Origin of the sequence: Flavobacterium sp. (genome assembly GCF_024642105.1) — a bacterium.
Lineage (GTDB): Bacteria > Bacteroidota > Bacteroidia > Flavobacteriales > Flavobacteriaceae > Flavobacterium.
In genome coordinates, this window is record NZ_JAHEBT010000052.1 from 519,042 (window position 1) to 576,712 (window position 57,671).

Genomic DNA, 57,671 nt, shown 5'->3' on the forward strand with positions numbered 1-57,671 from the left:
CTTCTTCAAAAACGTTTAGATTTTCTTCTGGTGTTTTCCCTTCCGGAACAATGTCGGCTGGTAAATTAGGTAAGGTATATAATTTCTGCGTCAATTCTTCGGCTAAAGCCTCGGCTTTCTCCCCTAAATCTTTGCTTTTCTCTTTTAACGCAACGGTCTTTTCTTTTAAAATGGCGGCTTTTGCTTTTTCGCCACTTTTCATCAATTCGCCAATGTCTTTAGACAATTTATTAGATTCGGATAAAGTGTTGTCTAATTCTACTTGAGTAGCGCGACGTTGCTCGTCTAATTGAACTACTTCGTCCACAATTCCTTTGGCGTCGATGTTTCTTTTTGCCAAAGCTTTGACTACTTTTTCCTGATTCTCTCTAATAAATGCAATTTGTAACATAGCTTGATTTTTATAACTCTCTGTAATTTTTTGCGCCTTGCGCACGCAAATTTAAGGAAATGTTTGCTAAGAACGAGACAAAGTTTAGAGTTTTCCAAAGAGCGCATTCGCTTCAAAATAGTTTCACCGCAGATTCACAGATTTTAAAAGAACTTAATAGAATACATTTTGCTTGGTTCGAGGTAAATGAAAATTAACATTTTAATTCAACGAAATACTATTGTAAATCTGCGAATCTGTGGTTGATTTTCCAAAAGTCAATCCCATAGTTGTAGTTGTCCCTATGATAAAAAAAGTTATTTTTGCACTCATTCTGAATTCATTTCAGCATTTTTAAACTGTTATTATGTTAGAAAATCCAACAAGATATACCATTACGGCAGCCTTGCCTTATACTAACGGCCCTATTCACATTGGCCATTTAGCGGGGGTTTACGTGCCTTCGGACATTTATTCTCGCTATTTACGATTGCAAGGAAGAGACGTGTTGTTTGTTTGCGGAAGCGACGAACACGGCGTTGCCATTTCGATGAAAGCCAAAAAAGAAGGCATTACGCCTCAAGAAGTAATTGATAAATACGATGGCATTATCCGTAAATCGTTTGTTGATTTTGGAATTTCTTTTGATAATTACTCTAGAACTTCGGCAAAAATTCATCACGAAACAGCTTCGGAATTTTTTAAAACTTTGTATGACAAAGGCGATTTTATTGAAGAAGTAACCGAACAATTGTATGACGCCAAAGCCGATCAATTTTTGGCAGACCGATTTGTAACGGGAACCTGTCCGAAATGCGGCAACGAAGAAGCTTACGGTGACCAATGCGAAAAATGTGGTTCTACCTTGAACGCTACGGATTTAATCAATCCGAAATCGACCATTACCGGAGAAACGCCTGTTTTGAAATCGACCAAACACTGGTTTTTACCTTTAGATCGTTACGAAGCTTTTTTGAAAGAATGGATTTTGGTTGGACATAAAAACGACTGGAAACCGAACGTGTACGGGCAAGTAAAATCTTGGATTGATGGCGGATTAGAGCCTCGTGCCGTAACCCGTGATTTGGATTGGGGAATTGACGTACCCGTTGCAGGTGCTGAAGGGAAAAAATTATACGTGTGGTTTGATGCGCCTATTGGTTACATCTCTTCTTCAAAAGAATGGGCGGCACGCGAAGGAAAAAATTGGGAGCCTTATTGGAAAGACCAAGACACTAAATTAGTTCACTTTATTGGAAAAGATAATATTGTGTTTCACTGCATTATTTTCCCAGCGATGTTGAAGGCAGAAGGAAGTTATATTCTGCCTGATAATGTACCAGCCAATGAGTTCTTGAACTTGGAAGGCAACAAATTATCGACTTCTAAAAACTGGGCGGTTTGGTTGCACGAATATTTGGAAGAATTCCCAAATCAGCAAGACGTGTTGCGTTATGCTTTGACTTCGAATGCGCCAGAAACTAAAGACAACGACTTTACTTGGAAAGATTTTCAAGCTAGAAATAACAACGAACTCGTAGCGATTTTTGGTAACTTCATCAATCGTGTGGTAGTGTTGACTAATAAATACTACAACGGCATCGTGCCACAACCGAATGAACTTTCGGAAGTAGACGAACAAACTTTGGCGGAACTAAAAGCGTATCCGGCGGTAATTTCGAGTTCTATTGAACGTTACCGTTTTAGAGAAGCTTTGGGCGAAATGATGAATGCCGCGCGTTTAGGAAACAAATATTTGGCCGACGAAGAGCCTTGGAAAGTCATCAAAGACAATCCAGAGCGTGTACAAACCCAAATGTATGTAGCCCTACAAATTGCCGCTGCTTTGAGTACGCTTTGCGAACCATTTTTGCCTTTTACGGCTAAAAAATTAGCGCGTATTTTGAAAATAGAACAAGCCTTGAACTGGAATACAATTGCTGAACATAGCGATTTACTAGCTGCAGGACACCAAATTGGTGAAGCAGAATTGCTTTTTGCCAAAATAGAAGACGAATCGATTCAAAAACAAATAGACAAATTGGAAGCAACAAAAACAGCGAATAAGGCCGAGATTGCTTCGTCCCTCGCAATTACCGAACCACAAAAAGAGGCAATTCAATTTGAAGATTTTGCCAAAATGGATTTGCGTGTAGGAACGATTTTGGAAGCCGAGAAAATGCCAAAAGCCAACAAACTTTTAATCTTAAAAGTAGATACTGGAATTGACGTTCGTACCATTGTTTCGGGAATTGCAGAGAGTTTTGCACCAGAAGATATCATTGGTAAAAAAGTAACTGTTTTAGTGAATTTGGCACCAAGAAACCTTCGCGGAGTAGAAAGTCAAGGAATGATTTTGATGACTACCAATGCCGAAGGAAAATTAGTTTTTGTAACCCCAGACGCTGAAGGTGTTGGGAACGGAGAGACAATTAATTAAAAAGTAAAACACAAATTTCACGAATTCTCATAAATAGTTTCTATAGAAATTCGTAAAATCTGTCTTTAAAATAAAAATTATGAACCCAAAGATAATAGCTTTTGATGCAGATGATACGCTTTGGCACAACGAACCTTATTTTGATGAGGCGCAGGATAAATTCTGTGAATTATTTAGTGGTTACGCGTCCAAACAAGAGTTATTACGACTTATATTAAATCATCAAATTACCAATTTGCCTTTATACGGTTTCGGAATTAAAGCATTTACGTTGTCTATGATTGAATCGGCTTTAGAGTTGACTAATCATAACATTTCAGGACAAAATATTGAGAAAGTCCTTCACATTGGGAAAGAGCTGTTGCAAAAACCAGTGGAGTTATTGCCTGATGTAATTGCCGTTTTGGAACAATTAAAAGGAACTCATAAGTTAATTGTAGCCACCAAAGGCGATTTGAAAGACCAACATCGAAAATTACACGAATCAGGAATTGGCGCTTATTTTCATCATATTGAAGTGATGAGCGACAAAACCGAATTGGATTACGAAAAAATGTTAGGCCGTTTGGATTGTCAAGCAGCTGACTTTTTAATGATTGGAAATTCGTTAAAATCAGATGTGTTGCCTGTTTTGAATATTGGCGGACACGCTGTTCATATTCCGTATCATACTACTTGGGAATACGAACAAATCGATTTTGAGATTGAACACGAGAATTTCCGTGCTTTTGAAAAAATTACCGACGTTTTGCAATTGCTACAATAACACGAATTTCACAAACGGGGAAAGCTATAGAAATAATGAAACAAAAACTAGACCTTGACACTTGGAACCGAAAAGAACATTTTTTGTTTTTCAAACAAATGGATGAGCCTTTTTATGGCATTACCACCACAATAGATTGTACTCAAGCGTATACCAAAGCGAAAGCCCTTGGCATTTCATTTTTTAGCTATTACCTTCATAAAACCTTGGCCGCAGTGAATGCGATTGAGAATTTTCGGTACCGAATTATTGAAGACGAAGTCTATCTTTTTGACGTGATTGATGCTTCGGCAACAGTGATGCGAGAAGACAAAACGTTTGGCTTTTCGTATATGGCTTCTGCTGAAGACCCGATTGATTTTGCACAAATCGTACAAACTGAAATTGAACGTATTCAAACTACCACAGGAATTTTTACAAGAGAATATCCAGATAATTTGATTCATTTTTCGGCCTTGCCTTGGATTAATTTTACTTCATTGTCTCATGCACGAAGTTTTACTTGGCCAGACAGTTGCCCTAAAATTTCTTTTGGAAAACTAACCGAAGAAAATGGTAAAAAATCAATACCAATATCCGTTCATGTGCATCATGGTTTGGTTGATGGCTACCACGTTGGTTTATTTATTGAGCGATTACAACAATTGATGAATGAATAAAAAGGGTGTCTAAAAAACACTGATCTTGTCATTCCGAATTTATTTCGGAATCTATAATTATATTAGAAACTGAAACAAGTTCAGTTTGACAAATAAATTGCTTTTTAGTCACCCCCTTTACTTCTTGGAATATCTATTTTCCTAACAACAGCACTTCATTCGCAACGATATCGGTTACATACCGTTTTTCTCCATTTTTATCTTCGTAAGTGCGGTGTGTTAATTTGCCTTCAATGGCGATTTCTTTTCCTTTGGTTACATATTTTTCTATAATTTCAGCCGTTTTACCCCAAGCCGTAACGCGATGCCATTCGGTTTGCTCTACTTTGTCTCCGTTGTCTTTGTAATAGACATCATTCGTTGCGATTGTGATAGTGGCTACTTTTTTTCCTCCTTCTAGGTTTTTAACTTCAGGATCTTGACCTACTCTTCCGATTAATTGTACTCTGTTTTTCATAAGGCTTAAATATTTGTTAATTAATGTTTTATGTAATTCGCATTTCATTAAGTTTTTGCCTAAGGAAAATGCTCATTTTATGGCGTATAAATTTAAATGGTTAAAATAAAATGAGTTAACTGATTCGTTTCAATCAACAGTGCAAAGATGGAGGAGGTTCTAAAAATTATTCGGTTACTAACTATTTACTTTCGGTTGTAACTATTTGTAAACATTTGTAAATGGAAAATATTTGATATATTTGATAGATTTTAAATATATTTATTGCGCATTATACACTATTTTAAGTCAAAAAATCCCAATCTTATGAATAAAAGCTGTTTAGAATGCGGAGATAAAATTATTGGCCGTGAAGACAAAAAATTTTGCAGCGATGGCTGTCGCAATGCATACAACAACAAAATCAACAAAGACAGCAACAATTTTATGCGCAACATCAACAACAAATTGCGTAAAAATTATCGCATTTTGTGTGAATTGAATACCGAAGGAAAATCCAAAACTACCCGAACTAAATTATTGAGTAAAGGATTTGATTTTGACTATTTCACCAATATTTTGCAAACCAAAACAGGAAATACCTACTATTTCTTGTACGACCAAGGCTATATGGCTTTAGAAAACGACTATTTTATGCTTGTTAAAAAAGATATTTAATACCACACCCAAATCTGCCACCTCCAATGAAAAAAAATTATTCTGCTCTTTACAGTTTCCTTTTCCTGCTAGCGATTCTTGCGTTAGCCTTTCTTACTATGATGCCACAATGGACATCGGGTGAAGAAGGTCCGCTAACCGAATTCTCTACCCAAAGAGCTTTCAAACAAGTGAGAGCTATTTCGCGTCAACCTCATTTTGTAGGTTCTAAAAACCACGAAGAAGTAGCTAATTATCTACTAAAGGAATTGCAAAAATTAGGATTGGAAACTTCCATACAAGAAGGCTATACGTTAAGTGATTGGGGGAATTTGGTGAAATCAAAAAATCTTTTGGCAAGAATCAAAGGAACCGATAGTTCCAAAGCCTTATTGCTTTTATCGCATTATGATAGTGCGCCACATTCGTATTCCTTAGGCGCCAGCGATGCGGGTTCGGGAGTAGCTACCATTTTAGAAAGTGTCCGAACATTTTTATACAACAAAACCGCACACAAAAATGATATCATCATTCTCTTCACTGATGCCGAAGAATTGGGTTTGAATGGCGCAGCGCTCTTTGTTACCCAGCATCAATGGGCAAAAGAAGTGGGGGTCGTTTTGAACTTTGAAGCGCGCGGCTCATCAGGCCCTAGTTATATGTTGATGGAAACCAATGGTGGAAATGCCGGATTGGTACACGAATTTGCTGCCGCAAAAGTGCCGCTTCCCGCTTCCAATTCCTTGATGTATAGTATTTATAAAATGCTACCCAACGATACCGACTTGACTGTTTTTAGAGAACAAGGCAATATCCAAGGTTATAATTTTGCATTCATCGACGATCACTACAATTACCACACCGCACAAGACGATAGCAAACACCTCAACAAAAAAACATTAGAACATCAAGGCACGTATTTAATGCCTTTATTGCATTATTTTGCTAATGCCAATTTTGACGCTACTGTTTCCAAAGAAGACTACGCTTATTTTACCCTACCATTTACTTTTGTCAGTTATCCATTTAGTTGGATTGTACCAATGGTATTGATTGCTTTAGGACTTTTTGTGCTCTTGGTTTTCGTAGGAGTTGGAAAGCGCATTTTATCATTCAAAGAAATTGGCAAAGGTGGTATTCCGTTTTTGGGTGCTACACTTACTAGCGGATTGTTGGCTTATTTTGGTTGGAAGTTGTTGCTGAATTACTATCCGCAATACAATGACTTACTCAACGGATTTACTTACAACGGTCATTCTTATATTGCAGGATTTGTAGCTTTAACTTTAGCCATTTGTTTTATCTTTTACCATTTTTTCTCAGAGAAGAAAACCACAATGAATCATTTTGTGGCACCCCTTTTCCTTTGGATATTGATTAATTGCGGATTGGCCTTTGCTTTAAAAGGAGCTGGGTTTTTAATTATTCCGGTGTTTTTTGGTTTGATTGCCTTTGGATTTTTTATTCTGACGCAAAAATCAAATGCCCTACTCAATTTAATTTGTAGTATTCCTGCACTTTTAATTATTGCACCATTCATTCAAATGTTCCCTATTGGGCTAGGACTTAAAGTGCTTTTTGGAAGCGCTATTTTGACCGCTTTGACCTTTGGATTGCTGTTGCCGGTTTTTGGGGCTTACGCCAAAAAAGGATCGTGGTCATTATTGTTTTTGGCGATTGCCGGTGTCTTTTTTGCAAAAGCGCACGTGCAATCGGGTTATGAATTAGGCAAAGCCAAATCCAATAGCTTGCTCTACATCTATAATGCCGACACCCAAAAAGCCAATTGGGTAACTTATGACACCAATTTAGACCCGTGGACTAAAAACTATTTGGGGAACCATCCTCAAAATGCTGATTTTATGAAAGACACGCCGTTGTTTAGCAAATACAATTCCGGTTTTACCTACGCTGCAGAGGCGCCTAAAAAAGAATTGGCTCAACCTACCATCGAGTTTTTAAAAGATCAAATAGTAGGTAATCAACGCCAATTAAAAATTAGAATTACACCCAATCGCAACGTGAATCGTTATGATATTTTTGCTTCCGAAGAAATGATTCTTTATAATTTCAAGGCAAATGGCGTTCAAGCTATTGGACAAAAAGGCGCTAAATACGACCGTAAAAAAGGGAAAAAAATATTGAGTTATTATGTAGTAGGGAATGAACCGCTAGAAGTGGAATTCAGCATAGATAAGCTAGTTCCTTTCGATATGGAGTTATTAGAAAGTTCATTTGACTTGATGCGCAATGCCTTGTTTCCAATGATTCAAAGGCAAAATTGGATGATGCCAACTCCATTTGTTTTGAATGACGCAGTTGTGATTCAAGAAAAAATTATTCCAAAACCTGTAGTGAAAACGGAGATGAAAAAAGTAGTAGCCGTTCCTGTAGTTCAAGATAGTCTGACCGAACCAAAACCTGGGATAGAAATCGAAACTCCTAAAGTACCTTAAGAGGTAATCAATATGGCGCAAATTAGTATTTTAGGCTGTGGCTGGCTAGGTTTCCCTTTGGCGAAAGCCTTAGTTCATAACGGATTTTTGGTAAAAGGTTCGACTACCTCAACAGAGAAAGTATCTATTTTAAAATCGGCAGGAATTGAGCCTTTTATAGTACAATTAGAAGAAGAAAAAATCAGTGAATCTGTTGCTGATTTTTTGGCTCATAGCCAAATTTTAATTGTGAACATTCCGCCTAAATTAAGAGGCAATTCAACTGAAAATTTTGTTGCCAAAATAGCCACTTTACTTCCTTTTATTGAAAAATCAACGGTTGAAAAAGTGCTTTTTGTGAGTTCGACTTCAGTGTATGGCGAGGATAATGAATTCGTTACTGAAGACACTCCTTTAAACCCAGACACAGAAGGTGGGCGCCAACTGGTAATTGTAGAAAGTCTTTTGCAAAAAAACACCCATTTTGAGACGACCATCTTGCGTTTTGGAGGTTTGATTGGAGAGGATAGAAATCCGGTTCGGTTTTTATCGGGACGAGAAAATATTGAAAACCCAGACGCACCCATTAACTTAATTCATCAAGACGATTGTATTGGTAGTATTGAAAAAATTATAGCCTTAAATTCTTGGAATGAAATTTTTAATGCTGTAGCGCCTTTTCACCCAAGTAGAAAAGAATATTATACTCAAAAAGCAACCGATTTGAATTTGGCTTTGCCTAAATTTGCTGCTTCAAATTCCATTGCAGGCAAAACGATTTTGAATGACAAACTCATTAAATACCTGCAATATTCCTTTATAAAACCAAGATTATAACGTGAGAACCCGAATAAAAAATGCTTTTCTAAACCAAATCAAAACTATTGGTTTGCCCATTTTAGCCCTATGTTGGGTCAGTTTTTTTGGGGTACTACTTGGATTGCTTCCAAAGAAGGTGTGAAACACATGCCCGCTTTGCAACTCGCTGCTATCCGACAATTTATACCTGGATTACTTTATATCATTTTTTTCACCATTCGAAAAGCACCTTGGCCCAAGGGTAAACAGTGGAAAACGATTTTCATTTTGGCTGCACTAAATTTTGTGCTAAGCAATGGACTCAGTACTTGGGGGGTAAAATACATTAGTAGTGGATTAGGCGCTATTATTGGTGCTTGCGTTCCACTATGGGTGGCGATTATTTCATTGATTAGAGGAGAACGTTTAATTCGTTTAACTTTCATTGGTTTAATAACCAGTTTTAGTGGTGTTTGCATCGTATTTTATGACCATTTAAATGACTTTCTATCGCCTGATTTCCAATTCGGAATTATTGTGTCCATAATATCTACTGTAACTTGGGCCTTTGGAACTTTATATACCAAGAAAAAATCAGCTAGTTTCAATCCTTATTTTAGTTTAGGATTACAAATGTTTATTTCGAGTATTATTCTATTTGCTTTTACAGGAGCTACGGGTACCGCTGTACCTTTAGATACTATTCCTGCCATTTCTTGGTGGGCTATAGGGTATCTAGTTATTGTAGGTTCAATCCTCACTTTCACAGCTTTTATCTATTCATTACAACATCTTCCTGCTCATATTAGTACCATTTATGCTTATATAAATCCAATAGTAGCAGTGCTTTTAGGCACTATTATTTTCAATGAGTCATTAACCTTTCCTATCATTATCGGTGGAAGTATTACTCTGATTGGTTTGTATGTAGTAAATCAATCCTTGAGAAAAAATAGAGCATAACAGTGAGGAAGTAGTTTTTTAATTCTAAAAGAAATGAGTGAAGAATACATCAAGCGAGTGAATACAATATTGACTTATATTGACAACAATTTAAGTGGCGATTTATCTTTAGAAACTATTGCTAAACTAGGCTTTTATTCTCCTTTTCACTTTCACCGCCTTTTTAAGTCAATAACTAATGAAACTTTGAATGGATATGTGACTCGCAAAAGGATTGAAAAAGCAGCTTCATTACTGATGCATAAGAAAGACGTAAACATTGCTGAGCTTGTTTTACAATTTGGATTTAGTAGTAATGCTACATTTACAAGAGCCTTCAAGAAATATTACAAACAAAGTCCAAGCGGTTTTAGAAAGTCTCATTTCAATTCATTTAGCAAGATTAGCAAAACGAATAGCAAGAAAGGAAAAGAAAATAGCGCTTCAGAAGAATACATTTGTACCCTTACTAACCTAAAAGAATGGATACAAATGAATGCTACAATTGAAATTAAAGAACTCCCTAAAATGGATTGGGCTTTTATCACTCAGATTGGTCCCGAAGGATTAGATGCTGCTTATGGAAAATTACTCCAATGGGCAATTCCTAAAGGTCTTGTTGGAGAAAATCTAAAAATGGGGCGTATTTATCACGATAGTTTTAAAATAACCGAACCTGATAAAGTACGAATGAGCGCTTGTCTTTTGCTTCCATCACCGATTGAACTGACTGGCGAAATTGGTTTAACAGCAACTCCAAAAGGAAAATGCATCGTAGGTCATTTTGAGATAGCACCTCATGATTTTGGGAAGTCTTGGCAATCCCTATTTATTTGGATGAATGAAAATGGATATAAAAAAGCAGACGAAAATCCATTTGAAATAATCCACAATAATTTCAATGAGCATCCGGAGAAAAAATGCATTGTAGACTTGTGTATTCCTATCGAATAAAAATAAAAAAACCGATTATTGCTAATCGGTTTTTTTGTTTTTTATAATTCAAGATTACCAAATTTTAACTCTCTTTTCAGGAGCGATATACATTCCGTCAGTAGGCTGTATATTGAAGGCTTGATAAAACGTGTCTACATTTTGTAATGGTACATAGGCACGGTACATTCCTGGAGTGTGTGGATCTGTTTTTACTTGACTTTTCAAAGCTTCGTCTCTCATTTTTGAACGCCAAATGGTTGACCAAGAAATAAAGAAACGTTGTTCTGGAGTGTATCCGTCGATTAATCCAGGATTTCCATTGGCTTTCAAATACAATTGCAATCCATCATACGCCGCATTTACGCCTCCTAAATCTCCAATATTTTCTCCTAAAGTAAATTTACCATCTACAAAAGTTCCAGGCAAGGGTTGTAATGCACTGTATTGTGCTGCCAAAGCTCCAGTTAGAGCTGTAAATTGTTTCAAATCGTCTGCTGTCCACCAATCTACTAAATTACCATCAGCATTGTATCTTGCTCCTGAATCGTCAAATCCATGAGAAATCTCATGCCCGATTACAGCTCCAATTCCGCCATAATTAACAGCTTCATCTGCTTGATAATTATAAAATGGGGGTTGCAAAATCGCCGCTGGAAATACAATTTCGTTATACGAAGGATTGTAATACGCATTTACCGTTTGTGGAGACATTCCCCATTTTTCTTTATCAACCGGTTTTTTCAATTCCGCTAAATTTTCATTGAACGACCATTGCGAAAGGTTTTTTACGTTTTCAAAGTACGTTCCTCCCTCAGCTGGCGCTTTGACTACCAATGCAGAATAATCTTCCCATTTGTCTGGATAACCAATTTTGATTCTTGATTTTTTCAATTTAGCAATCGCGCTTTTCTTGGTCTCTTGAGACATCCAAGCCAAATTATTAATTCTATTTTCGAAAGCTAAGAATACGTTTTTAATCATTTTCTCTGCTTTGGCTTTGGCTTCAGCTGGGAATTTTTTCTCTACATATAATTTCCCTAAAGCTTCGCCAATAGCGCCATTAATCACTTGAAGTGCACGTTCTTCAAGTGGTCTTTGTTTTACAGCTCCTGTTAGGGTTTTTCCATAAAACTCCCAGTTGGCATTTCCCAATTTAGTTGACAATTGACCCGCTGACTTATTTAAAAGCGTCCAACGCATATAGGCCTTCCAATCTTCTACTTTATTTTCTTTTAAAATACCTTCTAAAGCCGTTAGGTATTTAGGCTGAGAAACAATTAATGAATCGGTTTTAGGTAATCCAATTTGCGTTAAATAGCTATCCCAATTAATTGACGGCGTCAATTTTTGTAAGTCTTTAACCGTCATTGGATTATATGATTTTCTTCTATCTCTTCGTTCCACTCTATCAAATCGCGGTTTTGACATCGCGGTTTCAAAAGCTAGTATTTTTTCTGCTTGAGACTGTGCTTCAGCTGGTTTTTCACCTATCATTTGCAACATCTTGGCCACATGAAGTACATACTTAGCTCGTTTTTCTTTCGAATCAGCATCTTCAGAAACGTAGTAATCTCTATCAGGCAATCCTACACTACCTGGGCCCACATTAATGATATTTCTGTTGCTGTTTTTAGCATCTACACCAATACCAACACCAAAAAAACCAAGACCTCCTACAGGTGCCATTTGAGTTAACAAAGCTTGCAAATCGGCAGTGTTTTTCACCGCATTAATTTTCGCGAGGTAAGGTTTTAATGGAGCATATCCTTGCTTGTTTCTACTAACAGTATCCATTATAGATTTGTACAAATTGATTGCTTTCCCTTGGTCTGTATTCGATTTATAAATAGGGTTTTTTGCCGCTTCTTTCAAGATAGCCAAAGCATCTTCGTCTGTTTTTTGACGTAATTCATCAAAACTTCCCCAACGTGTTTTATCGTTAGGAATTTGAGTATTATCTAACCAAGTTCCATTGACAAAACGGAAAAAATCGGTGCTTGGTTTCACCTTTTGATCCATAAAATTTAGATTAATTCCAGGTTGTTTGTTTTCTGTTACAGTCTGAGCTTGAGTTGCTGTAACCGATAACATCGCTGGAATTACAAAAAGCATAGTACTCTTAAATAACTTTTTCATTATTGATAATTTTAAAGTGATATGACAAATCTATTGATAAATTATTTAAACAATTGCTTTTAATGTGATTTTTTAATAAAATTGATTCTGTAAATACACTTTTGAATTTCGTATTTTTGCATCAAATTTATAAGATGAAATCTTTTTTATACAGATATAGAATTTTCTTTGGCGTACTAATTGTATTTTCAATTGTTACTATTTCTTTGTTTTATTCGGCTTTAAAACCGGCTAAAACCTTACCCATCTACAACCCTGCTGATGTGAATCCAGAGTTGGTGGATAGTGCGGTACAATATGTGAGTAAATACCATACGATTGCTGATTTTTCTTTTGTGAACCAAAATGGAAAAACCATTACTCAAAAGAATTATGAAGGTAAAATTTATGTCGCCGATTTCTTTTTCACCACCTGCGGTTCGATTTGCCCAAAAATGACCACTAATTTAGAGGAAGTACAAAAAGCGATTATCAACAACCCGAAAGTCATGTTACTTTCTCATACCGTTTTCCCCGAAACGGATAGCGTTCCTGTTTTAAAAGAATATGCCATCAAACATCATGTTGACGATAGCAAATGGAACCTCGTTACAGGCGATAAAAAAGCCATATATACTATGGCGCGAAAATCCTATTTAGCAGTAAAACTAGGCAAACCTTCAGAGCTATATGACATGGTACACACCGAAAATTTTGTGCTGGTAGACCAAAAAAGACGCGTTCGCGGATTCTACGACGGAACAAATAAAGAAGACGTCCAACGCCTCATCGAAGATATTGCCTTTTTATCAGAACAATAAAACTTCTTTTTGATTGATTTTTTAGTATAAAAATGATATTTATCATTTGGTTTACTATTAAAATCTGTACTTTTGCAATCTTAATTCAATCTAAATAAGGTTTGCGCACCACATTAAATATTCTCAAAAAAGGCGAAAAAGCAATCATCAAAGAATTTGATGTTGATGCTGTTCCTTTGAAATTATTGGAGATGGGATGTTTACCTGGAAACGTGGTTGAATTGCTTCAAATTGCCCCTTTTGGCGACCCCTTGTATCTAAATATTAACGGTTCTCATGTAGCCATTAGAGTAGAAACCGCCAAAGAAATCGAAGTTGATTTAATCGAAAACCACTAATGTTAAGCAGTCACAACATCAATGTAGCGCTAATTGGCAATCCAAATGTGGGGAAAACTTCGGTTTTCAACCAACTTACAGGATTGAATCAACAAGTGGGGAATTATCCCGGCATTACGGTGGAGAAGAAAATGGGTTTTTGCAAATTACCTAATAATTACAAAGCCAACATTCTTGATTTGCCTGGCACCTACAGTTTGAATGCGAGTTCCATTGATGAGAATGTGGTGATTGAGCTGCTATTGAACAAGAACGACAAATTGTACCCAGACGTTGCTTTGGTGGTGACTGATGTCGAGAATTTAAAACGTAATTTACTGCTTTTCACCCAAATAAAAGATTTGGAAATTCCGACCATTTTAGTCATCAATATGGCAGACAGAATGCGACACAAGGGAATTTCTTTAGATATTCCGTTTCTAGAAGAAAAACTAAAAACAAAAATAGCTTTAGTTAGTTCGCGAAAAGGCACTGGAATTGAAGAGTTAAAACAACTCATCGTCAGCTATAAATCGATTCCGAAAGAACCGTGTTTGAACGCTTCTATAATAGACGAAGAGTATTTTGAGTCGTTACGCAAAACATTCCCGAATCAATTATTGTACAAACTATGGTTGGTAATTACTCAGGACGTCAATTTCTTAAATTTGGATCGAAACGAAATTCGTAATTCGTATACCAAATCACATTCTGACTTAAAACGATTACAACAAAAAGAAACTATAAAACGTTATCAGTTCATCAATGATGTTTTGAAAGAAGGGTTGAAAATTGATAATAGTATTGCCAAAGATTTTCGTTCTATCCTTGACCGAGTGCTAACACATAAAGTTTGGGGCTACGCCATTTTCTTTTTTATTCTTTTTGGAATTTTTCAATCCATTTTTGAATGGTCCAAAATTCCAATGGATTTTATTGACAACTCTTTTGCCTCTTTGAGTGCTTTGGCTAGCGAAAAATTACCTGCCGGCGTATTGACAAATTTAATTGCGCAAGGTATCATTCCGGGCATTGGAGGGATCTTGATTTTTATCCCACAAATCGCTTTTCTTTTTATGTTCATTTCTATTTTAGAAGAAAGCGGATACATGAGTCGCGTCGTTTTTCTGATGGATAAGATTATGCGAAAATTTGGTTTGTCAGGCAAAAGTATTGTACCGCTAATCTCAGGTACAGCTTGTGCTATCCCGGCAATTATGGCAACTCGAAACATTGAAAACTGGAAAGAACGATTGATTACTATTTTAGTCACTCCGTTTACTACTTGTTCTGCTAGGCTACCTGTTTATGCTATTATTATTGCCTTAGTTATTCCTGAAAAACGCATTTTTGGAGTCATCAACATGCAGGGCTTGACCTTAATGTTATTGTATCTTTTAGGTTTTGGAATGGCTATATTTTCGGCCTACATTTTGAATAAAATTTTGAAGATAAAAGGCAAAACCTACTTTATTGTAGAAATGCCCAATTACAAATTGCCAATGTTCAAAAATGTGGCCATCAATGTCATCGAGAAAACAAAAGCATTCATTTTTGGAGCAGGGAAAATTATTTTGGCCATTTCCATTGTATTGTGGTTCTTGGCTTCTTATGGACCAGGTGAAAAATTCAATAATGCTGAAAAAATCGTAATGGAGAAAAATCTTGCTAAGCCCTTGAATGCATCTGAATTACAAAATGCCATCGCTTCGCAAAAATTAGAAAATTCGTATATCGGATTGATGGGAAAAACCATTGAGCCTGTTATTTCTCCTTTGGGTTACGATTGGAAAATTGGAGTAGCTATTATTAGTTCGTTTGCAGCAAGGGAAGTTTTTGTTGGAACACTAGCCACGATTTATAGTGTGGGAGATAGTGACAACGACAATACGATTAAAAACAAAATGCAAGCCGAAATTAATCCTGAAACAGGTCAAAAAATATTCAATTTTGCCTCAGGAATTTCGTTATTATTATTCTACGCTTTTGCCATGCAATGCGCTAGTACCATTGCCATCACTAAAAAAGAAACCAACTCTTGGAAATGGCCTTTAGGGCAATTAATCTTCATGAGTGGACTAGCCTATTTAGTGGCTTTGATTGCTTTTCAAATTCTAAAATAGCACATTATGACTCAAGAAATTCTAGCTTTTGGAATACTGATTTTGGCCATTGCTTTTTTGATTCGAAAATATTTTTGGAAGAAAAAATCAGACAAGAATTGTGGTAATGGCGATTGCGGTTGTAACTAAACTATTTTCACAAACAAATTAGTGGCGATTTTATTGGAAATAGTCACTTCCTTTCCGTCTATTTTTATTTTTAGTGACGAATCAAAAACTTCTTTTGTCAAAATCTCAATAGTAGAACCTAGTGCAATGCCTTGTTTGTCTAGATATTTTAAAAATTCCGAAGACGTATCTTTTACGCCTACACAAATTCCTGATTGTTTTTCTGAAAGTTCAGAAAGAAGCTGTTTTTCCACTTTAATAATTTGACCATTGGCATCCGGAATAGGGTCACCATGAGGATCTTCGGTTGGATTTCCTAAAAAATCATCCAATCGATTGATTAATTGTTCGGATTTAATATGCTCTAATTGTTCTGCAATATCATGAACTTCATCCCAAGAAAAAGCCAACTTTTCAACTAAGAATACTTCCCACAAACGATGTTTTCTCACAATCATCTTTGCCGCCAATTTCCCTTTTGGTGTCAAAAAAACACCCTGATACTTTTTATAATGAACCAGGTCTTTTTCTGCTAATTTTTTAAGCATATCGGTCACTGATGATGCTTTAGTTTCCATCATTTCAGCAATAGCATTTGTACTTATCTCCGTGGATAAAGAAGTGGTTAAATGATAAATAGTTTTAAGGTAATTTTCTTCTGAAAAAGTCATTCTTTTGAGTTTACAGATTATTTTTTTACAATTAACAAAGGTATCGAAATCTTATGACGTAATTTATCTACAGTGGTACCAAAAAGTAAATCTTTTAAACCCGTATGACCATGAGTTCCCATAACTAAAATATCAAAATCGGATTGATTTACAATTTCTGGAATAACCGTATTAGGTCTGCCAAATCCAAGTATAGTTTCAACTTGAAACCCTTTTTCATTTAACATTTTCTCATACTCTTGCAATAGTTTTTCGTCGATTGTAGTTTCATGATCGTCGGCATTTTTACCATACACAATGGCTCCAACAGTTTCTACAATATGAATAAGAGTATATTTTGCTTCCATTCCGCCTAGTTCAAAAGCACTATTTAAAGCAACTTCATCAGCAAAAGAAAAATCAACAGAAATAGCAATATTCTTTTTATGCTGAAATTCGGACTCCGAAAATTTCAACGCCATCAGATGAGGCGAATGATTATGAATATGCAGCTTCACTTTTGAAATAAAAGGTTTAAAGACTATATAAAGTAACAAAAACAAAAATCCAACAGCAATCGGAACTACAGTTACCCATAAGATTAAAGGATGATTCGTGGTTTCTAACCAGCCACTAATTTCGGCATAAACCAATCTGGCATTAAGAGAAACTATTATAGTCGCAATAATCCAAGCTGCAATTTGAGTCATTTTAGAGATATGAAATCCTTTCATTTTTGATTTATCGCTCACAAAATGGATTAACGGAATTATAGCAAAACCTAATTGTAAACTCAAGATTACCTGACTCAAAATCAATAATTTCCCAGTGACACTTTCTCCATAAATTAAAATAACGATAACTGCAGGAACAATCGCAATTAATCGGGTAATGATACGCCTAACCCAAGGTTGAATTCGCAAATTAAGATAGCCTTCCATCACAATTTGACCCGCTAAAGTTCCTGTAATAGTGGAACTTTGACCCGCTGCTATCAAGGCTACTGCAAATAAAATTGGCGCCCATTGTGTTCCCAAGAGAGGTGCTAAAAATCGATGAGCATCCTGAATTTCAGCCACTTCATACATACCATTTTTATAAAATGTGGCAGCTGCCAAAATCAAGATGGCGGCATTGACAAAAAAAGCTAAATTCAATGCAATGGTAGAATCAATAAAATTGTACTTTAATGCTTGTTTGATTCCCGAATCGGTTCGGGAAAATTTTCGGGTTTGTACCAACGAAGAATGCAAATATAAATTATGAGGCATTACGGTAGCTCCGATAATTCCGATAGCTATATACAAAGCCGACTCATTAGGTATAGACGGAATTAAACCGTAAATTACTTTGCCCATTTCGGGTTGTGCAAAAATCATTTCGAAAATAAACGAAAACCCAATGATAGCCACCAACACAATGATGAAAGCTTCCATTTTTCGGATACCTTTATTAATTAAAAAGAGCAGTAAAAACGTATCCAAAACCGTAATCAAAACCCCTTCAAGTAACGGGATTCCAAATAATAAATTAATCCCAATTGCCATCCCTAAAACTTCCGCTAAATCACAGGCTGCAATGGCTATTTCTGCTAAAAAATAAAGAATGTAATTAATAAACTTAGAATACGTTTCTCTTGAAGCTTGTGCTAAATCACGTTGCGTCACAATTCCTAATCTAGCACTTAAACTTTGTAGTAATAAAGCCATTAGATTACTCATTAATAAAACCCATAACAAAGCGTAACCAAACTGACTTCCGCCCGCAATATCTGTCGCCCAATTTCCAGGATCCATATAACCCACACTAATCAAATAAGCCGGTCCAAAAAAAGCAAGAATTTTTCTAAAAACAGACGTTTTGTTCTGAGTTGAAACAGACTGATTGACCTCTTCTAAAGATTTGCTCATAGCTAAAAAATAAATTATTAAAGCAAATATACAATAATCAATTTTTATTAGAGTAATATTTTTTTTAGATTTGTCTAAATTTTTAATTAAATAAATCTAAAATGAAAATCATTCTGTATAAAATAGTGTTTTTAATGGGACTTGCCACTGGCTGTTTTGCGCAAAATACAGACCCAATTCAAACGGATCGCCCCGATCAAACAGAATGTCCTTTCATAACACCAACCCATTTTTTACAATTTGAAATTGGTTTTCCTTATGAAAAAACCAACACGCACTCTACAAAAATGAGTCTTCCTACTATGTTATCCAAATTCGGTATTAACGAACGTTTTGAATTACGATTGATTACCGAACATCTTATAACTTCTGAAATTACTAATGAAAATTCAGGATTTACTCCTATTGCGATAGGATTTAAATCACAACTTTTAAAAGAAAGAGGAATACTGCCAACTTTAGCTGTTATTGGACATTTTCATTTGCCAAAAGTAGCCTCAACAATATTTCAAACTCCATATTCCGCACCCGCATTTCGATTTACAATGCAACACACTTTAACTCCAAATCAAACTTTGAGTTACAACATTGGAGCTGAATGGGATGGAGACACAGGTATTCCAACTTTTATTTACACACTAACCACAGCCTATTCTTTTTCAGAAAAAACAAGTGGTTATATTGAGTTATATGGTTTTCTACCTCAAATATATTTAGGCAACCATCGCCTAGACGGAGGTTTTAATTACTTATGGAACCCTAATCATCAATTGGATATTTCAGCTGGGATTGGGCTAACCGAAAATGCTCCAAAATATTTTGTTGCTCTAGGTTATTCATTCCGATTTAAAATTTAATTTTCTTTTAAATTGGTTACTTTTGAATGGAATTTTCGAAAAACATATGAAACAATACGACTACATTTTTACGGGCGCAGGCTTATCCGCTTTGATGACGGTGTATAAAATGGTCGTGTCTGGAAAATTTCAAAACAAACGCATTTTGCTTTTGGACGAAAACACCAAACAAACGAATGACCGAACTTGGTGCTTTTGGTCAGAAAACAAATCTATTTGGGGACCTAGTATTTCGAAAAAATGGGATTCGGCTTTGTTTGCCAATGCTGATTTCCAAAGGAGATTAGAGTTACGTCCTTACCAATACAATAAAATTCAAGGATTGGATTTTTACAATCAGGTGTTGGAATTGATTGCAAAGCAAAAAAATATTGATTTCGTCCAAGAAAAAGTAGTCGAAATTGAAGAATCAGAAAGTATCGTCTTGGTGAAAACCGAAACCCAAAGTTTTTCGTGCAGCCAACTTTTTAATTCGATTTACAATCCTTCTCTAGCAGCTAATCAGTCTAAATATCCCTTGTTGCAACAGCATTTTGTAGGTTGGTTTATCCAAACCGAAGCGCCTGTTTTCAATCGGGAGCAAGCTACTTTTATGGATTTTTCGGTGGAACAAAAAGGCAACACGCGCTTTATGTATGTTTTACCTATTTCTGAAACGGAAGCCTTATTGGAATATACTTTGTTTTCAAAAGAGTTACTTTCGAAAAAAGAATATGAAACCGAAATCGAGAACTACATTCATAAATTAGGTATTCGCCAATACCAAATTCTCGAAAAAGAAGCTGGAACTATACCAATGACTTGCTATCCTTTTTGGAAACACAATACCCAAAATGCGATTAATATTGGAACTGCAGGTGGCTGGACCAAAGCCAGCACAGGCTACACTTTTAAAAATGCCGACAAAAAGTCGAGCCAACTGGTTTCGTTTTTGGAAACCCAAACTGATTTTAGAAAATTATATAAAAAGACTAAATTCTGGTGGTACGATTTACTCCTTTTAGACATTTTAGATCAAAAAAATGAAACGGGTGCCGCTATTTTCTCTGCCCTTTTCCAAAAAGGAAATCCGCAACTTATCTTCAAATTTTTGGATGAAGAAACTTCGTTTTGGGAAGATTTGCAAGTCATTTGGAAATGCCCAAAAGGACTTTTTATTACTGCTTTGCTGAAAAGGCTATTTCATTTTTAATTTAGCTATGTAACGATAACAAATCTTTATGATTAGAATCATTCTAAAGACACAATTTCTATTTATCTTTGCCTAAGATTTTTTAAAATCTAACATCGTATATCATAAATCTAATATAATAATTATGTATCCAGAAGAAATGGTAAGACCAATGAAAGCGGAATTAGTTGACGCTGGTTTTCAAGATTTACATACTGCTGAGGCTGTTGAAAACGCCATCAAAGCAGCAGGAACCACTTTAGTAGTAGTGAATTCTGTTTGTGGTTGTGCTGCAAGAAACGCACGTCCAGGAGCAAAAATGAGTTTAGAAGGTGCCAAAAAACCAGATCATTTAGTAACGGTTTTTGCAGGTGTGGACAAAGAAGCAGTAGATGCAGCGCGTCAACACATGTTTCCTTTCCCTCCTTCTTCGCCAAGTATGGCTTTGTTCAAAGACGGTGAATTAGTTCACATGTTAGAGCGTCACCATATTGAAGGTCGTCCAGCCGAATTAATTGCTGAAAACTTACAAGACGCTTACGCTGAATTTTGTTAGACTAGCCACAAACCTGCCAGCCGCAGGCAGGGACGCTAAGTCACAAAGATTTTTTCTAAACCATTAAGAAATCAAGAAAATTAAGTCAAAACTTAATGAAGCTTAATACCTTAATGGTTTTTTATTTATGAACTATTTTGGCTGAGTTTTGTTAGACTAGCAACAAAGGCGCTAAGTCACAAAGAAAATTATTTACCGCAGATTCACAGATTTTTAATACCAATCTGCGAATCTTCGGTTTGTTTTTTATAATAATTGGCAATTCAAAAAAAATCTTTGCGCACTTTGTGAAAAACCTTTGTGGGCTTTGTGGTTAAATATTATCTTTGCACCCGAGTTCTTCCAATTAGAACTCCTACATAATTTCTCACTTAAACGTTTATAGCATGCAACTGTACAACACCTTAAGCGCAGAAGAAAGAGCCGAGCTGATTGATCAAGCGGGCAAACAAAGACTTACTTTGTCTTTCTATGCGTATGCCAAAATTGAAGACCCTAAAAAATTTAGAGACGATTTATTCGTTGCTTGGAATGCATTAGATGCGCTTGGTCGTACTTATGTAGCCAAAGAAGGAATTAACGCCCAAATGTCGGTGCCTGCCGAGAATTTCGAAGCCTTTCGCGAAACTTTAGAAGCCTATGATTTTATGCGTGGCATTCGTTTGAATGTGGCCGTAGAACACGACGATCATTCGTTTTTGAAATTGACCGTAAAAGTCCGCGATAAAATTGTAGCCGATGGATTGAACGACGAAACTTTTGATGTAACCAATATTGGTGTGCATTTAAAAGCTAAAGAATTCAATCAAATTTTAGATGACCCCAACACCATTGTGGTCGATTTTAGAAATCATTACGAAAGTGAAATCGGTCATTTTAAAGGCGCCATTACTCCCGATGTGGAGACTTTTAGAGAAAGTTTACCCATTATCAACGAGCAATTACAAGACCATAAAGACGACAAAAACTTGGTAATGTACTGCACAGGAGGTATTCGTTGCGAAAAAGCATCGGCCTATTTCAAACACCAAGGTTTTAAAAATGTGTACCAACTGGAAGGCGGTATTATCAATTATGCCAAGCAAATCCAGGAAGAAAACTTAGAAAGTAAATTCATTGGAAAGAACTTTGTATTTGACCACCGCTTAGGCGAAAGAATTACAGACGATATCGTTTCGCAATGCCATCAATGTGGGAAACCGTGCGACAACCATACTAACTGTTCTAATGACGGTTGCCATTTATTATTCATTCAATGTGACGAATGCAAAGCCGCAATGGAAAATTGTTGTTCTACCGAATGTTTAGAAACCATTCATCTTCCAGTTGAAGAACAAATAAAATTACGTCGCGGTAAACAAGTAGGCAATAAAGTATTCCGAAAAGGAAAATCAGAAAATTTAAAATTCAAACATTCGGGCGAACTTTCGGATACTGCTTTGGCCACAGCCTCAAAAACAACTGATATTCGTCAAAAAATAAAAGTAAAAAAAGTCCTTTTAGGCAAAGTCGAGCATTATTACGTTAAAGCACAAGTAGGTCTTTTTATAATAGAAAATAATGAATTTAAGATCGGTGACACGTTAATAATTTCTGGACCAACTACAGGAAATCAAGAGTTGATTCTAGAAAAAATGTTAGTGAATGGAACCGAACATTCAACTGCAAAAAAAGGTGACAAAGTAACGGTTGAAGTACCTTTTAGAGTCCGATTGTCTGATAAATTGTATCTTAAAATACAAAATTAACGCAACTTAGTCTTTAAAAATTCTATCCCATTTCGTAACTGAAATGGGATTTTTTCTTTAACAAAAAGGCCATCAACTTAAAACTAAAAAATACTATCTTTACACCTTATTCGTTTTAAGAACTTAAGTTGCATTCATTGCAACACTACATATAAAATTATGGCATGTACAAGTTGTTCAACTGCTGATGGTGGTGCACCAAAGGGTTGTAAAAATAATGGGACTTGTGGCACCGATAGCTGCAACAAATTAACGGTTTTTGACTGGCTTTCTAACATGAGTGCGCCCAATGGCGAAGCTCCTTTTGACTGCGTGGAAGTCCGTTTTAAAAATGGAAGAAAAGAATTTTACCGCAATACCGAGAAACTAACCTTAAGCATTGGTGACATTGTGGCTACGGTAGCTTCACCCGGTCATGACATCGGAATTGTTACTTTAACGGGCGAATTAGTTCGAGTGCAAATGAAGAAAAAAGGAGTCAATCCTGAAAGTGCCGAAATTGCAAAAATATACCGAAAAGCCTCTCAAAAAGACATTGACATTTGGTCAGCAGCAAGGGATCGTGAAGAGCCTATGAAAGTGCGCGCACGTGAACTGGCTATCGATCAAAAATTAGAAATGAAAATTTCTGATATTGAATTCCAAGGAGACGGTTCTAAAGCTACTTTTTACTATACTGCCAATGACAGAGTCGATTTCCGTCAGTTAATTAAAGATTTTGCTAAAGAATTCAGCACCCGAATCGAGATGAAACAAGTGGGTTTTCGTCAAGAAGCCTCTCGTTTAGGCGGAATTGGCTCTTGCGGGAGAGAGTTGTGTTGTTCTACTTGGTTGACCGATTTTAGAAGTGTAAATACCTCGGCGGCACGTTACCAACAATTGTCTTTGAATCCGCAAAAATTAGCGGGTCAATGTGGTAAATTGAAATGTTGTTTGAACTATGAGTTAGACACCTACATGGATGCCTTGAAAGATTTTCCTGATTTTGACACCAAATTAGTGACTGAAAAAGGAGACGCTATTTGCCAAAAACAAGATATTTTCAAGGGTTTAATGTGGTTTGCTTACACTAATAATTTTGCCAACTGGCATGTATTAAATATCGAACAGGTTAAAGAAATTGTTGCTGAAAACAAATTAAAAAACAAGGTTTCTTCTTTAGAAGATTTTGCAATTGAAACCGTTGACGAACAAGAAAAGAACTTTAACAATGCGATGGGACAAGAGAGTTTAACTCGTTTTGACCAACCCAAGAAAAAGAAAAGACCGAACAAAAAACCGAGACAAGCTGTGGAGGGCAACGCAGGAAACAACAGACCTGCTAACCCAAACAACAACAAGCCTTCAGGAAATAACAACAGACCTAACAATAACAAGCGTCCGAATCCAAACCAAAAAAGCGGAGAGCCAAGAAAACCGATAATTATTACTAAAAATGAGGATAAAAAATAGTCTTATTTTTCTTTTAATGGGAATTCTCTTTTTTTCTTGTGATAAAAAAAGAGTGTTTGACGAGTACCATTCTGTGGGTAGTGCTTGGCACAAGGACAGCACGGTCACTTTTCAATTACCCGAATTGGATTCGACTAAACGGTATGATTTATTTGTCAATTTGAGAAGCAATGACAATTATCCGTTCAACAATTTGTTTTTGATTGTGGCGTTAGAATTACCTAACGGTTTTACCAAAGTAGATACTTTAGAATACCAAATGGCAAAACCTGACGGAACCTTACTTGGGGAAGGATTTACGGACATCAAAGAGAGTAAATTATTTTACAAAGAAAATGTAAAATTCAGAGGAAAATACAAAGTATACATCAAACAAGCGGTTCGTGAAACAGGTAAAGTACCTGGGGTAGAACAGCTAGAAGGAATTACAGACGTAGGTTTTAGAATAGAAAATAAAGAATAGAATTGTATTATGGCTATTATTAATCGAAAAAAAAATCAAGTACCAGACTCAGAAAAGGATATTCAATATTACTCTAAATTATTTTGGAAGTATTTCTTTTATGGTATGGGAGGCATCGCCTTGTTTTTCTTATTTGCTTCTTGGGGGCTTTTGGGTTCCATGCCTTCTTTTGAAGATTTAGAAAATCCCGACTCAAATTTAGCAACAGAAATTATCTCTGCTGACGGAGTAGTGATTGGAAAATATTTTGAAAAAAACCGTTCCCAATTAAAGTATTCCGACTTGCCTAAAAACTTAGTACAAGCACTTGTCGCTACCGAAGACGCGCGTTTCTACGAACATTCAGGAATTGATGGCAGAGGAACATTAAGAGCTATCTTAAGCTTTGGAACCAGTGGTGGAGCCAGTACGCTAACCCAACAATTAGCCAAGCAATTATTCCACGGAGAAGGTTCAAAATTTTTACCTTTCCGTATTATTCAAAAAGCAAAAGAATGGATTATTGCCATTCGTTTGGAAAGACAATACACCAAGAACGAAATCATCGCGATGTATTGCAATGTGTATGATTTTGGAAACAACTCTGTAGGGGTTAACTCGGCAGCTAAAACCTATTTTTCAAAAGAACCTAAAAATTTAACCATTACTGAATCAGCAGTATTAGTAGGAATGTTTAAAAATTCTGGCTTATATAACCCAGTTAAAAATATTGAAGGGGTAACTAACCGACGCAATGTGGTTTTGAAGCAAATGGAAAAAGCTGAGATTATTACCGAAGCTCAAAAACTAAAACTTCAAAGTTTACCTATCAAATTAAACTTCAAATTAGAAAGCCACAAAGACGGAACAGCTACTTATTTCAGAGAATATTTGAGAGAATACATGAAAAAATGGGTAGAAGAAAATAAAAAACCAGACGGATCTGATTACAATATTTACAAAGACGGTTTACGCATTTACACGACTATCGATTCCCGTATGCAATTGTATGCTGAAGAAGCTGTAGAAGCCCACATGGCTAACTTGCAAGAAGAATTCTTCGACCAAGCCAAGGAGAATAAAAACGCTCCATTTGTCAATATTTCTCAAGCCGAAACCGATCGTATCATGAAAAAAGCCATGAAAGCTTCTTCCCGTTGGAACATCATGGAATCGATGGAAAAAAGCGAAGAAGAAATCATTGCTTCGTTCAAACAAAAAACCAAGATGAAAGTCTTCACTTGGAAAGGAGAAAGAGATACCATTATGACGCCCTTGGATTCCATTCGTTATTACAAACACTTCCTTCAATCTGGCTTAATGGCAATGGAACCTCAAACGGGTAATATTAAAGCTTGGGTAGGTGGCATCAATTACAAATACTTCCAATACGATCACGTAGGTCAAGGAGCAAGACAAGTAGGTTCCACTTTCAAACCATTTGTTTACGCTACAGCTATCGAACAATTAGGCATGTCGCCTTGCGATTCGATTTTGGATGGCCCTTTTATGATTCGTAAAGGAGAACACAATGTAACCGAAGATTGGGAACCACGAAACTCGGACAACAAATACCGCGGAATGGTCACTTTAAAAAGAGCTTTAGCCAACTCCATTAATACCGTTTCAGCCAAATTAATTGACAAAACAGGTCCTGAAGCCGTTGTCGAATTAACGCATAAATTAGGAGTAACTTCTGAAATTCCGGCGCAACCATCAATTGCACTTGGAGCAGTAGAAATTACCGTACAAGATATGGTGGCGGCTTATAGCACGTTCGCTAATCAAGGAGTATACGTAAAACCGCAATTTTTAAGAAAAATTGAAGATAAAAGTGGTGTAGTTCTTTACGAACCCGTTCCAGAATCACACGATGTATTGAACAAAGACATTGCATTTGCAGTAATTAAATTATTAGAAGGTGTAACCGAAGGCGGTTCTGGAGAACGTTTACGCACCGAAGGTGGCGGAAACGGAGACAACCGTTGGACAGGCTATCCGTACATGTTTAAAAACCCAATTGCTGGTAAAACAGGAACCACTCAAAATCAATCCGATGGTTGGTTTATGGGAATGGTACCTAATTTAGTTACTGGAGTTTGGGTAGGTTGCGAAGACCGTTCAGCTCGTTTCAGAAGCCTTACTTATGGTCAAGGAGCTACTGCCGCCTTACCTGTTTGGGGTTATTTTATGAAAAAATGTTACGAAGACGAAACGCTCAACGTATCCAAAGAAGATTTTGACAGACCCGCTAATCTTTCTATAAAAGTAGATTGTTATTCTAGGCCGGCCGCAGTAGTAAAAGATAGTACGGACACCGAACAAAGTACCGAAGAATTCGAATTATAAAATAAATTGCGAGGAATAAAGCATTCTCTAGGAGCTATTTCCCGCCATTCACTGTATCTTTAAGGCTGAACACCAGCCTTAAAGGATGCCGTTGCTGTCAGGGCTAGGGTTTTTGTTTTCAGTTGGAATAGACGAAATTTAATACTGTTTTCATTTCATGACTAAATACCAAAAAACATGATTAACAAAAAAGTATCCTCCGTACAAGAAGCCCTTCAAGGTATTGAAGACAATATGACCCTTATGTTGGGTGGCTTTGGTTTGTGCGGCATTCCCGAAAATGCTATAGCTGAATTAGTCCAAAAACAAACCAAAAATCTCACTTGTATTTCCAATAACGCAGGAGTTGATGACTTTGGCCTAGGTTTATTGTTACAGCACAAACAAATCAAAAAAATGATTTCTTCCTATGTGGGAGAAAACGCCGAATTTGAACGTCAAATGCTTTCAGGCGAATTAGAAGTAGAACTCATTCCGCAAGGGACACTGGCCGAACGTTGCCGCGCAGCACAAACCGGAATAGCCGCTTTTTTCACTCCCGCAGGTTATGGTACCGAAGTAGCACAAGGAAAAGAAACACGAGAATTCAATGGAAAAATGCACGTTTTAGAACATGCCTTTCAAGCCGATTTTTCTATTGTAAAAGCTTGGAAAGGCGACACGGCGGGCAATCTTATTTTCAAAGGAACGGCACGTAATTTTAATCCGTGTATGGCAGGTGCCGCAAAAATCACCATCGCCGAAGTCGAAGAATTAGTCGAAGCGGGTACTTTGGACCCTAATCAAATTCACATTCCAGGCATATTCGTGCAACGCATTTTTCAAGGTAAATTTTTTGAGAAACGAATTGAACAAAGAACTACTAGAAAAAAATAATTTGAAAATTATTCAATTTGAAAATTTGAAAATGAAATGGCATTAGACAAAAATCAAATCGCAAAAAGAATCGCACAAGAAGTCAAAGACGGCTACTATGTCAACCTAGGAATTGGGATTCCGACCTTGGTGGCAAATTATGTACGCAATGATATTTCAGTTGAATTTCAATCGGAAAATGGCGTGTCAGGCATGGGACCTTTCCCTTTTGAAGGTGAAGAAGATGCCGACTTAATCAACGCGGGTAAACAAACCATTACGGCACTTCCTGGAGCCAGTTTTTTTGATTCGGCATTGAGTTTTGGGATGATTCGTGGGCAACACGTCGATTTAACTATTTTAGGTGCTATGGAAGTGGCCGAAAACGGGGATATTGCCAACTGGAAAATCCCCGGAAAAATGGTCAAAGGAATGGGCGGCGCAATGGATTTAGTGGCCTCTGCCGAAAATATAATCGTAGCTATGATGCATGTCAACAAAGCCGGCGAAAGTAAGATTCTTAAAAAATGTACCCTACCGCTTACGGGTGTAGGTTGCGTCAAGAAAGTCGTAACTGAATTGGCAGTGATGGAAGTCACTCCAAAAGGGTTTCAACTACTAGAACGCGCACCAGGTGTAAGCGTCGAACATATTATTGCTGCAACCGAAGCCAACTTAATCATTGAGGGAGAAATTCCTGAAATGAAAATTGACTAATATACTCGCTGCAATTGCAAAAATCAATTTCAAAAAGCAAAATTAAATTTCAAAATTAGATTGTTTTAATCTCTAGAGATGGAATAGTATTTAACCACATAGAAACATAGACTTGATAATAAAAAATTAAGAATAGATAGACGTTTCACTATTCACATAGGGAGAAAAATGGAAAGGATAGTTAGAAACCTTCACTCCTTTTCAAATTCTATTGATTAATCCCGTAGGGATTGTATATTGGTAACACAACGCTCCATATGAGTCAGAAGTCCCTTAGGGACGATATGGTCTTTAGCTAATTCCATGTGTAGAAATCAAAAGAAAATCTACTTTAAAATCAGGAAATTAATTTTATATTGCTACATATTGACACAATGAAAACTAATCAACCAAAAACTATAGTATGAAAAAAGGGCATACCCAAATAGACCACAATGAGAAAGAAGACCATTGGTATTATATAGGAGATTGGTATTTTTACAATGAAATGAGACAACTCGATTCTATAAAAACCTATAAAAAAGAGGAGTATAAAAAATAGCTACTATCCTTCTGAGGGTTTTATAAGAAACCCTCTCCTTCAAGATAGACCGCGTTAGGGATAGAAGCGGCATCCTTTTGTTTTAGATTGCCGCGTCGTGCCTCCTCGCAATGACTGAAACAAAAGATAAAGCGTACAGCCCGGCCAACGCCCAAAAAATAAAAAACCTGCAAGACAATTATGCTTTGCAGGTTTTGTATTTTAAACCTACAAGGTTTTGGAAACCTTGCAGGTTAGGTCTTATTACATTACAAATTCTCAAAGAAGTCATTCCCTTTATCATCGGTAATAATGAAGGCTGGGAAATCTTTCACTGTAATTTTACGCACGGCTTCCATGCCTAATTCTTCAAAGTCCACTACTTCTACTTTCAAGATGTTATCTTGTGCCAAGATAGCGGCTGGTCCACCAATAGACCCTAAATAGAATCCGCCGTAGGTTTTACAAGCATCCGTCACTTGTTTGGTACGGTTTCCTTTGGCCAACATAATCATACTTCCCCCTGCTTTTTGGAACTCTTCTACATACACATCCATACGGCCTGCAGTGGTAGGCCCAAAACTTCCTGATGGCATTCCCTCCGGAGTTTTAGCGGGTCCTGCATAATAAATTGGGTGGTTTTTAAAATAGTCGGGCATTGGTTTACCCGCATCCAATAATGCTGCGATTTTGGCGTGAGCGATATCACGTGCCACGATCAAAGTTCCGTTTAATTTCAAACGGGTTTTGATTGGGTATTGCGACAACTCGGCTAAAATATCTGCCATTGGTCGGTTCAAATCCACCTCAACGGGTGCTTCCAAATGTGGTGGCGTAGCTGGTAAAAATTGTTTTGGATTGGTTTCCAATTGCTCTAGAAAAATCCCGTCTTTGGTAATTTTTCCTTTGATATTTCTGTCTGCCGAGCACGAAACTCCCAAACCAACAGGACAAGAAGCGGCGTGACGTGGTAAACGAATCACACGCACATCATGAGCAAAATATTTTCCACCAAATTGCGCTCCAATGTGACTTTCTTGACAAAATTCCAACACTTTTTGCTCCCATTCTAAATCACGGAAAGCCTGACCTGCCATATTTCCTGAGGTAGGTAAATTGTCGAAATAGCCTGCTGAGGCTTTTTTAACTGCAGCCATATTCGCTTCGGCAGAAGTACCTCCAATAACTAAAGCCAAATGGTAAGGCGGACAAGCCGAAGTTCCTAAGTCTTTGATTTTTTGACGAACAAAAGCCTCCATCGATTTTTCGTTCAACAAGGATTTGGTTTGTTGGTACAAAAACGTTTTGTTGGCTGAACCGCCGCCTTTTGCTAAAAACAAAAACTCATACGAACCGCCTTTTTTAGCATAAATATCGATTTGTGCTGGTAAATTAGAACCTGAATTTTTTTCTTCAAACATCGAAATTGGAACAATCTGCGAATAACGCAAATTCTTCTTTTGATAGGTATTAAAAATTCCTTTTGACAACCACTCAGCATCATCGACACCAGTATATACATTTTCACCTTTTTTGGCCATAACAATTGCCGTTCCGGTGTCTTGACAGGATGGCAACTGACCTTCTATGGCTACGGCTGCATTTTGCAATAAATTATAGGCCACAAAACGATCGTTATCTGTTGCTTCGGGGTCGTTCAAAATGTTGTTTAATTTTTGCAAATGTGTTGTTCGCAACATAAACGAAACATCATTCATAGCTTCTTGCGCTAGCAATTCCAATCCTTTTGGATCAATGGTTAGAATTTTTCTATCGCCCAGTTGTTCGACTTGTACAAAGTCAGAACTAATTTTTTTGTACTGCGTATCGTCTTTTAAAATTGGATACGGATCTTGATATATAAAGTCCATGTAATGAATTTTTAGAAAAGTAAAGTTACGAATAACCTGCAAGGTTTCCAAAACCTTGTAGGTTTATAATCTTCTACTCAAAAGTAAATTTTTCCGAGACTATTTCACGTTTGAAATCGTGACAATAAATGAAATTTTCAACTCCTCCGAAGCAAGTGAGAACTTCATCTCTTACTAATTTAGTGGGTTTGTCTGAAATTATTGATTGATACGATGAAAACAAAAAAAATTTGTAATCAATATCTAAGTGATGTTGCGGATTGAGATGAACATATTGAATTAAATTGGTCAAGTACGTTTGACTTTCAATTTGTATTCTTCTGAAATGCTTTTCGAATAAACTTCCTGTTCTGTCAGATTGTTTGTTGAATGCTTTAGCATAAGCATTGAATAAATTAGACAAGGCTTGGGTGATTTCTTCTTCTTTAAGAACACGTATTACAAAATGAAAATGATTATCCATTAAACAATAGGCAAAAGTATCCGCTTTGTTTTCTAAATATTTTAAATAGAGTTTTAAAAAATAACGTTTGTTTTCACCAGAAGCAAAGATAATTTCTCCATTTATACCACGATTATAAATGTGATAGAACTTGTCTTTTTCTAAAACTTCTAATTTCATTGGATCTTTTCTTTTTTTCATACCTACAAGGTTTTGAAAACCTTGCAGGATAATTCAATAGTTCATGATGAAAGGTCTTTTTTTGGCCTTGTAAGAAAATGGGGGGGTTCTCCTGCAAGGTCTTTTTGACCTTGTAGGTGTTGCTTTGTTGATACCTACAAGGTTTTAAAAACCTTGTAGGTATCCTATTTAAAAAAACCAACTCGCTACCAAAATCGCTGTAATGACACAAATTAAATCTACCAAAAGCATAGTACTAAGGGCATAGCGTGTGTTTTTAATGTTGATAGAACCAAAATATACCGCAATTACATAAAACGTACTTTCGGCACTACATTGAAAAATACTGCTTAATCTTCCCGTTAACGAATCGGCGCCAAAAGTATTCATGGAATCAATTAAAAATCCTCTAGATCCAGCAGAACTAAAAGGTCGTAACATAGCTACCGGTAAAGCGTCTGTGATTTCTTTGCTTACGCCAATATTCGAAAACACAAAAGAAATTCCGTTGCTGATGATTTCAAACAAACCACTATTTCTGAATAACGAAATAGCTACCAACATAGCCAAAACATAAGGAAAAATAACGACTCCCGTTTTGATTCCGTTATTAGCTCCAACCACAAAGGATTCGAAAACTGTTGTTTTTGCTTCTGTGAATTTTTTCTCTTTAACGAATGAGAATATCAATGTGAAAACTATTATAGCAACTAATATTAAAGCAGAAAGGTTACTTGTAAAATAGTTTTTACCAATTAAATCCAATGAATTTACATACATCAATAAACCCACAATAGCTGCAATTAAAACCATTAACGACACTACTAAAGAAGCGCTTTTAAAATTGATTTTTTGCTTAATTCCAACAATTAAAAAGGCGGCAATTGTTCCAATAAACGAAGTGATAATACAAGGTAACATCACGTCGGCAGGATTGCTAGCGTTAGCTGCCGCACGATATCCAATTATTGAAGTGGCGATCAAGGTTAGTCCTGAAGCATGCAAACACATGAACATGATTTGGGCATCACTAGCTTTATCTTTTTCTGGATTGAGTTCTTGCAAACTTTCCATTGCTTTTAAACCAAACGGAGTGGCTGCCGAATCCAATCCAAGGAAATTAGCAGCAAAGTTTAAGGTCATGTACGAAATAGAAGGGTGATTTTCTGGAACAGAAGGAAAAACTTTTACAAATACGGGACTCAAAATTTGAGCTAATTTACCAGACGCTCCCGATATAATTAATAACTCCATCAAACCACAAAAGAAAGCCAAATAAGCAATAAGAGGTAAAATCAAATCGACCAAAGTGCTTTTGCAAGTGGCTAATAAACCATCCGATTTTTGGACTCCACTATAGATTTTAACTGTTTTGTTCGCGTACACATAAGTAGTATCTGCATTGATTACCATCGTTTGATCAGGTGCTTTAGTAATGCTGTCTTTGACAAAAGCAGGAACTTGTTCCAAATACTTTTCAGCAACCAAAATAGGATCGTCTTTCTTCCCATTTAACAAATGATCAATAGTATAATTGTCACCCGAAAATAAACTAAAAACTACAAAAGCAATGGAGGAAATAAAAATAACCAACCAAAATCTACTTAATACCATAATTTATATTTTTTGTAAAAATATAGATTTAAACCCAACAGATTTAAAAAAAATAACACGGATTACACAAATTATCACTAACTCAATTGGTGGAATCTGTGGAATTTGTGTTTCGATTAAACATGAATAATTTCGTCATCAATCAACAAATCTTCGCGTCGCAAGCGAAGGAAAATCTGTGCTACGGCAATCGTGTCTTTTTCGCAATAGGTCACAATGCGGTCGATGTCTTTTTCTACATAATAAACATGCCCCACCTGACTGCCGTCGATATCGCCTTTTGAAGAAGGAATTCCCAATACTTTACACATCAATTTCAACGAAGTGAAATGCTTGTAATCGCCAAATTTCCACAATTCTAAAGTATCTAAATGCGGAATTTCCCATGGTTTTTTGCCAAATAAATTCAGCTTGTTCGGAATAGGAATTTGGTTGATAATCATACGGCGCGCTAGAAACGGAATATCAAATTCCTTAGCATTGTGTCCACACAAAATATGTTGGGCTTGATTGAAATGATTGTTCAACAAATTATTAAAATCGCGTAAAATTTTCTTTTCGTCGCCAAAAAAAGAAGTCACTCTAAAATTACGCACATCGCCTTTAATTACAAAATATCCCACCGAAACACAAACAATTTTACCAAATTCTGCCCAAATTCCAGCACGGTCATAAAACTCCTCGGGGCTAAAATCGTCCTTGCGTTGGTACTGGGTTTTGTTTTCCCAAAGCGCTTTCATTTCGTCGTCAAGCGAATGGAAATATTCTTCTTCTGGAACGGTCTCGATATCTAAAAAGAGAATGTGGTTGAGGTTAATTTTTTCGATCATGGGATATATGGGTTAGATAGTTAGACTAATTAGATTTTTAGATGATTAGATTTATGGATAACTAGATTATCAGAAAATAAATATACTAAACTGCCAGTATTTTAAGATTAAAATCTATCTAAATTTCTAAAAATCTATAAATCTAATCTGTCTCATTCAAAAAGACTTTGTTGCGTACTTGGGTTTTCGTGTTCGAGCAACCACTTTTTGCGCCACAAACCTCCAGCATAACCGGTAAGCGAACCATCCGTGCCAATTACTCGATGGCAAGGCACTACAATCCATAACGGATTTTTACCATTGGCCGAGGCTACCGCACGAATCGCTTTTACATCGCCAAGTTGTTTCGCTAATTCCAAATAACTCATGGTTTTGCCAAAAGGAATTTCGCATAATCCTTTCCATACTTTTTGTTGGAATTCAGTTCCAGCAGGATTCAATGTTAAATCAAAATGTGTTCTTTGCCCATCAAAATAGTCTTGGAGTTGCGCCACCGCTTCTTGTAAAACAGACGGAATTACCTTAGAAATTTCTCCTTCATCAGCAATCGAAATTATTGCAATGCCGTTTTCGTCGCCTTTAATGGTGGCCATTCCTAAAGGTGTTTTGATATTCACTGTTTCCATTGGATAAAGATAATCGATTTTGGTTCAAAATAAAAAACCACCCGAGTAGTCGAATGGTTTTTGTTGTTTTCAAAGCTTCCAGCCTTTTGAAGGCTGGAAGCTTTGGCTATTATTTCTTCAATAATATCGCTGCTTCTTTCGCAAAATAAGTCGAAATCAAACTGGCTCCGGCACGTTTGATGCACATCAATTGTTCCATCATAATTTTGTCGTTGTCGAGCCAACCTCTTTCGGCTGCAGCCTTAATCATCGCATATTCGCCCGACACATGGAAAACCGTTACGGGAACATTCACGGCATTTTTTACTTCGCGAACGATATCCAAATAGGCTATTCCTGGTTTTACCATGACCATATCAGCACCTTCTTCTACATCCCAAAGGACTTCTTTGATGGCCTCAATACGATTAGCATAATCCATTTGATAGGTTTTTTTATCTTTTGGCACTACTACATCCGATTCTCTTGGCGCACTGTCTAAGGCATCTCGAAACGGACCATAAAACGCCGAAGCATACTTGGCCGAATAACTCATAATTCCCACATTTTCAAATCCTGCTGCATCTAACCCTTGGCGCAAACGCAATACGCGTCCGTCCATCATATCGCTTGGTGCAACAAAATCGGCTCCCGCTTGTGCATGCGAAACCGCCATTTTTACCAAAGCATCGTTGGTTGCATCATTGGCTACATCACCATTTTCAATGATTCCGTCGTGACCATAAACAGAATACGGATCCAATGCCACATCAGGCATCACAATCATCTCAGGACAAGCTGCTTTGATGGCACGAATAGCTTGTTGCATCAATCCGTTTGGATTCCACGCTTCTTTGCCTATGTTGTCTTTTAAATCTTCGCTTACTTTTACGTAGATATTCACAGCACGAATCCCTAAATCGAATAATTCTTGAACTTCTTTTACGGTTAAATCAATCGAACGACGAAAAATTCCTGGCATCGATGGAATTTCGACTTGTACATTTTCTCCTTCTGCAATAAACATCGGAAACATAAAATCGGCTGGACTTAATGTCGTTTCACGAACTAAAGAACGAATGCTTTCGTTCACACGTAATCTTCTACCTCTGTGTAATGGAAACATAATCGGCCCCCTAACCCCCAAAGGGGGAATTCCTATTAGGGGTCAATAGGTTTTAAGTTAATTCATAATTTTATTTATAGACAAAACATCAGTTTATTTGGTGTTTCCCCCTTCGGGGGTTAGGGGGCTATCCATTCAACTGGTTTTTCTAACACTTTAATTAATTTTTCTTCTTCGCTTCCAGCCACAGGATGATGGTCATAATGCCATTGAACGTGTGGTGGTAAACTCATTAAAATACTTTCTATTCGGCCATTGGTTTTTAATCCAAATAAAGTGCCTTTGTCGTGAACCAAATTAAATTCGACATAACGACCACGGCGAATTTCTTGCCAAGTGCGTTGCTCTGATGTATAGGCTACGTCTTTTCTTTTTTCTACGATGGGCAAATACGCTTCAAGGAAAGAATTCCCAACTTCAGTAACAAAGTTGTACCAATCTTCCATCGATTGTTCTTCGGTTGCTTTTAAATAATCGAAAAACAAACCTCCCAATCCTCTGGCTTCGTTTCTATGTGCGTTCCAAAAATACGCATCACATTGTTTTTTGTATTTCGGATAAAAATCAGAATTGTGTTTGTCACAAGCTGTTTTACAGGTTTGGTGAAAATGAATGGCATCTTCTTCAAACAAATAATAAGGTGTTAAATCTTGGCCTCCGCCAAACCAACTATTGATTACCTTTCCGTTGTCATCGTACATTTCGAAATAACGCCAATTGGCATGCACCGTTGGCACCATTGGACTCTTAGGATGAATGACCAAACTCAATCCGCAGGCAAAGAAATCAGCTTCGCCTACGTTGAATAATTTTTGCATCGAATCCGGTAATTTTCCGTGAACGGCTGAAATATTAACGCCTCCTTTTTCAAAAACGTTACCGTTTTCTATCACACGCGTTCTTCCACCACCGCCTTCGGGTCTGTCCCAAAGATCTTCACGAAATTTGGCAACGCCATCTATCTTCTCTAATCCTTGACAGATTTGATCTTGCAGGTTTTGTATGTAGGTATAGAATTTGTTTTTCATTTTTCTCTTTTCCTGCAAGGTCTTTGAGACCTTGTAGGTAGTTATATTATTTTTTAAAACCTACAAGGTTTTGGAAACCTTGTAGGTAGTTTCTGATTACTGACCGTACTCCTTCACCGCTTCCACAAACGCTTTCGCATGCTCTACGGGAATATTGGGTAAAATACCGTGACCTAAGTTAACAATGTAATTGTCCTTGCCAAATTCGTCAATCATTTCATGCACCATTTTTTTGATGGTTGGTATTGGAGACAACAAACGACTTGGGTCAAAATTTCCTTGTAAGGTAATATTGCCACCTGTTAAATAACGGGCATTTCTTGGCGAACAGGTCCAATCTACACCTAAAGCTGATGCTTTTGATTTGGCCATTTCGCCTAAAGCAAACCAACACCCTTTTCCGAAAACAATTACTTTGGTATCTTCCGCAAGTGCTTCTACAATTTGGTTGATGTATTGCCAAGAAAACTCTTGATAATCTACTGGAGACAACATGCCTCCCCAAGAATCAAAAATCTGAATGGCATTACAACCTGCTTTCACTTTTTCTTTCAAATATAAAATAGTGGTATCGGTAATTTTTTGCAACAACGTATGCGCTGCTACTGGGTTTGAAAAACAAAATCCTTTTGCTGTGTCAAAACTTTTAGAACCTTTTCCTTCCACCGCATAACAAAAAATCGTCCAAGGAGAACCAGCGAAACCAATCAATGGCACCTCATCGTTCAACATTTCTTTGGTCAACTTGATGGCATCAAAAACGTATCCCAATGTTTCGTTTACATCTGGAACAAATACTTGATTCACTTGCTCCATCGTACGAATCGGATTGGGAATTATCGGACCTAAATTGTCTTTTAATTCTACGTGAATACCCATGGCACGTGGCACCACCAAAATATCAGAAAACAAAATGGCAGCATCTGGTTGCACAATACGAATAGGTTGTACGGTAATTTCAGCCGCTAATTCAGGGGTTTCGCAACGCGTAAAGAAATCGTATTTGTCACGTAACGCTCTAAATTCTGGCAAGTATCTTCCTGCTTGACGCATCATCCAAACGGGCGGACGTTCTACTTTTTCATTATTTAAAGCTCTTAAAAAAAGGTCGTTTTTAATCATTTTTATTTGTTTTGCCACAAAGGCGCAAAGGCACTAAGTTTAATTATAATAATATTCTTTAACTTCTGTAATTACATTTTCAACCGAAGGATATTCGGCAATTACGATGTTTTTTATGTGTTTGTTTTCCAAAGCCTCAGCGGTAGTTTCGCCAATGCAAAAGCATAATTCTTTTTTGATTGTATTCTCTTTCAAATAACTTGCTACTCCTGACGGACTAAAAAATAAAATCGCATCTACCGTAGTCGTTATCTTGTGTGGGTTCAATTTCGTTTCGTATACTTCAATTTCGTTGAACTCAATTCCGGCGTCTTTTAGTGCTAAAGGCAAAGTTTCTTTTCTCAAATTGCCGCTGAAAAAAGTATAGCTTCCATTAGCATAAATCAAACTGATGATCTCGGCTAAGTCCGAAGCATAATCTGTGTAGGCTACTACTTCAAAACCCGCATCGGTCAAAATTGTTTTACTTTTTACGCCTACGCAAAATACTTTTTTCTGCTGAAGTTCCGATTTTAATTCCTCAAATTGGGGGTGAGTTAAAAAACTTCGCACCGCATTCTGACTCGTAAAAATCAAATTGTCTTTAATTCCTTTTAAATCAAAATTTTTGGTTTCCACTTGAATGAAATTGGACTCCAAAACATCCAAACCAACATCCATCAAGACTTGTTTTTGATGACTCAAAAGCACTTTCGTCGATAAAATACGCGTTGGATTTGCCATTATTTTTTTAAAGTTGCTTTGATTTTTGTCATCAATTCGGCACCTCCGTTATTCAAAATTTCTTGAGCAGAATGGAAACCTAATTTTTTCCATTCGGATATATCCACTGATTTTTCAATTTCGATTTTTTGTTTTCCATCAACTGAAAACAATACCCCTTTAAATTCGATGGTGTCTTTTTCTTCGTCGTATTGTGCCAAAGCTCCAATTGGTGCGGTACATCCGCCCTCTAAAGTCTTTAAAAATTGGCGTTCAATATAGGTGCAAATTTCTGTTTCAATATCGTTCAACTGACTCACAGCGTCTTTGGTAAATTCGTCATTCGCCATTGCCACAACTAACATTGCGCCTTGTGCGGGAGCAGGAATCATCCAATCTAAATTGATATAATTTTCTGGTTTAAGATTGATTCGTTCCAAACCAGCGGCGGCAAAAACAGCTCCGTTCCAATCGCTTTCAGCTAATTTTTGCATGCGGGTATTTACATTGCCACGCAAATCAACTACTTGATGACTCGGATATTTGTGCCACCATTGTGCTTGACGACGCAAACTTCCGGTTGCAATAGTTCCTGTTGTAGTTAGGAAATCCAAGTTGCCTTTGTGAACCAAAATATCAAGAGTATTGGCGCGTTCCAAAACAGCGGCTTGTACAATCCCTTGTGGTAAAGCCGTTGGCACATCTTTCATGGAATGCACCGCAATATCCACCTGACCATTAATCATCGCAATATCCAAAGTTTTGGTAAAAATCCCAGTGATTCCTAGTTCGTATAAAGGTTTGTCAAGAATAATATCCCCTTGCGATTTTACCGCCACAATTTCGGTGGTATAGCCCAAATCATTCAGTTTTTTCTGAACGGTATGCGCTTGCCAAAGAGCCAATTCGCTATCACGGGTTCCTATGCGTATCGTTTTACTCATTCTTTTGTGTTGTGCCAATATTAAACACTTTCTCAATCCACTCAATACTTTCATCCACCATCGTTTCTTCGTCTTTAAGATGATTCGCAAAATGATTTGTGATTTTTTGAATGATTCTATTGCTAATGATTTCGGCTTGTTCTTCGTTAAAATCGGATAATTTTTTACGTTGAAAATTCAACTCTCCGTCTTTTATCGAATGTAATTTTTCTTTTAGAGCGTGAATCGTTGGAGCAAATTTTCTGCCTTTGGACCAAGTCAAAAATTCGTCTTTGATTTCTTCAATAATGGCCTCAGCAGCTGGGATATGTTTCTTTCTGTTTTCTAGCGTTTCATCCGTGATTTGTGATAAATAATCCATGTGAATCAAAGTAACTCCTTCAACATCTTCTACATTTTCATTCACATTTTTAGGGATGGATAAATCCAAAATCAACAACGGTTTTTTCAAATTCAAAATCGTTTTGTCCACCGTTGGGTTCTGAGCGCCAGTAGCCACTACCAATACATCCGCTTTCTGAATTTCCAATTGCAAATCAGCATAATCTTTAACTACCACATCTAATTTTTGTGCCAATTTTTCAGCTTTGTCTTTGGTACGATTGATTAAAGTAATTTGTTCGTGTTTCGAATGTTTCACTAAATTCTCGCAGGTATTTCTTCCGATTTTTCCTGTGCCAAAAAGCAAAATATTTTTGTTGCCAATATCATCCACATTATTCAAAATGTACTGCACCGAAGCAAAAGAAACCGAAGTCGCTCCCGATGAAATCTCGGTATCCGTTTTGATTTTTTTACTGGCTTGGATTACCGCATTCACTAAACGCTCTTGAAAAGCGTTCACTAAATCCACGGATTTGGCTTGAAAAAAGCTCGTTTTAATTTGAGAAATAATCTCAAAGTCGCCTAAAATTTGACTATCTAAACCGGTTCCCACTCTAAAAAGGTGACCTACCGCTTCTTTATTTTTGTAAACAAAACCATATTTTTGAAAGGCTTCAACCGACCCTTGACTGTTTTCACAAATCAATTTAATCAGTTGAAAAGGGTGTTCTGCAAAACCATAAATTTCAGTTCTGTTGCAAGTAGAAGTCACAATCAAACTTTCAATTCCTTCTGTTTTTGCTTGCTCCAGCAGGCGCATTTTTGCAACCGCATCCAAACTAAATTTTCCTCTTATCTCCGCATCAGCTTTTTTATAGCTTAAGCCAACGGCATAAAAAGAATGAGGTTTTGATGTATGATGGTTCTCCATAAAGTATACTTTTCTAAAAAGTGGAACAAAAATATCATTAAGGGTTTGATAAAAATAACGCTACAAGGGCTAATTGTGTCGCTGAATGATTTTTTGAATTGAATTCGTACTTTTATAGTAAAAAAATCTATTTTTGTACTAAAATCAAGTCTGTTTAAATTCGGTTTTGAAACGATTTTAAATCCTACTCTTGGATTTTAATCCTTTTTAGTTGCTAAAAAAATATCGCTATGGGTTCACAAGAAGTTATAACCATCGAAGACGACTTTACGCTAATTCGCTTTCAAAATGATAGCGCCGATCCTTTTCACGCACAACGCGAAGTGGGCAGTGGGCTGATTCAGTTTCATTTTGGAATTAAAGGGAATGCTAAATTCATTTTCAATCAAGGGAATTATGCTTTGGAATTAAAGGAAGAAAAATCACTGCTGCTGTACAATCCACAAAAAGAATTACCGTTGAATTTAGAATTGGCACCTAATTCTTGGGTGATTTCGGTAATTATTTCCATCAAAAAATTTCACGCGTTATTTTCTACCGAAGCCAATTATATCACATTTTTAAGTCCCGATAATAAAGATAAAAAGTATTATAACGAAGGAAATATCAGTCCGTCGATGGCAATTGTATTAAGTCAGTTGTTTCATTATAGCTTGCATCCTTCCATTAAAAATTTGTATTACAAAGGAAAAGGCTACGAATTATTGAGTCTGTATTTCAATAAAAGCGAAGACCCTAATGCCGAACAATGTCCGTTTTTAATTGACGAAGACAACGTTTTTAAAATCAAAAAAGCCAAAGAAATTATCATTGCCAATATGGCCGAACCACCTGGCTTACAAGAATTAGCCGACCAAGTGGGACTCAATTTGAAAAAATTAAAAATGGGTTTCAAACAAATTTATGGCGACACGGTCTATGGCTTCCTTTTTGATTACAAAATGGACTACGCTAGAAAATTACTCGATAGCGGCTCCTATAATGTCAACGAAGTAGGATTAAAAATTGGCTACAGCACCGGAAGTCATTTTATTGCGGCTTTCAAGAAAAAATTTGCCACCACGCCCAAAAAATATTTAATGTCAATTAACACCAACGTATAAAAAATAAAAAATGAAAGGAGTATTATTAGTCAATTTAGGTTCGCCAGAAAGTCCAACCGCTAAAGACGTAAAGCCGTATTTAGATGAATTTTTAATGGATAAATATGTAATTGACGTTCCGTTTTTATTGCGTGCCTTATTAGTTAGAGGGATTATTTTGCAAACAAGACCAAAAAAATCGGCGGAAGCGTATGCAAGAATTTGGACAAGCGAAGGTTCCCCTTTGATTGTGCTTTCTAAAAAAATGCATGAAAAAGTAAAAACTTTGGTAGACATTCCTGTAGCATTATCGATGCGATATGGCACAATGACTATTTTAAAGGGATTACAAGAATTACACGACAAAGGCGTAACAGAGGTGATGCTTTTTCCTTTATATCCGCAACACGCCATGGCTTCTACTACTACAATTTTGGTATTGGCAGAGGAGCTTCGCGCCAAGCATTTCCCGAACATGAAATTTACTAATGTTCCTGCTTTCTACAACAAACCAGGATATATTGAAGCCTTATCCAATTCTATCAAAAAACATTTAGAAGGTTTTGAATACGATCATTTATTGTTTTCGTATCACGGAATTCCGAAACGTCATATTCGTAAAACCGATGTTACCAAATCACATTGCACGATTGATGGTTCGTGTTGTAATACGCCTTCGCCAGCTCACGAATTTTGTTACCGTCACCAATGTTATGAAACTACAAAACAAGTAGTAAAATTACTGGGCATTCCAGAAGGAAAATACAGCCAAACCTTCCAATCTCGTTTAGCAGGTGACAAATGGTTAACGCCTTATACTGATGTGGAAATTAACAAAATGCCAGAAAAAGGAATTAAAAAATTAGCGGTGGTAACTCCAGCATTTGTTGCTGATTGTTTAGAAACATTGGAAGAAATTGCGATGGAAGCCAACGAACAATTTTTACACCACGGGGGTGAAGAATTTATGGCTATCCCTTGTATGAACGATGAAGACGAATGGTGTCAAGTTGTAGCAGATTGGATAAAAGAATTTGAAGCAAAAAAATAAAAATGAATTAGTGTTATTTACCGCAGATTCGCAGATTTCAAAAAGAATCTGCGAATCTGCGGTTAACAATTAATAATTATGGAATACTACAACTACCTAAAATCACTGCATCTTATTTTTGTCATCACTTGGTTTGCGGGATTGTTTTATATCGTGCGCCTTTTTGTGTACCAAATTGAAGCCTCGGAAAAACTGTCTCCCGAAAAAGAAATTTTGCAAGAACAATTGAAAATTATGAGTTACCGTTTGTGGTATATTATCACTTGGCCTTCGGCAATTTTGGCTAGTTTTTTTGCTTTTTGGATGTTGTTTTTTACCGAAATGGGCAATGCTTGGCTTCAAATGCCGTGGATGCAGGTCAAATTAGGGTTTGTATTTTTGTTGTATTTGTACCATTTGAAATGCCACCAAATTTTCAAACAACTGCAAAATAATGAAGTAAAACACACCGGGAATTTCATGCGAATTTGGAATGAAGGAGCTACTATAATTTTGTTTGCAGTCGTGTTTTTAGTCATTTTAAAAAATGCCGTGAATTGGATTTTTGGCGTAATTGGCATCTTTTTGTTTTCAATTATTATTATGCTTGGATTCAAATTTTACAAACGAATAAGAGAAAAAAAGTAATTAGTAAATAGTGATTAGCTCGTCACTATTCACTTTTTACTAATCAGTAATCACTCAATATGGCTAAAAGCTTTAAAATAACAATGCTTTCTCTTCGAACTAGGATTTTCCTGTCGATGATTGTATTGATTATTATGGCTTCTATTATTTTGGCTTCTATTTCGATTATTCAGTTTAAAAACGAAGCGAGAGAATACCATCAAGAGCGTTTGGAACGTAAGGAAAACGAAGTCAAAGAACACATCAATTATGTGCTTTCGACAACAACCTATCCGTTGACAACGCGTAATTTGCCTTTGATTTTTAAGGATAAAATTCACGAATTGGCACAAATTCATGCCATCGAAATCAATATTTACAGCCTAGACGGGAAACTATTGAAATCCTCCAAAGAGTCTTTTTCAGTAGATAAAGTGGCGCCGCCTATCCCTAAGTACATTTTAAAATTAGTGCGTTCCTCCATAGAGAAACGTTTCGTTGATATAAAAACTATTGACGGCGTGAAAAACCGATCTTCGTATAGTCAAATCAAAGACGACAAGTTCAAACCGCTGGGGATCTTAAATCTACCCTATGTCGAGGACGACAGTTTTTATGATAAAGAGTTGAACGGGTTTTTGATTCGTTTGGGGCAGGTGTATTCGTTCATGCTGTTAGTCGCTTTTGGCTTGGCTTATTTTCTTTCTACTTATATTACCAAATCGCTAAAAACGATTTCTGACAAATTGAGTGAAACCAGTTTGAATCAGAAAAACGAAAAAATTGGCGTGGAAGCCAGCAGTAAAGAAATCAATCTATTGATTAAATCCTATAATGCGATGGTGGACGAATTGGAAATTAGTGCTGTTAAATTAGCTCAAAGCGAACGTGAAGAAGCTTGGCGCGAAATGGCAAAACAAGTCGCCCACGAGATTAAAAATCCACTAACGCCAATGCGTTTGACTGTGCAGAGTTTTCAACGAAAATTTGAACCCAACGATCCCGAAATCAAACAAAAGATGAAGGACTACTCTGAAACTTTAATTCAACAAATTGACACGATGAGCGCAGTAGCCTCCGCATTTTCGAACTTTGCTTCGATGCCGGCCCAACAAAACGAAACGCTGAATGTGGTAGAAGTGGTGGAATTGGCTTTGGATATTTTCAACGAAGAGTATTTGGTTTTCGAAAAAGAATCAGAGGAAATTATTGCTAAAATTGACCGCACACAACTCATTCGAATCATTACGAATTTGGTTAAAAATGCCATTCAAGCTATTCCAGACCAACAAGAAACCAAATCCATTGTGGTGCGGGTTGAAAAAATCACAAAAATGGTTGTAATCACCGTGAAAGACAACGGAATTGGCATTAAAGAAAAAGATAAAACCCGAATTTTCGAACCTAAATTCACCACCAAAAATAGCGGAATGGGATTGGGTTTAAGTATCATCAAAAATATTATCGAAAATTACAAAGGAAGCATTACATTTGAAACACAATATGGTCAAGGCACCTCTTTCACCGTGAGTTTGCCTATTTTAAATTCTTAAAATATACCCAGATGAACTACGAAAATCTTTTGATTGCTATAGAAAATAAAATAGCGTTGGTCACTTTGAATCGTCCAGCAAAATTGAATGCATTAAACAAAGAAACTCTTGCCGAATTGCACGCCGCTTTTACTGATTTAGAAAAGAACGAAGCCGTTCAGGTGATTATCTTGACCGGAAGCGGTGAAAAAGCGTTTGTAGCAGGTGCTGATATTGCTGAATTTGCCAATTTCTCTACTCATGAAGGAACGCAACTCGCTGCTGACGGACATCAAAAGGTATTTGATCACATTGAAAACTTAAAAAAACCAGTCATTGCCGCTGTTAACGGATTTGCCTTAGGAGGCGGATTGGAATTAGCAATGGCTTGTCATTTTAGAGTAGCCTCTGATAATGCCAAAATGGGATTGCCTGAAGTGACTCTGGGATTGATTCCAGGTTATGGCGGCACACAACGTTTACCTCAATTAGTAGGGAAAGGTCGTGCCATGGAAATGATTTTAACCGCTACTATGATAACCGCTGCCGAAGCTAAAGAATACGGCTTAGTCAACCACGTAGTACCTCAACCCGAACTAATTGAATTTTGCCAAGGCTTGGCGCAAAAAATTAGCAAGAATGCACCTGTTGCAATTACGCAGGCCATTCAAGCAGTAAACGCTAGTTTTGACAAAACAAAAAATGGTTATGAAGCAGAAATTAATGCTTTTGGTAGATTGTTTGGCACTGCCGATTTCAAAGAGGGGACGACTGCCTTTTTAGAAAAAAGAAAAGCTAATTTTAGCGGAAAATAATTCAAATTTTAAAGGAAACAAATGTCTTTTCAAACCGAATTTGCCCATTTTTGGGAAAGTGTAAAAGAAAGTATGTCGAATTATACTTTTGCTAAATTAACCTTGGCAAAAACCATTGGCGATACCGAATTAAAAAACATTTATATGCGTCCCGTTTTAGTGGATGATCAAGTGCGTATTTCGCTTATTGCGCGTTACAAAACTGAGGAAGTAGAAAGTTTTCATACCTTAGAAGAAGCCTTCTTTGTATTGTCTTCGTATATGAATAATCCTTTTTTGACGGCATTATTGTTTACTACCGAAAATGACTTGACCTTCAAATTGAACAAAAAAAGAGTAGGCAGTATTGTGGAACAAGCTCCTACTTTTAAAAGTGCTTCGGATGTGGTTTTAGAAATGCAGGAGAAAAATATTATTCTTTAACAATAATTATTTTTCGACATTCACTATCTCTGACAAAGGGACATCCAATGCTTGACTTATTCTATATAAACTATAAAGTGTTGGATTAGTCCTTCCAGATTCAATTCTTGAAATATTAGTAGTATCTATTTTTTCTTCTATTTTACCCACTAAATCTACTTGCGACATACCTTTACGAATCCTTATTTCTTGAATATTTCTACCAACTTTTTTAAATAATTCCAATTTTTCCATACTGACATATTTGACAAGTCAAGAAATGGTTTATATTTGCACTTGTTAATGTCATATATGACAAGTTTCTGTCTAATTTAAACAATAAAAAAATTCAATAATTAATGATCATTTATTAGCAAATATTATAACCCAAAACATCATGAAAAAAATTGCATTTATTACAATGGCTAGTCTTTTATCTATGACATTAGCAAATTGTGCATCAGGAAAAAATCAACTAAACAACTTATTAAACCAAGTCTATATTGGAATGCCAATAGCTGAATTCAATAAAATCTGCCCAAAAAAACAGGTGGAGAAAATGGAAAATAATATAACTATCTACAGGGTTACAAAACAAGTTTGGTATGATTCTGATGGGAGTGGTTCAGACTATGGTTTTTTTTATTTTGTTGATGGTAAATTAGTAGAAATGAATAAAGGAGAGAGAGCAACAGATTATAGAATTAAAATCGAATAAAACATAAGTATGTATAAAAGCTTATTAATTGGATTTTTATATCCCATAACTATAATATTTAGCGGGTGGATTCGAGTTCTTTTATCATTTATTTCTATTTCTTTAGGAAGTGGAATCCCAACTCTATATTTTCTAATGGGAATTTCATTTGTGAAAATTTTTCCAGATACTATTCCTTTTTGGCCTGGTTATATATTTGGTTTAATTTTCTCTATCATCATAACTAATTATACAATAAATCACGATACTAAATTTGGATATTACAGCACCGTTTCAACATGTGGAAGTGGTTTTATTATTGGAAGTATTATTGGTTTGGTCTTTAGACTTTTTTAATAAGAATAGAATAACCTTTAAAGGTTATTCTATTCTTATTTTCTCCCCTCCCATTCGGCATAAAACCGTTCCAAAAAATCTTCCATATAACGGTGGCGTTCTTGGGCAATTTGTTTTCCTGTTTGGGTATTCATTTTGTCTTTCAACAACAATAATTTTTCATAAAAATGATTGATGGTGGGTGCCTCATTGTTCTTGTATTCTTCTTTCGTCATGGACAAATTGGGAACAATTTCAGGATTGTAAAGCGCTCTGTTTTTGAAACCACCATAATTAAACGTTCTGGCAATGCCAATGGCACCAATAGCATCCAAACGATCTGCATCTTGAACAATATCTAACTCAATAGAAGAGAACTTTCTTTCTACTTTGCCGCCTTTGAACGAAATATTTTCAATTATTGCGATTACGTGGTCAATTGTTGTTGCGACAACATTTTCAGACTCTAAAAAAGTTCGTGCTGTCTTTGGACCAATGGATTCATCTCCGTCATGAAATTTACTTTCTGCAATGTCGTGAAGCAAAGCGCTTAATTGTACTATTTCCAAATCACAATTTTCAGAAGCAGCAATCAACAACGCATTTTTATACACTCGCTCAATATGAAACCAATCGTGACCGCCTTCGGCTTGGGCTAAAGTTTCTTTTACAAACCGTATTGTTTTATCAATCAAATTAGTGGTGTTCATATTGAAAATGATTTTATAAAAAAGCGTCTAAAAAGCACCTATTTTGTCATTCCTAATTTATTTCGGAATCTATAAAAATAATGATTATAGAAACTGAAACAAGTTCAGTTTGACAAGAACAAGACTTTTAGACGCTTTTTTTATTTAAAAATACTACAATTTTACAATGTAGCAGGCTCTACCCATTTAAAGATATACGACTCTTGAGGAATCACTATTCTTTCTGAAATTTTAGCCATTCTTGCTGGTAATTTCATCAAGTAATCACGTGCCTTTTCGGCTTCGTCAGTCAAACCTCCAATTTTATCAATTTGCCATTTGTCAATTAACTTTTGCATGATTTCTACATAATCATTCGCCGTATATACTCCAATACGTTGTGCTGAATCAGAGAAATTTTCAAATGCAGAACTTATTTGTTGTCCTGATTCTCTCAAGAAATGCGCCGGCATTACGATTTTTTGTTTCATCATATATTGAAACGCTAACATCATTTCGCTTGGATCTACTTGAAAAATTCGGTTCACAAATTCGCTATACGCATGGTGGTGACGCATCTCATCTCCCGCAATCATTTTACACATTTTAGACAGTTTATTGTCTCCGTATTTTTTAGCAATTTGTGATACTCTATTGTGCGAAACGTAAGTCGCTAACTCTTGGAAACTCGTGTACACAAAGTTTTTATACGGGTCTCTTCCTGTACCAATATCGAAACCGTCGTTAATTAAGTGTTGGGTAGTAATTTCTACCTCACGCATGTTGATTCGTCCTGACAAATACAAGTATTTATTCAATACGTCTCCGTGGCGGTTTTCTTCTCCCGTCCATTGGCGAATCCAGCTTGACCAGCCATTTCTTTCTAAATTATTAACTCCTTCTACTTCCATTAACCAAGACTCATACGTTGGCAAAGCTTCTTCGGTAATGGTGTCTCCCACCATAGCTACCCAAAAATCATACGGTAAATCTTTAGCAATTTCTCTTAGTTCTTTTACTTCTTCGAAAAAGTTTTCACTTTGTGAATCTGGTAAAAAATCAGTGGGTTGCCAAATATTTTCTACTGGAATTAAGTACTGTTCTACGAAGCTATCCACGTTTTTTTCCAAAAACTGCATCACTTCTAAACGAATGTTTTTAATTGACATTTTGTTATATTATTAAATTTGTATTCCTTGTACTACTGCGCTTTCCGTTTGTTCTATCAACTCCTCAAACGAATAATCACTTACCTTTAAGGGTTGGTGAATTGTAAATTGGAGACGATTGCCTAAACCCATTGGGAAAGCACCAAATTGCACCATTTTCCATGAATTGTTAATGGTAATTGGGACCACATAAGCAGAAGGGGCGTACTTACATAATATTTTCAATCCGCTTTGCGCGAAAGGTTTTGGTTTTCCAGTTTTACTACGCGTTCCCTCTGGGAAAATCACTGCAGAACGGGTGTTTTTTTCAATATATTCAGACAATCCTTTGATAACAGGAATGGCTTGTTTGGGGTCTTTTCTGTCGATTAGAACAGAACCTCCGTGATTCAAATTATACGACACACTTGGAATCCCTTTACCCAATTCTTTTTTACTAACAAACTTGCAATGGAAGTCGCGCAAATACCAAATAATGGCCACAATATCATACAAACTCTGATGATTGGCTACAAAAATTACGGGCACATTTTTAGGAATAACTTCTGTGTTTTCAAACTGATAAGTCGTTCCTAAAAGATTCGTACAACGCACCAAAAACAGGTTCAAATAATCGACACTTTTTTTGTGTGCTTGGTACCCAAAAACATTGAAACATACCCATTGAATTGGATGAAAAACAACCAAACAAAGTCCAAAACACAAATAGTAGATGATGGAGATGGGATACGAAATTAGTTTCTGCATGCGTTAATAATGAACTACAAAAATACGAAATTAATTTTTAGGGCTATTTAAATCCTAAAGAATAACACCTATTTAGGGTTTAATTGTACCTTTGCCAACTAAAATTAGTGGTATTTTTCTCTGAAATGAACTTCAATTATCCAAAAAACGAAAAACTAAAAAGCAAGATTACTATCGGACTGTTATTTTCCGGAGGGAAATCAGTGTCAAAATACCCCTTGCGATTAGTCTATCATTCGGGCACTTTGGGTGACGAGCAACACTTAAAAGTAGGCGTTTCGGTTTCTAAAAAATACTTCAAAAAAGCCGTTGATCGGAATTATTTCAAACGTGTTTTGCGCGAGACCTATCGTCTGAATCAACATTTGCTAAAAGACCACCTCAACCAACCCTATGCGTTAATGCTTTTTTACCAAAGCAAAGACCGATTGTCGTTTGAAGAAATCAACACCAAAACCATTCAATTATTTGAAAAATTTTTGGCACAAGTAAACCCTGTTACAAAAAAAGACCCAAAATAAAACAGTTTTCAAATCGCTCAGTATTGACAATTTATTCTTATTTTAGACCTTTCAATCTAAGCTTTTAGTACTATGATTTCCTCATTCAAGAAAAGATATATTATTCCTGTTGTTGCTGGCGCCTTTTTGTATGTAGGTGCAAGTTTTAAGGAAGATTTTTTTGAGGTAGCCAAGCAAATTGAAATCTTCACTACACTATTCAAGGAATTGAACAAAAACTATGTAGACGAAACCAATCCTGGCGAATTAATGGACAGAGCCATCAAAGGAATGTTGGCCAGCCTTGACCCGTACACGGTTTTTTTCAACGAGCAAGATGTAGTGAAATTCAAAATCAACAATACGGGTGAATACACCGGAATTGGCGTATTAATCACTCGTAAAGAAGACCGACTAATCATCAAAGAACCCTATAAAAATTTCCCTGCTGACAAGGCCGGACTAAAAGCTGGAGATGAAATTATCCAAATTGGTGATGTCCTTTTAGCCGACTTTAAAGACGATGCTTCGCAATTATTAAAAGGGGCAAAAAACACCAAAATTGACATCAAATACATTCGACAAGGAAAAACCAACACTACCCAAATTGTATTGGACGAAGTCGAAATCAAATCGGTACCTTTCTTTGGAAAAATAGATGACAAAACGGGTTATATTGTATTGGCACACTTCAACAAAAAAGCAGGGTTGGAAACCAAAAATGCCTTGGAACAACTCAAAAAAGAAGGAGCTGAGCGTATCGTTTTGGACTTGCGCGATAATCCAGGCGGATTGTTAAACGAGGCGGTGACTATTTGCAATTTATTTGTTCCCAAAAACGAAATTATTGTTACCACAAAATCAAAAATCGACAAACACAACAATACCTACAAAACTACCAAAGAACCTATTGAGACTGAAATTCCTTTAGCGATTATTGTCAACGGAAGAAGCGCCTCGGCTTCAGAAATCGTTTCGGGAGCTTTACAGGATTTAGACCGCGCTGTCATCATTGGTAGTCGTAGTTTTGGGAAAGGATTAGTCCAAAGACCCGTTGATTTGACGTATGGAACTCAGTTAAAAGTAACCATTTCGCGTTACTACACACCTTCGGGTCGTTGCATTCAGGCTTTAGATTATGCTCACAAAGACAAAAACGGAATTGCTACAAAACGTGACGAGAAAAATTATACCGCTTTTAAAACCAAAAAAGGAAGAACGGTTTATGATGGCGGTGGCATTCAGCCGGATATAGCGCTAGACGAAACTAAATTAAGTCCTATTGCCGAAGCCTTAGAAAAAAACGATGCGATTTTCAATTTTGCGACCCAATATTATTACAAAAATCCAAACCTAGGCAACACGATTCCGACTATTTCAGAAGCAGATTACCAAGACTTCAAACAGTTTTTAAAATCAACTAAATTCTCTTTTGATACCCAAACGGAACTGGCATTGAAGGCAACTTTGGCTGCAGCCAAAAAAGAACAAATTGACGAAACTATTACCACAGAATACCAACAATTATTGACTGCGCTTCAAAAAAGTGAAACCGCCTTATTGGATAAAAATCAAAAAGAAATCAAGAACTTAATTCAGGAAGAACTGATCAAACGCTACCAATACCAAGAAGGTTTATACCTGTTCTATCTTAAAAATAATCTTGAAATCAAACGCGCCGTTCAAATATTGAACTCGCCTGCTGAATACAAATCCATCTTAAAAATGTAATGAAAAAATTATTCAAAATAGGATTTTTAGTACTGTTCTTAAGCGGATTTGCTCAAGAAAAAATTACACAAAATATCTATTTTGACTTTGACGTGGACCAACTTCGAGAAAACCAAAAGAACATTCTTCGTGATTTTTTTCAAAAAATTGATAGTAGCCAAATCCAATCTGTTCGCGTTTTTGGGTATTGTGACGATCGTGGCACGGCTCCTTACAATTTCAATTTATCGGACAGGAGAGTCGGTACCGTTGAAAAAATCTTACTGAACATTGGACTGAATCCTAAAAAATTAATTGCTTTAGAAGGCAAAGGAAGGGTTTTGGTCAACAAAGACACGGTGCCTGACCTAGACCAAACCCGCTCTAAAAATCGCCGAGTGGAAGTCGTGGTAGAACAACTCGCCAAACCGAAATTTTTCATGGGTATTCCGCGCTTGTTTTCTGATTTTCATTTGCCACACCAAAAAGGAGATCGGATCTATTTAGAAAATGTACGATTTAGCGTAGGAAGTAGTTATTTGGACTTAAAATCCCGAGCTATATTGGATAAGATTGTCGTTTTTTTGAAGAACAATCCGTATGTAGAATTTGAAGTTCAAGGCCATGTTTGTTGTACGCCAAAATACTTTTCAGATGCCATCGACAAAGACACCAAAGAAAGAAAGTTGTCTTATAATAGAGCCAAAGCCGTGTACCGCTACTTAGTGATGCGAAAAATTAATCCGTCCAGAATGACTTTTAAAGGCTATGGCAATCTATTCCCTATTGGTAAAGAACCTGAATTAGACCGAAGAGTCGAATTAGTGATAACCAAATGTTAAAATATTTTTTCAAATGTACATAATTATGTACATTTGAAAAAAAATGAAATGAAAACCATTAGTGTATCTGAATTCAGAGGAAATATAAAAAAATATCTTGATATTGCTAAAGATGAAAAAGTAATTATTCACAGAGGAAAAGATAAGTCGTATGCCATTGTACCTATTGACGAAATAGAAGATAGCCCCTACGACCCCGAATTTGTGAAAAAGATTTTGCAAGGAAAAGAAGATTCCAAACAAGGAAAAGGTAGAGTAGTTACTCTTGATGAGCTAAATTCATTATGGAAATAATTTTTTTACCAAAAGCTGATCAAGATTTAATATTTTGGATAAAGAGCGGAAACAAAACTATTTTAAAAAAAATAGGCGCTCTAATTACAGATATTTCAAAAAATCCAACCAGCGGAATAGGAAAACCCGAACAACTTAAACATGAATTACAGGGACTTTGGTCAAGAAGAATAAATCAAGAACACCGAATTGTTTACGGAATTAAAAACAATACTACTATTGAAATTTTTTCTCTGAAAGGACATTACTAATCTTTATTAAAATCTAATATTAAACGCTCTTCTCCATTTGAATGTGCGGAATATCATCTTCTAAATACATTTCGCTGGTTTGAACAAATCCGTGACTTTCGTAGAATTTTTTTAAGTACAATTGGGCGCCAATTGTAATCTCAGTCTCTCCATAATGATGTAAAACACCTTCAATAGCTTGGCGCATTAATTCGTGACCCCATTTTCTGTCTCGGTATTTGGAATGTACTACTACTCTACCAATAGACGCATGGACAAACGAAATTCCGGGTTTAAAAAGGCGCGCGTGTGCTACAATTTTGCCTTCAAAAGTTCCAAAAAGATGCAATGCTTTTTGGTCTTTGCCATCCAAATCAAGATACACACAGTTTTGCTCAACAACAAAGATTTCGCTTCGCAAACGAAGAATATCGTACAACTCGTGTACAGAAAGTGATTCAAAAGATTTGATCTTCCATTCTAATGTCATGAATTCTATTTTTTATGTGGGGTAAATGTATTGTTTTTAAGTAAATGAACCGAATGTATTATAGCCTCTAACTCATGCATGACGTCCCTTTTTTCTTTGGAGGGTGAATAACAAAATCCTTCTAAAACTAACAGCCGATGGTTTGTTGTATCTACAATGGTGTAATTGATAAAAGGCCCAGACATATAATCGTTTTGGAGTTGCCACGTTCCTCTAGTTTCATACGCCAATCGATTGTCTATCTTTGATTTGAAAAAATAAGGGGTATACCCTGTTTCACTAATCATATAGGTATTGGGTTCCGTTCCTTTAATGTATTTGCCAATAGAATCTCTCATTGTAAGGATATCAATGGCTGCATTAGAAGTTGTAATCGTATTCAACGGCACCTGATAAAGCAACAAACTACTGCTTCCACTAATTATTTTTTTCTTTAACCAAACAAAATTGGGCTTTCGCAACACCTGTTCAAAGTCGGAAGGAACTTGAATTGTAAGCTGAAATTCTTTTTTAAAAGATGTGGTTTGGAGTAGCGCTTTTTTATTGATACGTTGGCTTTCTGCAATTTCTCCTTGTTCAATACGGTAAATGATTTCCGGTGTATGTTCTTCCAATAATTGCAATATTTCAGTAGCCGTTTTGCCTGAAATATGAAATACATTTTGAGGTGAAGCGTATTGGTTTTCCTTGATTTCGAATTTGTTTTCGGCTTCTTTTTTAATTACCAAAATCGCACGGCTATCAGTAGCAAAACCTTCTAATAATTTAACAGGATATTGATTGATGGTGAAGAGCGGTTCTTCTTCGGGTAGTCCAATTACTGGAGAAGCAAATTTATTTCGAATGCTGTCGCCAATTTCTCCATTCCACAATTGGTCATCAATAATTACTGAAATCGTATTGATTTTACCTGTTGTTTTACGAGGTAAGTCGGCTTCTTTCTTGAAACAAGAAAACAAAACAACCGAAAGGAGCAGGCATAAAAAATGGGCTTTATTCATGATTCTTACATTATGAAATAAAACCCAAATTTAAATTGATCCATCGAATTATCCGTTAATTTTTAATTTCATTCCCGGTTTCAATTCTTCTTCTTTGATGTTATTCCATTTCTTTAAGTCAGAAATAGTCACACCTGGATATTTTTTGGAAATGCTATACAATGAATCTCCTTTTTTCACATAGTATTCTGCTTCTTTTTTAGCAGGAGTGGTATAATCGTCTTTCTTTTTAAAACTAGCTACTGTTGCTTTATTGGTTACAATCGCAATCTCATTTTTGGCAACAATTAATGTACTTCCTAAAGCAATTGCATTCGACCCTAAATTATTCCATTGCTTTAAATCGTCTAATGAAGCTCCAAATTTCTTAGCAATGTTCCCTAAATTGTCTCCTTTTTGAACAATATATTGAATGTCTTTTCTTTCAGGAGCAGCTGCTACTTCTTCTTTAGTAGTTGGGTTTTTCACTACTTGAAGCGAAGCCCCTAACTGAACATTGTTATTGTTTAACTTGTTCCAATCTTGAATATCCGCTACGGTAATGTTGAATTTTTTAGCAATATTACTTAAGTTATCTCCTTTTTGAACCACATAAAACGATGCTGTTGTAGTAGCCACGCTGTCTTTCTGAACTCCTTTTTTGTCAATTTCAACTTTGGCTACAGCCGTCGATTTCTGTTCTGCCTCAGTTCCATTGATTTTTAAGTTTTTACCGTAAGCAACTTCATTCCCCTTAATGTTATTCCATTTTTTAAGATCGTCAACTGCAACGTCATATTTCTTAGCAATGGTACTCAAATTGTCTCCACGCTTGACACGGTAATAGCGCACTTTGGCTTGTGCCAATCTTTGAAATGTATTTACAGAGTCTTGAGGTACAATTGGTCGAACAATTTGGAATGGCTTTTCTCTTAAGTTAGCTTCTCTATCCACATAAGCATAAATCTTAGATTCATTAGAAGTGAAAACCGCCATCTTGTCTTGTGGTAATCTCAAATAATGGCTTTGGTCTCTGTAAGACGGCACCACATTTAATTTATACGATGGATTCAAAATTTGCAATTGAGCCACTGGAATATCAATCAATTCTGAAATTTGTTTAAAAGACATTTGTCTTTTAATCATTACCGTATCTGTAGCAAAATGCTTGATAGGCGCTCTTTCAGGCTTAATTCCGTGTTCTTTATGGTATTCATAAATGTACATTGTTGCTAAAAAAGCAGGTACATATCCTTGTGTTTCTTGTGGTAAATTTTTACGAATGTTCCAATAGTTTTGTTGTCCTCCAGAACGTCGAATGGCTTTTGCTACGTTACCTGGTCCTGAATTATAGGAAGCCAAAACCAAATCCCAATCGCCAAAAATAGCATACATGTTTTTCATGTATTGGGCAGCAGCCTCACTCGCTTTTAAAGGATCGCTACGTTCATCTACATACGAATCAATTTTCAATCCGTATTGTTTTCCTGTTTGGTACATGAACTGCCAAAGTCCTGTAGCGCCAACTCTAGAAACAGCTTTTGGATTTAATGCCGACTCAACAACGGCTAAATATTTGATTTCAAGAGGCACATTTTGTTTGTCAAATGCCTCTTCAAATAAAGGGAAATAATATTCTGAAACAGCCATCAAACGCTCAAAAGAACGCTTTCTGTTTTTCAAAAATGACTTGATGATGTTTTCTAAACCTTGGTTGTATTCAATATGAAATGGCGACTTCTCATCCATTGCTTGCAATCGTGCTTTCAACAACTCAGTAGGTAATTCATAATCAACTTTTTCGTCAATATTGATTGTTTGAATATCCTCTGTAAGGTTATTGTAAATGTCTAAATTGGTTAATTCCTTTAACCACAAACTGTCCACACAAGCTGCCAAATCATCTTTGACAAATGTTTTCTTGATAGAATCTAAGTAGGTAAGTTTAATTTCTGGTTTTGGAGCATTTGTTTTCTCAACTGTTTCTTGCGAAAAAAGTGAAAAAGATACTAACAGAAAAAAAGGAAGTATAAGGTTTTTTATATTCATATTTAATGCATTCAAGGGGCTAAATTTCAAATGATTATAAAATCATTTTTACAAACTTACTAGGTTCTAACTGAAAAATTACATAAATATTGTTAAAAAATCAGTTTTAGGGGCTTTTTTAAGCTTTTTTGCTCGATTTAATACGAAAATCCGTCTTAAACCTAAGGAGACTAACGGACTAAAAATTAAAAATCCTGTCTCTAAAAAAGGAAAACCTTAGCCAGAAATTTCATCGCTAAGGTTTTCTATTCTATTGAATCAAGTCTATCTTGACTTGACTATTGTTTAAAAAGTACTTATTCTAAAATAGCAGCAATTCCAGGTAACACTCTACCCTCTAACATTTCTAACATTGCTCCTCCTCCTGTTGAAACATAGCTTACTTTGTCTTCAAAACCAAATTGTTTTACAGCAGCAACAGAATCTCCACCTCCTACAAGTGAGAAAGCGCCGTTAGCAGTTGATTCAGCGATGAATTCTCCTAAAGCAATAGTTCCTTTTGCAAAAGTTGGCATTTCAAAAACACCTAAAGGTCCATTCCAAAGAATCGTTTTAGACTCTAAAATTACTTTTTTGAATTG

Annotated in this window: 59 protein-coding genes (2 of these 59 cut by a window edge); 35 read left to right on the plus strand and 24 right to left on the minus strand. The window is 36.3% G+C overall.

Annotated features, from left to right (window positions below; genetic code table 11):
• On the minus strand, positions 1-391 hold the 5' portion of the coding sequence (gene serS / locus Q0L65_RS07840; protein WP_296685035.1) for a serine--tRNA ligase. It extends 881 nt beyond the left edge of the window; the window shows 391 of its 1,272 coding nt (coding positions 1-391); it begins with the start codon at positions 389-391; its stop codon lies off the left edge, out of view.
• 346 nt (positions 392-737) lie between these two features.
• Here serS and metG point away from each other — a divergent pair, with 346 nt between their 5' ends.
• The 3 genes from metG to Q0L65_RS07855 all read left to right on the plus strand — a co-directional run bounded on the left by metG (position 738) and on the right by Q0L65_RS07855 (position 4,235).
• Positions 738-2,810, plus strand: coding sequence for a methionine--tRNA ligase (gene metG / locus Q0L65_RS07845; protein ID WP_296685037.1), 2,073 nt, complete (start codon positions 738-740; stop codon positions 2,808-2,810).
• Positions 2,811-2,889: 79 nt separating this feature from the next.
• The gene (locus Q0L65_RS07850) at positions 2,890-3,576 is read left to right on the plus strand and encodes an HAD family hydrolase (protein WP_296685038.1); all 687 of its coding nucleotides are present in this window, start codon (positions 2,890-2,892) and stop codon (positions 3,574-3,576) included.
• Positions 3,577-3,611: 35 nt separating this feature from the next.
• Positions 3,612-4,235, plus strand: a complete 624-nt coding sequence (locus tag Q0L65_RS07855; RefSeq protein ID WP_296685040.1) for a chloramphenicol acetyltransferase — start codon at positions 3,612-3,614, stop codon at positions 4,233-4,235.
• 133 nt (positions 4,236-4,368) lie between these two features.
• On the opposite strand, the gene ssb is transcribed toward Q0L65_RS07855, so the two are convergent.
• Entirely contained in the window at positions 4,369-4,692 is a 324-nt protein-coding gene (ssb, locus tag Q0L65_RS07860; RefSeq protein ID WP_264534083.1) for a single-stranded DNA-binding protein, read from the minus strand.
• Positions 4,693-4,998: 306 nt separating this feature from the next.
• Between ssb and Q0L65_RS07865 the strand changes: the two genes are divergently transcribed.
• The 5 genes from Q0L65_RS07865 (at position 4,999) to Q0L65_RS07885 (ending at position 10,457) form a co-directional block, all read left to right on the plus strand.
• Positions 4,999-5,349 (plus strand): hypothetical protein, encoded by a 351-nt coding sequence (locus Q0L65_RS07865; protein WP_296685043.1) that lies wholly within the window; start codon positions 4,999-5,001, stop codon positions 5,347-5,349.
• A gap of 26 nt (positions 5,350-5,375) precedes the next feature.
• A complete protein-coding gene (locus Q0L65_RS07870; protein ID WP_366051503.1) occupies positions 5,376-7,784 on the plus strand; it encodes a M28 family peptidase in 2,409 nt (802 codons plus the stop codon).
• A 12-nt stretch (positions 7,785-7,796) separates the two neighbouring features.
• Positions 7,797-8,600 carry an SDR family oxidoreductase gene (locus Q0L65_RS07875; protein ID WP_296685044.1) on the plus strand — a complete coding sequence of 268 codons (804 nt, stop codon included), beginning with the start codon at positions 7,797-7,799 and terminating at the stop codon, positions 8,598-8,600.
• A gap of 69 nt (positions 8,601-8,669) precedes the next feature.
• The gene (locus tag Q0L65_RS07880) at positions 8,670-9,524 is read left to right on the plus strand and encodes an EamA family transporter (protein WP_366051505.1); all 855 of its coding nucleotides are present in this window, start codon (positions 8,670-8,672) and stop codon (positions 9,522-9,524) included.
• Positions 9,525-9,557: 33 nt separating this feature from the next.
• Positions 9,558-10,457, plus strand: a complete 900-nt coding sequence (locus Q0L65_RS07885) for an AraC family transcriptional regulator (RefSeq protein ID WP_296685046.1) — start codon at positions 9,558-9,560, stop codon at positions 10,455-10,457.
• A gap of 54 nt (positions 10,458-10,511) precedes the next feature.
• Here the strand turns inward: Q0L65_RS07885 and Q0L65_RS07890 are convergent, their stop codons facing one another.
• The gene (locus Q0L65_RS07890) at positions 10,512-12,575 is read right to left on the minus strand and encodes a M13 family metallopeptidase (RefSeq protein ID WP_296685047.1); all 2,064 of its coding nucleotides are present in this window, start codon (positions 12,573-12,575) and stop codon (positions 10,512-10,514) included.
• 134 nt (positions 12,576-12,709) lie between these two features.
• Between Q0L65_RS07890 and Q0L65_RS07895 the strand changes: the two genes are divergently transcribed.
• The 4 genes from Q0L65_RS07895 (at position 12,710) to Q0L65_RS07910 (ending at position 15,944) form a co-directional block, all read left to right on the plus strand.
• Positions 12,710-13,375, plus strand: a complete 666-nt coding sequence (locus Q0L65_RS07895) for an SCO family protein (protein WP_296685049.1) — start codon at positions 12,710-12,712, stop codon at positions 13,373-13,375.
• 101 nt (positions 13,376-13,476) lie between these two features.
• Positions 13,477-13,713 carry a FeoA family protein gene (locus Q0L65_RS07900; protein WP_296685050.1) on the plus strand — a complete coding sequence of 79 codons (237 nt, stop codon included), beginning with the start codon at positions 13,477-13,479 and terminating at the stop codon, positions 13,711-13,713.
• A complete protein-coding gene (feoB, locus tag Q0L65_RS07905) occupies positions 13,713-15,815 on the plus strand; it encodes a ferrous iron transport protein B (protein WP_296685051.1) in 2,103 nt (700 codons plus the stop codon). Before Q0L65_RS07900 ends, feoB begins: the two co-directional genes overlap by 1 nt.
• Positions 15,816-15,821: 6 nt before the next feature.
• Positions 15,822-15,944: a FeoB-associated Cys-rich membrane protein gene (locus Q0L65_RS07910; RefSeq protein WP_296685052.1), complete on the plus strand. Its 123-nt coding sequence runs from the start codon at positions 15,822-15,824 to the stop codon at positions 15,942-15,944.
• Here the strand turns inward: Q0L65_RS07910 and Q0L65_RS07915 are convergent.
• Positions 15,941-16,594, minus strand: a complete 654-nt coding sequence (locus Q0L65_RS07915; RefSeq protein ID WP_296685054.1) for a metal-dependent transcriptional regulator — start codon at positions 16,592-16,594, stop codon at positions 15,941-15,943. The genes Q0L65_RS07910 and Q0L65_RS07915 overlap by 4 nt on opposite strands.
• Positions 16,595-16,611: 17 nt before the next feature.
• Positions 16,612-18,483, minus strand: coding sequence for an Nramp family divalent metal transporter (locus Q0L65_RS07920; RefSeq protein WP_296685056.1), 1,872 nt, complete (start codon positions 18,481-18,483; stop codon positions 16,612-16,614).
• A 101-nt stretch (positions 18,484-18,584) separates the two neighbouring features.
• Here Q0L65_RS07920 and Q0L65_RS07925 point away from each other — a divergent pair, with 101 nt between their 5' ends.
• The 10 genes from Q0L65_RS07925 to Q0L65_RS07970 all read left to right on the plus strand — a co-directional run bounded on the left by Q0L65_RS07925 (position 18,585) and on the right by Q0L65_RS07970 (position 29,171).
• Complete coding sequence (locus tag Q0L65_RS07925; protein ID WP_296685059.1) at positions 18,585-19,340, plus strand: transporter; 756 nt, start codon at positions 18,585-18,587, stop codon at positions 19,338-19,340.
• A gap of 46 nt (positions 19,341-19,386) precedes the next feature.
• Complete coding sequence (locus Q0L65_RS07930) at positions 19,387-20,532, plus strand: lycopene cyclase family protein (protein ID WP_296685061.1); 1,146 nt, start codon at positions 19,387-19,389, stop codon at positions 20,530-20,532.
• 124 nt (positions 20,533-20,656) lie between these two features.
• Positions 20,657-21,067 (plus strand): BrxA/BrxB family bacilliredoxin, encoded by a 411-nt coding sequence (locus tag Q0L65_RS07935; protein ID WP_264534095.1) that lies wholly within the window; start codon positions 20,657-20,659, stop codon positions 21,065-21,067.
• 386 nt (positions 21,068-21,453) lie between these two features.
• The gene (locus tag Q0L65_RS07940; RefSeq protein WP_296685063.1) at positions 21,454-22,815 is read left to right on the plus strand and encodes a rhodanese-related sulfurtransferase; all 1,362 of its coding nucleotides are present in this window, start codon (positions 21,454-21,456) and stop codon (positions 22,813-22,815) included.
• Between the two features lie 159 nt (positions 22,816-22,974).
• Positions 22,975-24,267, plus strand: coding sequence for a regulatory iron-sulfur-containing complex subunit RicT (gene ricT / locus Q0L65_RS07945; protein ID WP_296685065.1), 1,293 nt, complete (start codon positions 22,975-22,977; stop codon positions 24,265-24,267).
• The gene (locus Q0L65_RS07950; RefSeq protein ID WP_296685067.1) at positions 24,251-24,730 is read left to right on the plus strand and encodes a gliding motility lipoprotein GldH; all 480 of its coding nucleotides are present in this window, start codon (positions 24,251-24,253) and stop codon (positions 24,728-24,730) included. Before ricT ends, Q0L65_RS07950 begins: the two co-directional genes overlap by 17 nt.
• An 18-nt stretch (positions 24,731-24,748) precedes the next feature.
• Entirely contained in the window at positions 24,749-27,058 is a 2,310-nt protein-coding gene (locus Q0L65_RS07955) for a transglycosylase domain-containing protein (RefSeq protein ID WP_296685212.1), read from the plus strand.
• A 177-nt stretch (positions 27,059-27,235) separates the two neighbouring features.
• The gene (locus Q0L65_RS07960) at positions 27,236-27,934 is read left to right on the plus strand and encodes a CoA transferase subunit A (RefSeq protein ID WP_296685069.1); all 699 of its coding nucleotides are present in this window, start codon (positions 27,236-27,238) and stop codon (positions 27,932-27,934) included.
• A 36-nt stretch (positions 27,935-27,970) separates the two neighbouring features.
• Positions 27,971-28,630 carry a CoA transferase subunit B gene (locus Q0L65_RS07965; protein WP_296685070.1) on the plus strand — a complete coding sequence of 220 codons (660 nt, stop codon included), beginning with the start codon at positions 27,971-27,973 and terminating at the stop codon, positions 28,628-28,630.
• Positions 28,631-29,033: 403 nt separating this feature from the next.
• Positions 29,034-29,171 (plus strand): hypothetical protein, encoded by a 138-nt coding sequence (locus Q0L65_RS07970; protein ID WP_296685073.1) that lies wholly within the window; start codon positions 29,034-29,036, stop codon positions 29,169-29,171.
• Between the two features lie 248 nt (positions 29,172-29,419).
• Here Q0L65_RS07970 and Q0L65_RS07975 read toward each other — a convergent pair whose 3' ends face one another.
• The 11 genes from Q0L65_RS07975 to hemA all read right to left on the minus strand — a co-directional run bounded on the left by Q0L65_RS07975 (position 29,420) and on the right by hemA (position 40,869).
• Positions 29,420-31,021, minus strand: a complete 1,602-nt coding sequence (locus tag Q0L65_RS07975; RefSeq protein WP_296685074.1) for a fumarate hydratase — start codon at positions 31,019-31,021, stop codon at positions 29,420-29,422.
• Positions 31,022-31,094: 73 nt separating this feature from the next.
• Entirely contained in the window at positions 31,095-31,664 is a 570-nt protein-coding gene (locus Q0L65_RS07980; protein WP_296685076.1) for a transposase, read from the minus strand.
• A gap of 168 nt (positions 31,665-31,832) precedes the next feature.
• Complete coding sequence (locus tag Q0L65_RS07985; protein ID WP_296685078.1) at positions 31,833-33,257, minus strand: nucleoside recognition domain-containing protein; 1,425 nt, start codon at positions 33,255-33,257, stop codon at positions 31,833-31,835.
• A gap of 116 nt (positions 33,258-33,373) precedes the next feature.
• On the minus strand, positions 33,374-34,087 hold the full coding sequence (locus tag Q0L65_RS07990) for a 3'-5' exonuclease (protein ID WP_296685080.1): 714 nt from the start codon (positions 34,085-34,087) through the stop codon (positions 33,374-33,376).
• Positions 34,088-34,239: 152 nt separating this feature from the next.
• Positions 34,240-34,713, minus strand: a complete 474-nt coding sequence (locus Q0L65_RS07995; protein WP_296685081.1) for a methylated-DNA--[protein]-cysteine S-methyltransferase — start codon at positions 34,711-34,713, stop codon at positions 34,240-34,242.
• A 109-nt stretch (positions 34,714-34,822) separates the two neighbouring features.
• Positions 34,823-35,818, minus strand: coding sequence for a porphobilinogen synthase (hemB, locus tag Q0L65_RS08000; RefSeq protein WP_296685083.1), 996 nt, complete (start codon positions 35,816-35,818; stop codon positions 34,823-34,825).
• Between the two features lie 119 nt (positions 35,819-35,937).
• On the minus strand, positions 35,938-36,846 hold the full coding sequence (gene hemF / locus Q0L65_RS08005; protein ID WP_296685085.1) for an oxygen-dependent coproporphyrinogen oxidase: 909 nt from the start codon (positions 36,844-36,846) through the stop codon (positions 35,938-35,940).
• 96 nt (positions 36,847-36,942) lie between these two features.
• Positions 36,943-37,968 carry a uroporphyrinogen decarboxylase gene (gene hemE / locus Q0L65_RS08010; protein WP_296685087.1) on the minus strand — a complete coding sequence of 342 codons (1,026 nt, stop codon included), beginning with the start codon at positions 37,966-37,968 and terminating at the stop codon, positions 36,943-36,945.
• 39 nt (positions 37,969-38,007) lie between these two features.
• Entirely contained in the window at positions 38,008-38,691 is a 684-nt protein-coding gene (locus Q0L65_RS08015) for a uroporphyrinogen-III synthase (RefSeq protein WP_296685089.1), read from the minus strand.
• Positions 38,691-39,614 carry a hydroxymethylbilane synthase gene (gene hemC / locus Q0L65_RS08020; RefSeq protein ID WP_296685091.1) on the minus strand — a complete coding sequence of 308 codons (924 nt, stop codon included), beginning with the start codon at positions 39,612-39,614 and terminating at the stop codon, positions 38,691-38,693. The genes Q0L65_RS08015 and hemC overlap by 1 nt, the downstream gene beginning before the upstream one ends.
• Complete coding sequence (gene hemA, locus Q0L65_RS08025; protein ID WP_296685094.1) at positions 39,607-40,869, minus strand: glutamyl-tRNA reductase; 1,263 nt, start codon at positions 40,867-40,869, stop codon at positions 39,607-39,609. Before hemA ends, hemC begins: the two co-directional genes overlap by 8 nt.
• A gap of 230 nt (positions 40,870-41,099) precedes the next feature.
• Between hemA and Q0L65_RS08030 the strand changes: the two genes are divergently transcribed.
• From Q0L65_RS08030 to Q0L65_RS08055, 6 genes are all read left to right on the plus strand, one after another.
• The gene (locus Q0L65_RS08030) at positions 41,100-41,972 is read left to right on the plus strand and encodes an AraC family transcriptional regulator (protein ID WP_296685096.1); all 873 of its coding nucleotides are present in this window, start codon (positions 41,100-41,102) and stop codon (positions 41,970-41,972) included.
• Positions 41,973-41,982: 10 nt separating this feature from the next.
• Positions 41,983-43,002, plus strand: a complete 1,020-nt coding sequence (gene hemH, locus Q0L65_RS08035) for a ferrochelatase (RefSeq protein WP_296685098.1) — start codon at positions 41,983-41,985, stop codon at positions 43,000-43,002.
• Positions 43,003-43,080: 78 nt separating this feature from the next.
• Positions 43,081-43,629, plus strand: coding sequence for a CopD family protein (locus Q0L65_RS08040; protein ID WP_296685100.1), 549 nt, complete (start codon positions 43,081-43,083; stop codon positions 43,627-43,629).
• Positions 43,630-43,745: 116 nt separating this feature from the next.
• Positions 43,746-45,161: an ATP-binding protein gene (locus Q0L65_RS08045; protein ID WP_296685214.1), complete on the plus strand. Its 1,416-nt coding sequence runs from the start codon at positions 43,746-43,748 to the stop codon at positions 45,159-45,161.
• 11 nt (positions 45,162-45,172) lie between these two features.
• Positions 45,173-45,955, plus strand: a complete 783-nt coding sequence (locus Q0L65_RS08050) for an enoyl-CoA hydratase-related protein (protein WP_296685102.1) — start codon at positions 45,173-45,175, stop codon at positions 45,953-45,955.
• 21 nt (positions 45,956-45,976) lie between these two features.
• Positions 45,977-46,378, plus strand: coding sequence for a hypothetical protein (locus Q0L65_RS08055; protein ID WP_296685104.1), 402 nt, complete (start codon positions 45,977-45,979; stop codon positions 46,376-46,378).
• Between the two features lie 6 nt (positions 46,379-46,384).
• Here Q0L65_RS08055 and Q0L65_RS08060 read toward each other — a convergent pair whose 3' ends face one another.
• Complete coding sequence (locus tag Q0L65_RS08060; protein WP_296685106.1) at positions 46,385-46,612, minus strand: helix-turn-helix transcriptional regulator; 228 nt, start codon at positions 46,610-46,612, stop codon at positions 46,385-46,387.
• Between the two features lie 142 nt (positions 46,613-46,754).
• Between Q0L65_RS08060 and Q0L65_RS08065 the strand changes: the two genes are divergently transcribed.
• Positions 46,755-47,075 (plus strand): hypothetical protein, encoded by a 321-nt coding sequence (locus tag Q0L65_RS08065; protein ID WP_296685108.1) that lies wholly within the window; start codon positions 46,755-46,757, stop codon positions 47,073-47,075.
• A gap of 135 nt (positions 47,076-47,210) precedes the next feature.
• Entirely contained in the window at positions 47,211-47,411 is a 201-nt protein-coding gene (locus Q0L65_RS08070; RefSeq protein ID WP_296685112.1) for a hypothetical protein, read from the plus strand.
• A gap of 35 nt (positions 47,412-47,446) precedes the next feature.
• Here Q0L65_RS08070 and Q0L65_RS08075 read toward each other — a convergent pair whose 3' ends face one another.
• The 3 genes from Q0L65_RS08075 to Q0L65_RS08085 form a co-directional block, all read right to left on the minus strand.
• Entirely contained in the window at positions 47,447-48,100 is a 654-nt protein-coding gene (locus Q0L65_RS08075) for an HD domain-containing protein (RefSeq protein ID WP_296685114.1), read from the minus strand.
• Positions 48,101-48,261: 161 nt separating this feature from the next.
• Complete coding sequence (locus tag Q0L65_RS08080) at positions 48,262-49,248, minus strand: acyl-ACP desaturase (protein ID WP_296685117.1); 987 nt, start codon at positions 49,246-49,248, stop codon at positions 48,262-48,264.
• 12 nt (positions 49,249-49,260) lie between these two features.
• A complete protein-coding gene (locus tag Q0L65_RS08085; RefSeq protein ID WP_296685119.1) occupies positions 49,261-49,995 on the minus strand; it encodes a lysophospholipid acyltransferase family protein in 735 nt (244 codons plus the stop codon).
• Positions 49,996-50,120: 125 nt separating this feature from the next.
• On the opposite strand from Q0L65_RS08085, the gene rnpA reads away from it, so the two are divergent.
• From rnpA to Q0L65_RS08110, 5 genes are all read left to right on the plus strand, one after another.
• Entirely contained in the window at positions 50,121-50,516 is a 396-nt protein-coding gene (gene rnpA, locus Q0L65_RS08090) for a ribonuclease P protein component (RefSeq protein ID WP_296685121.1), read from the plus strand.
• A gap of 72 nt (positions 50,517-50,588) precedes the next feature.
• The gene (locus Q0L65_RS08095; RefSeq protein ID WP_296685122.1) at positions 50,589-52,226 is read left to right on the plus strand and encodes a S41 family peptidase; all 1,638 of its coding nucleotides are present in this window, start codon (positions 50,589-50,591) and stop codon (positions 52,224-52,226) included.
• On the plus strand, positions 52,226-53,047 hold the full coding sequence (locus Q0L65_RS08100; RefSeq protein ID WP_296685124.1) for an OmpA family protein: 822 nt from the start codon (positions 52,226-52,228) through the stop codon (positions 53,045-53,047). The genes Q0L65_RS08095 and Q0L65_RS08100 overlap by 1 nt, the downstream gene beginning before the upstream one ends.
• A 48-nt stretch (positions 53,048-53,095) precedes the next feature.
• Positions 53,096-53,341 carry a DUF2683 family protein gene (locus Q0L65_RS08105; RefSeq protein WP_296685126.1) on the plus strand — a complete coding sequence of 82 codons (246 nt, stop codon included), beginning with the start codon at positions 53,096-53,098 and terminating at the stop codon, positions 53,339-53,341.
• Positions 53,332-53,592 (plus strand): Txe/YoeB family addiction module toxin, encoded by a 261-nt coding sequence (locus tag Q0L65_RS08110; protein ID WP_296685127.1) that lies wholly within the window; start codon positions 53,332-53,334, stop codon positions 53,590-53,592. Before Q0L65_RS08105 ends, Q0L65_RS08110 begins: the two co-directional genes overlap by 10 nt.
• A gap of 19 nt (positions 53,593-53,611) precedes the next feature.
• Here the strand turns inward: Q0L65_RS08110 and Q0L65_RS08115 are convergent, their stop codons facing one another.
• The 4 genes from Q0L65_RS08115 to Q0L65_RS08130 all read right to left on the minus strand — a co-directional run.
• Complete coding sequence (locus tag Q0L65_RS08115) at positions 53,612-54,061, minus strand: GNAT family N-acetyltransferase (protein WP_296685129.1); 450 nt, start codon at positions 54,059-54,061, stop codon at positions 53,612-53,614.
• A gap of 5 nt (positions 54,062-54,066) precedes the next feature.
• The gene (locus tag Q0L65_RS08120) at positions 54,067-55,062 is read right to left on the minus strand and encodes a DUF4837 family protein (protein ID WP_296685131.1); all 996 of its coding nucleotides are present in this window, start codon (positions 55,060-55,062) and stop codon (positions 54,067-54,069) included.
• Between the two features lie 48 nt (positions 55,063-55,110).
• Positions 55,111-57,090, minus strand: a complete 1,980-nt coding sequence (locus Q0L65_RS08125; RefSeq protein WP_296685133.1) for a LysM peptidoglycan-binding domain-containing protein — start codon at positions 57,088-57,090, stop codon at positions 55,111-55,113.
• 296 nt (positions 57,091-57,386) lie between these two features.
• A protein-coding gene (locus Q0L65_RS08130; protein WP_296685135.1) for a phosphoglycerate kinase crosses the window boundary here: on the minus strand, positions 57,387-57,671 show its end. Its footprint extends 903 nt past the window's final position; 285 of the gene's 1,188 nt are visible here — the last part of the coding sequence; its start codon lies beyond the right edge, outside the window; its stop codon occupies positions 57,387-57,389.

Bases quoted from the DNA above. Each gene is read 5' to 3' on its own strand.
- feoB (WP_296685051.1), top strand. From the start codon at position 13,713: ATGTTAAGCAGTCACAACATCAATGTAGCGCTAATTGGCAATCCAAAT.
- Q0L65_RS08040 (WP_296685100.1), top strand. From the start codon at position 43,081: ATGGAATACTACAACTACCTAAAATCACTGCATCTTATTTTTGTCATC.
- hemC (WP_296685091.1), bottom strand. From the start codon at position 39,614: ATGAGTAAAACGATACGCATAGGAACCCGTGATAGCGAATTGGCTCTT.
- Q0L65_RS08100 (WP_296685124.1), top strand. From the start codon at position 52,226: ATGAAAAAATTATTCAAAATAGGATTTTTAGTACTGTTCTTAAGCGGA.
- Q0L65_RS07910 (WP_296685052.1), top strand. From the start codon at position 15,822: ATGACTCAAGAAATTCTAGCTTTTGGAATACTGATTTTGGCCATTGCT.
- hemB (WP_296685083.1), bottom strand. From the start codon at position 35,818: ATGTTTCCATTACACAGAGGTAGAAGATTACGTGTGAACGAAAGCATT.
- Q0L65_RS07995 (WP_296685081.1), bottom strand. From the start codon at position 34,713: ATGGAAACAGTGAATATCAAAACACCTTTAGGAATGGCCACCATTAAA.
- Q0L65_RS08125 (WP_296685133.1), bottom strand. From the start codon at position 57,090: ATGAATATAAAAAACCTTATACTTCCTTTTTTTCTGTTAGTATCTTTT.
- Q0L65_RS08095 (WP_296685122.1), top strand. From the start codon at position 50,589: ATGATTTCCTCATTCAAGAAAAGATATATTATTCCTGTTGTTGCTGGC.
- Q0L65_RS07950 (WP_296685067.1), top strand. From the start codon at position 24,251: ATGAGGATAAAAAATAGTCTTATTTTTCTTTTAATGGGAATTCTCTTT.
- Q0L65_RS07980 (WP_296685076.1), bottom strand. From the start codon at position 31,664: ATGAAAAAAAGAAAAGATCCAATGAAATTAGAAGTTTTAGAAAAAGAC.
- Q0L65_RS08065 (WP_296685108.1), top strand. From the start codon at position 46,755: ATGAAAAAAATTGCATTTATTACAATGGCTAGTCTTTTATCTATGACA.
- Q0L65_RS07880 (WP_366051505.1), top strand. From the start codon at position 8,670: ATGTTGGGTCAGTTTTTTTGGGGTACTACTTGGATTGCTTCCAAAGAA.
- Q0L65_RS07925 (WP_296685059.1), top strand. From the start codon at position 18,585: ATGAAAATCATTCTGTATAAAATAGTGTTTTTAATGGGACTTGCCACT.
- Q0L65_RS07890 (WP_296685047.1), bottom strand. From the start codon at position 12,575: ATGAAAAAGTTATTTAAGAGTACTATGCTTTTTGTAATTCCAGCGATG.
- Q0L65_RS07965 (WP_296685070.1), top strand. From the start codon at position 27,971: ATGGCATTAGACAAAAATCAAATCGCAAAAAGAATCGCACAAGAAGTC.
- Q0L65_RS07885 (WP_296685046.1), top strand. From the start codon at position 9,558: ATGAGTGAAGAATACATCAAGCGAGTGAATACAATATTGACTTATATT.
- hemF (WP_296685085.1), bottom strand. From the start codon at position 36,846: ATGAAAAACAAATTCTATACCTACATACAAAACCTGCAAGATCAAATC.
- Q0L65_RS08115 (WP_296685129.1), bottom strand. From the start codon at position 54,061: ATGACATTAGAATGGAAGATCAAATCTTTTGAATCACTTTCTGTACAC.
- Q0L65_RS07895 (WP_296685049.1), top strand. From the start codon at position 12,710: ATGAAATCTTTTTTATACAGATATAGAATTTTCTTTGGCGTACTAATT.
- Q0L65_RS07930 (WP_296685061.1), top strand. From the start codon at position 19,387: ATGAAACAATACGACTACATTTTTACGGGCGCAGGCTTATCCGCTTTG.
- hemH (WP_296685098.1), top strand. From the start codon at position 41,983: ATGAAAGGAGTATTATTAGTCAATTTAGGTTCGCCAGAAAGTCCAACC.
- Q0L65_RS08045 (WP_296685214.1), top strand. From the start codon at position 43,746: ATGATTGTATTGATTATTATGGCTTCTATTATTTTGGCTTCTATTTCG.
- Q0L65_RS08105 (WP_296685126.1), top strand. From the start codon at position 53,096: ATGAAAACCATTAGTGTATCTGAATTCAGAGGAAATATAAAAAAATAT.
- hemA (WP_296685094.1), bottom strand. From the start codon at position 40,869: ATGGAGAACCATCATACATCAAAACCTCATTCTTTTTATGCCGTTGGC.
- ricT (WP_296685065.1), top strand. From the start codon at position 22,975: ATGGCATGTACAAGTTGTTCAACTGCTGATGGTGGTGCACCAAAGGGT.
- Q0L65_RS07855 (WP_296685040.1), top strand. From the start codon at position 3,612: ATGAAACAAAAACTAGACCTTGACACTTGGAACCGAAAAGAACATTTT.
- Q0L65_RS08075 (WP_296685114.1), bottom strand. From the start codon at position 48,100: ATGAACACCACTAATTTGATTGATAAAACAATACGGTTTGTAAAAGAA.
- Q0L65_RS08085 (WP_296685119.1), bottom strand. From the start codon at position 49,995: ATGCAGAAACTAATTTCGTATCCCATCTCCATCATCTACTATTTGTGT.
- Q0L65_RS08060 (WP_296685106.1), bottom strand. From the start codon at position 46,612: ATGGAAAAATTGGAATTATTTAAAAAAGTTGGTAGAAATATTCAAGAA.
- Q0L65_RS07875 (WP_296685044.1), top strand. From the start codon at position 7,797: ATGGCGCAAATTAGTATTTTAGGCTGTGGCTGGCTAGGTTTCCCTTTG.
- Q0L65_RS08110 (WP_296685127.1), top strand. From the start codon at position 53,332: ATGGAAATAATTTTTTTACCAAAAGCTGATCAAGATTTAATATTTTGG.
- Q0L65_RS08030 (WP_296685096.1), top strand. From the start codon at position 41,100: ATGGGTTCACAAGAAGTTATAACCATCGAAGACGACTTTACGCTAATT.
- rnpA (WP_296685121.1), top strand. From the start codon at position 50,121: ATGAACTTCAATTATCCAAAAAACGAAAAACTAAAAAGCAAGATTACT.
- Q0L65_RS07975 (WP_296685074.1), bottom strand. From the start codon at position 31,021: ATGGACTTTATATATCAAGATCCGTATCCAATTTTAAAAGACGATACG.
- hemE (WP_296685087.1), bottom strand. From the start codon at position 37,968: ATGATTAAAAACGACCTTTTTTTAAGAGCTTTAAATAATGAAAAAGTA.
- Q0L65_RS08050 (WP_296685102.1), top strand. From the start codon at position 45,173: ATGAACTACGAAAATCTTTTGATTGCTATAGAAAATAAAATAGCGTTG.
- Q0L65_RS08055 (WP_296685104.1), top strand. From the start codon at position 45,977: ATGTCTTTTCAAACCGAATTTGCCCATTTTTGGGAAAGTGTAAAAGAA.
- Q0L65_RS07915 (WP_296685054.1), bottom strand. From the start codon at position 16,594: ATGACTTTTTCAGAAGAAAATTACCTTAAAACTATTTATCATTTAACC.
- Q0L65_RS07990 (WP_296685080.1), bottom strand. From the start codon at position 34,087: ATGATCGAAAAAATTAACCTCAACCACATTCTCTTTTTAGATATCGAG.
- Q0L65_RS08070 (WP_296685112.1), top strand. From the start codon at position 47,211: ATGGGAATTTCATTTGTGAAAATTTTTCCAGATACTATTCCTTTTTGG.
- Q0L65_RS07985 (WP_296685078.1), bottom strand. From the start codon at position 33,257: ATGGTATTAAGTAGATTTTGGTTGGTTATTTTTATTTCCTCCATTGCT.
- Q0L65_RS08120 (WP_296685131.1), bottom strand. From the start codon at position 55,062: ATGAATAAAGCCCATTTTTTATGCCTGCTCCTTTCGGTTGTTTTGTTT.
- Q0L65_RS07940 (WP_296685063.1), top strand. From the start codon at position 21,454: ATGCAACTGTACAACACCTTAAGCGCAGAAGAAAGAGCCGAGCTGATT.
- Q0L65_RS07935 (WP_264534095.1), top strand. From the start codon at position 20,657: ATGTATCCAGAAGAAATGGTAAGACCAATGAAAGCGGAATTAGTTGAC.
- Q0L65_RS07865 (WP_296685043.1), top strand. From the start codon at position 4,999: ATGAATAAAAGCTGTTTAGAATGCGGAGATAAAATTATTGGCCGTGAA.
- Q0L65_RS07850 (WP_296685038.1), top strand. From the start codon at position 2,890: ATGAACCCAAAGATAATAGCTTTTGATGCAGATGATACGCTTTGGCAC.
- Q0L65_RS07960 (WP_296685069.1), top strand. From the start codon at position 27,236: ATGATTAACAAAAAAGTATCCTCCGTACAAGAAGCCCTTCAAGGTATT.
- Q0L65_RS07970 (WP_296685073.1), top strand. From the start codon at position 29,034: ATGAAAAAAGGGCATACCCAAATAGACCACAATGAGAAAGAAGACCAT.
- Q0L65_RS08015 (WP_296685089.1), bottom strand. From the start codon at position 38,691: ATGGCAAATCCAACGCGTATTTTATCGACGAAAGTGCTTTTGAGTCAT.
- Q0L65_RS07920 (WP_296685056.1), bottom strand. From the start codon at position 18,483: ATGAGCAAATCTTTAGAAGAGGTCAATCAGTCTGTTTCAACTCAGAAC.
- ssb (WP_264534083.1), bottom strand. From the start codon at position 4,692: ATGAAAAACAGAGTACAATTAATCGGAAGAGTAGGTCAAGATCCTGAA.
- Q0L65_RS07870 (WP_366051503.1), top strand. From the start codon at position 5,376: ATGAAAAAAAATTATTCTGCTCTTTACAGTTTCCTTTTCCTGCTAGCG.
- metG (WP_296685037.1), top strand. From the start codon at position 738: ATGTTAGAAAATCCAACAAGATATACCATTACGGCAGCCTTGCCTTAT.
- Q0L65_RS08080 (WP_296685117.1), bottom strand. From the start codon at position 49,248: ATGTCAATTAAAAACATTCGTTTAGAAGTGATGCAGTTTTTGGAAAAA.